This is a genomic window from Enterococcus rivorum, assembly GCF_001742285.1.
In the GTDB taxonomy this organism is placed as follows: Bacteria; Bacillota; Bacilli; order Lactobacillales; family Enterococcaceae; genus Enterococcus_L; species Enterococcus_L rivorum.
In genome coordinates this window covers 1-57,671 of sequence record NZ_MIEK01000081.1, presented here as the reverse complement: position 1 = coordinate 57,671, position 57,671 = coordinate 1, and the positions used below count along the sequence as shown (strand labels likewise).

53 protein-coding genes (1 of these 53 running past the window's edge) are annotated in these 57,671 nt (G+C 35.2%); 45 read left to right on the top strand and 8 right to left on the bottom strand.

All coding sequences use genetic code 11. The annotated features are described in order from the left end of the window. The 5 genes from arcC to BCR26_RS17625 all read left to right on the top strand — a co-directional run. Positions 1-112: the 3' end of a carbamate kinase gene (gene arcC / locus BCR26_RS17645; RefSeq protein WP_069700272.1), read on the top strand. The gene continues 827 nt to the left of window position 1, outside the view; only the last 112 of its 939 coding nucleotides appear in the window; its start codon lies off the left edge, out of view; the stop codon is at positions 110-112. A 151-nt stretch (positions 113-263) separates the two neighbouring features. Continuing rightward, the gene (aguA, locus tag BCR26_RS17640; protein ID WP_069700271.1) at positions 264-1,361 is read left to right on the top strand and encodes an agmatine deiminase; all 1,098 of its coding nucleotides are present in this window, start codon (positions 264-266) and stop codon (positions 1,359-1,361) included. A 10-nt stretch (positions 1,362-1,371) separates the two neighbouring features. Continuing rightward, positions 1,372-2,169, top strand: coding sequence for a MurR/RpiR family transcriptional regulator (locus BCR26_RS17635; RefSeq protein WP_069700270.1), 798 nt, complete (start codon positions 1,372-1,374; stop codon positions 2,167-2,169). 125 nt (positions 2,170-2,294) lie between these two features. Beyond that, the gene (locus BCR26_RS17630) at positions 2,295-2,762 is read left to right on the top strand and encodes a low molecular weight protein-tyrosine-phosphatase (protein ID WP_069700269.1); all 468 of its coding nucleotides are present in this window, start codon (positions 2,295-2,297) and stop codon (positions 2,760-2,762) included. 108 nt (positions 2,763-2,870) lie between these two features. After that, a complete protein-coding gene (locus tag BCR26_RS17625) occupies positions 2,871-3,098 on the top strand; it encodes a hypothetical protein (protein ID WP_069700268.1) in 228 nt (75 codons plus the stop codon). Between the two features lie 48 nt (positions 3,099-3,146). Here BCR26_RS17625 and BCR26_RS17620 read toward each other — a convergent pair whose 3' ends face one another. Next, entirely contained in the window at positions 3,147-4,616 is a 1,470-nt protein-coding gene (locus BCR26_RS17620) for a DUF1958 domain-containing protein (protein ID WP_069700267.1), read from the bottom strand. 300 nt (positions 4,617-4,916) lie between these two features. Here BCR26_RS17620 and BCR26_RS17615 point away from each other — a divergent pair, with 300 nt between their 5' ends. From BCR26_RS17615 to BCR26_RS17600, 4 genes are all read left to right on the top strand, one after another. Next, a complete protein-coding gene (locus BCR26_RS17615; protein ID WP_069700266.1) occupies positions 4,917-6,629 on the top strand; it encodes a patatin-like phospholipase family protein in 1,713 nt (570 codons plus the stop codon). After that, positions 6,629-6,847 carry a YdbC family protein gene (locus BCR26_RS17610; protein ID WP_069700265.1) on the top strand — a complete coding sequence of 73 codons (219 nt, stop codon included), beginning with the start codon at positions 6,629-6,631 and terminating at the stop codon, positions 6,845-6,847. Before BCR26_RS17615 ends, BCR26_RS17610 begins: the two co-directional genes overlap by 1 nt. 17 nt (positions 6,848-6,864) lie before the next feature. Next, entirely contained in the window at positions 6,865-7,749 is an 885-nt protein-coding gene (locus BCR26_RS17605; RefSeq protein WP_069700264.1) for a YicC/YloC family endoribonuclease, read from the top strand. Between the two features lie 77 nt (positions 7,750-7,826). Continuing rightward, the gene (locus tag BCR26_RS17600; protein ID WP_069700263.1) at positions 7,827-8,114 is read left to right on the top strand and encodes a hypothetical protein; all 288 of its coding nucleotides are present in this window, start codon (positions 7,827-7,829) and stop codon (positions 8,112-8,114) included. Positions 8,115-8,206: 92 nt separating this feature from the next. On the opposite strand, the gene BCR26_RS17595 is transcribed toward BCR26_RS17600, so the two are convergent. Continuing rightward, on the bottom strand, positions 8,207-9,253 hold the full coding sequence (locus tag BCR26_RS17595; protein ID WP_069700262.1) for an Atu2307/SP_0267 family LLM class monooxygenase: 1,047 nt from the start codon (positions 9,251-9,253) through the stop codon (positions 8,207-8,209). Positions 9,254-9,512: 259 nt separating this feature from the next. On the opposite strand from BCR26_RS17595, the gene BCR26_RS17590 reads away from it, so the two are divergent. The 24 genes from BCR26_RS17590 (at position 9,513) to BCR26_RS17475 (ending at position 36,809) form a co-directional block, all read left to right on the top strand. Next, positions 9,513-9,788: an ArsR/SmtB family transcription factor gene (locus tag BCR26_RS17590; RefSeq protein ID WP_069700261.1), complete on the top strand. Its 276-nt coding sequence runs from the start codon at positions 9,513-9,515 to the stop codon at positions 9,786-9,788. A gap of 187 nt (positions 9,789-9,975) precedes the next feature. Next, complete coding sequence (locus BCR26_RS17585) at positions 9,976-10,944, top strand: ABC transporter ATP-binding protein (protein ID WP_069700260.1); 969 nt, start codon at positions 9,976-9,978, stop codon at positions 10,942-10,944. Then, a complete protein-coding gene (locus BCR26_RS17580) occupies positions 10,937-11,707 on the top strand; it encodes an ABC transporter permease (RefSeq protein WP_069700259.1) in 771 nt (256 codons plus the stop codon). The genes BCR26_RS17585 and BCR26_RS17580 overlap by 8 nt, the downstream gene beginning before the upstream one ends. A gap of 1,231 nt (positions 11,708-12,938) precedes the next feature. Continuing rightward, entirely contained in the window at positions 12,939-13,526 is a 588-nt protein-coding gene (locus BCR26_RS17575) for a histidine phosphatase family protein (RefSeq protein ID WP_069700258.1), read from the top strand. Between the two features lie 503 nt (positions 13,527-14,029). Beyond that, a complete protein-coding gene (gene gmk / locus BCR26_RS17570; RefSeq protein ID WP_069700257.1) occupies positions 14,030-14,644 on the top strand; it encodes a guanylate kinase in 615 nt (204 codons plus the stop codon). A 4-nt stretch (positions 14,645-14,648) separates the two neighbouring features. Further along, on the top strand, positions 14,649-14,954 hold the full coding sequence (gene rpoZ, locus BCR26_RS17565; RefSeq protein ID WP_069700256.1) for a DNA-directed RNA polymerase subunit omega: 306 nt from the start codon (positions 14,649-14,651) through the stop codon (positions 14,952-14,954). 191 nt (positions 14,955-15,145) lie between these two features. Continuing rightward, on the top strand, positions 15,146-17,578 hold the full coding sequence (gene priA, locus BCR26_RS17560; protein ID WP_069700255.1) for a primosomal protein N': 2,433 nt from the start codon (positions 15,146-15,148) through the stop codon (positions 17,576-17,578). 30 nt (positions 17,579-17,608) lie between these two features. Then, a complete protein-coding gene (def, locus tag BCR26_RS17555; protein WP_069700254.1) occupies positions 17,609-18,103 on the top strand; it encodes a peptide deformylase in 495 nt (164 codons plus the stop codon). Further along, positions 18,096-19,037, top strand: coding sequence for a methionyl-tRNA formyltransferase (gene fmt / locus BCR26_RS17550; protein WP_069700253.1), 942 nt, complete (start codon positions 18,096-18,098; stop codon positions 19,035-19,037). The genes def and fmt overlap by 8 nt, the downstream gene beginning before the upstream one ends. A gap of 1 nt (position 19,038) precedes the next feature. Further along, a complete protein-coding gene (gene rsmB / locus BCR26_RS17545) occupies positions 19,039-20,403 on the top strand; it encodes a 16S rRNA (cytosine(967)-C(5))-methyltransferase RsmB (protein WP_069700252.1) in 1,365 nt (454 codons plus the stop codon). A 15-nt stretch (positions 20,404-20,418) separates the two neighbouring features. Next, a complete protein-coding gene (locus BCR26_RS17540) occupies positions 20,419-21,168 on the top strand; it encodes a Stp1/IreP family PP2C-type Ser/Thr phosphatase (RefSeq protein ID WP_069700251.1) in 750 nt (249 codons plus the stop codon). After that, the gene (gene pknB, locus BCR26_RS17535) at positions 21,165-23,312 is read left to right on the top strand and encodes a Stk1 family PASTA domain-containing Ser/Thr kinase (RefSeq protein WP_084387198.1); all 2,148 of its coding nucleotides are present in this window, start codon (positions 21,165-21,167) and stop codon (positions 23,310-23,312) included. Before BCR26_RS17540 ends, pknB begins: the two co-directional genes overlap by 4 nt. Before the next feature lie 563 nt (positions 23,313-23,875). Beyond that, complete coding sequence (locus BCR26_RS17530) at positions 23,876-24,970, top strand: tyrosine-type recombinase/integrase (RefSeq protein ID WP_069700250.1); 1,095 nt, start codon at positions 23,876-23,878, stop codon at positions 24,968-24,970. A 469-nt stretch (positions 24,971-25,439) separates the two neighbouring features. Continuing rightward, positions 25,440-26,153 (top strand): winged helix-turn-helix domain-containing protein, encoded by a 714-nt coding sequence (locus BCR26_RS17525; RefSeq protein WP_084387197.1) that lies wholly within the window; start codon positions 25,440-25,442, stop codon positions 26,151-26,153. 88 nt (positions 26,154-26,241) lie between these two features. Next, positions 26,242-29,658 (top strand): pectate lyase-like adhesive domain-containing protein, encoded by a 3,417-nt coding sequence (locus BCR26_RS17520; protein ID WP_084387196.1) that lies wholly within the window; start codon positions 26,242-26,244, stop codon positions 29,656-29,658. 24 nt (positions 29,659-29,682) lie between these two features. Continuing rightward, positions 29,683-30,009 carry an LPXTG cell wall anchor domain-containing protein gene (locus BCR26_RS17515; protein ID WP_069700247.1) on the top strand — a complete coding sequence of 109 codons (327 nt, stop codon included), beginning with the start codon at positions 29,683-29,685 and terminating at the stop codon, positions 30,007-30,009. 4 nt (positions 30,010-30,013) lie between these two features. Continuing rightward, on the top strand, positions 30,014-30,811 hold the full coding sequence (locus BCR26_RS17510; RefSeq protein WP_069700246.1) for a WxL domain-containing protein: 798 nt from the start codon (positions 30,014-30,016) through the stop codon (positions 30,809-30,811). 28 nt (positions 30,812-30,839) lie between these two features. After that, entirely contained in the window at positions 30,840-31,637 is a 798-nt protein-coding gene (locus BCR26_RS17505) for a WxL domain-containing protein (protein WP_069700245.1), read from the top strand. Positions 31,638-31,725: 88 nt separating this feature from the next. Next, positions 31,726-32,850, top strand: coding sequence for a WxLIP family cell surface protein (locus BCR26_RS17500; RefSeq protein WP_069700244.1), 1,125 nt, complete (start codon positions 31,726-31,728; stop codon positions 32,848-32,850). A gap of 33 nt (positions 32,851-32,883) precedes the next feature. Continuing rightward, positions 32,884-33,549, top strand: a complete 666-nt coding sequence (locus tag BCR26_RS17495) for a hypothetical protein (protein ID WP_069700243.1) — start codon at positions 32,884-32,886, stop codon at positions 33,547-33,549. 24 nt (positions 33,550-33,573) lie between these two features. After that, entirely contained in the window at positions 33,574-34,305 is a 732-nt protein-coding gene (gene lepB, locus BCR26_RS17490) for a signal peptidase I (protein WP_245341778.1), read from the top strand. A gap of 299 nt (positions 34,306-34,604) precedes the next feature. After that, positions 34,605-35,510 carry a ribosome small subunit-dependent GTPase A gene (gene rsgA / locus BCR26_RS17485; RefSeq protein WP_069700242.1) on the top strand — a complete coding sequence of 302 codons (906 nt, stop codon included), beginning with the start codon at positions 34,605-34,607 and terminating at the stop codon, positions 35,508-35,510. A 7-nt stretch (positions 35,511-35,517) separates the two neighbouring features. Beyond that, on the top strand, positions 35,518-36,171 hold the full coding sequence (rpe, locus tag BCR26_RS17480) for a ribulose-phosphate 3-epimerase (protein ID WP_069700241.1): 654 nt from the start codon (positions 35,518-35,520) through the stop codon (positions 36,169-36,171). Continuing rightward, positions 36,168-36,809, top strand: coding sequence for a thiamine diphosphokinase (locus BCR26_RS17475; RefSeq protein ID WP_069700240.1), 642 nt, complete (start codon positions 36,168-36,170; stop codon positions 36,807-36,809). Before rpe ends, BCR26_RS17475 begins: the two co-directional genes overlap by 4 nt. 121 nt (positions 36,810-36,930) lie before the next feature. Here the strand turns inward: BCR26_RS17475 and BCR26_RS17470 are convergent, their stop codons facing one another. The 4 genes from BCR26_RS17470 to BCR26_RS17455 form a co-directional block, all read right to left on the bottom strand. Next, positions 36,931-38,079: an AraC family transcriptional regulator gene (locus BCR26_RS17470; protein WP_069700239.1), complete on the bottom strand. Its 1,149-nt coding sequence runs from the start codon at positions 38,077-38,079 to the stop codon at positions 36,931-36,933. Between the two features lie 582 nt (positions 38,080-38,661). After that, positions 38,662-39,111, bottom strand: a complete 450-nt coding sequence (locus BCR26_RS17465; protein WP_069700238.1) for a threonine/serine exporter family protein — start codon at positions 39,109-39,111, stop codon at positions 38,662-38,664. An 11-nt stretch (positions 39,112-39,122) separates the two neighbouring features. Further along, positions 39,123-39,875, bottom strand: coding sequence for a threonine/serine exporter family protein (locus BCR26_RS17460; protein ID WP_069700237.1), 753 nt, complete (start codon positions 39,873-39,875; stop codon positions 39,123-39,125). 555 nt (positions 39,876-40,430) lie between these two features. Continuing rightward, the gene (locus BCR26_RS17455) at positions 40,431-41,582 is read right to left on the bottom strand and encodes an ArgE/DapE family deacylase (RefSeq protein ID WP_069700236.1); all 1,152 of its coding nucleotides are present in this window, start codon (positions 41,580-41,582) and stop codon (positions 40,431-40,433) included. Between the two features lie 844 nt (positions 41,583-42,426). On the opposite strand from BCR26_RS17455, the gene BCR26_RS17450 reads away from it, so the two are divergent. From BCR26_RS17450 to BCR26_RS17435, 4 genes are all read left to right on the top strand, one after another. Continuing rightward, on the top strand, positions 42,427-42,945 hold the full coding sequence (locus BCR26_RS17450) for an HdeD family acid-resistance protein (RefSeq protein WP_069700235.1): 519 nt from the start codon (positions 42,427-42,429) through the stop codon (positions 42,943-42,945). A gap of 82 nt (positions 42,946-43,027) precedes the next feature. Next, entirely contained in the window at positions 43,028-44,035 is a 1,008-nt protein-coding gene (locus BCR26_RS17445; RefSeq protein WP_069700234.1) for a linear amide C-N hydrolase, read from the top strand. 313 nt (positions 44,036-44,348) lie between these two features. Then, positions 44,349-44,798, top strand: coding sequence for a hypothetical protein (locus BCR26_RS17440; RefSeq protein WP_139124994.1), 450 nt, complete (start codon positions 44,349-44,351; stop codon positions 44,796-44,798). A gap of 199 nt (positions 44,799-44,997) precedes the next feature. Beyond that, the gene (locus BCR26_RS17435; protein WP_069700232.1) at positions 44,998-45,333 is read left to right on the top strand and encodes a helix-turn-helix transcriptional regulator; all 336 of its coding nucleotides are present in this window, start codon (positions 44,998-45,000) and stop codon (positions 45,331-45,333) included. Between the two features lie 375 nt (positions 45,334-45,708). Here BCR26_RS17435 and rpmB read toward each other — a convergent pair whose 3' ends face one another. Then, on the bottom strand, positions 45,709-45,897 hold the full coding sequence (gene rpmB, locus BCR26_RS17430; protein ID WP_010761898.1) for a 50S ribosomal protein L28: 189 nt from the start codon (positions 45,895-45,897) through the stop codon (positions 45,709-45,711). A 246-nt stretch (positions 45,898-46,143) separates the two neighbouring features. On the opposite strand from rpmB, the gene metF reads away from it, so the two are divergent. From metF to BCR26_RS17395, 8 genes are all read left to right on the top strand, one after another. After that, positions 46,144-47,004, top strand: coding sequence for a methylenetetrahydrofolate reductase [NAD(P)H] (metF, locus tag BCR26_RS17425; protein WP_069700231.1), 861 nt, complete (start codon positions 46,144-46,146; stop codon positions 47,002-47,004). Positions 47,005-47,006: 2 nt separating this feature from the next. After that, a complete protein-coding gene (locus BCR26_RS17420) occupies positions 47,007-47,678 on the top strand; it encodes a methionine synthase (protein WP_069700230.1) in 672 nt (223 codons plus the stop codon). A gap of 30 nt (positions 47,679-47,708) precedes the next feature. Next, positions 47,709-50,090 carry a homocysteine S-methyltransferase family protein gene (locus BCR26_RS17415; protein WP_069700229.1) on the top strand — a complete coding sequence of 794 codons (2,382 nt, stop codon included), beginning with the start codon at positions 47,709-47,711 and terminating at the stop codon, positions 50,088-50,090. 227 nt (positions 50,091-50,317) lie between these two features. Then, positions 50,318-50,680 carry an Asp23/Gls24 family envelope stress response protein gene (locus tag BCR26_RS17410; protein WP_069700228.1) on the top strand — a complete coding sequence of 121 codons (363 nt, stop codon included), beginning with the start codon at positions 50,318-50,320 and terminating at the stop codon, positions 50,678-50,680. Between the two features lie 195 nt (positions 50,681-50,875). Beyond that, positions 50,876-52,561 (top strand): DAK2 domain-containing protein, encoded by a 1,686-nt coding sequence (locus tag BCR26_RS17405; RefSeq protein ID WP_069700227.1) that lies wholly within the window; start codon positions 50,876-50,878, stop codon positions 52,559-52,561. Positions 52,562-52,674: 113 nt separating this feature from the next. After that, a complete protein-coding gene (recG, locus tag BCR26_RS17400; RefSeq protein WP_069700226.1) occupies positions 52,675-54,711 on the top strand; it encodes an ATP-dependent DNA helicase RecG in 2,037 nt (678 codons plus the stop codon). Continuing rightward, a complete protein-coding gene (locus BCR26_RS18860) occupies positions 54,711-54,866 on the top strand; it encodes a hypothetical protein (RefSeq protein WP_211272319.1) in 156 nt (51 codons plus the stop codon). The genes recG and BCR26_RS18860 overlap by 1 nt, the downstream gene beginning before the upstream one ends. Positions 54,867-55,035: 169 nt before the next feature. Next, positions 55,036-55,158, top strand: coding sequence for a putative holin-like toxin (locus tag BCR26_RS17395; protein WP_069700225.1), 123 nt, complete (start codon positions 55,036-55,038; stop codon positions 55,156-55,158). A 772-nt stretch (positions 55,159-55,930) separates the two neighbouring features. Here the strand turns inward: BCR26_RS17395 and BCR26_RS17390 are convergent. Further along, a complete protein-coding gene (locus BCR26_RS17390) occupies positions 55,931-57,448 on the bottom strand; it encodes a helix-turn-helix domain-containing protein (RefSeq protein ID WP_069700224.1) in 1,518 nt (505 codons plus the stop codon). Positions 57,449-57,671 lie beyond the last annotated feature (223 nt).

Genomic DNA, 57,671 nt, shown 5'->3' with positions numbered 1-57,671 from the left:
AGCGGCAATTGCTTTTATTAAAGAAAATCCTAGAGGAAAAGCCGTGATTACCTCCTTAGAAAATATCAAAAATTTATTATTAGAAGAAACAGGTACCATTATTACAGCATAGAGTTGCTATAGAAATTAAATAGGCTGGGACAAAACACAGATTGTTTCTTGTTTCGTCCTAGCCTTTTCTATCCAACAGAAAGAACTGGTGTCAGAAAGTCCTTTCTGATATATTTAAAATGTGAGGCTTACATAGAAGGGGTGTATCCGCTATGAAATTACAAGAAGGAAGTCCGAGAAAAGATGGGTTTTGGATGCCTGGTGAGTTTGAAGACCATCGTGAAACCTATATGATTTGGCCTGAAAGAGCAGACAATTGGCGCAATGGTGGAAAACCGGCGCAATTAGCTTTTACTGCAGTAGCGACTGCCATTGCGCTCTTTGAACCGGTCACAATGTTGGTTTCTGCTAAGCAGTATCGTAATGCGCGCAACCTGTTGCCAAATCAGATTCGTGTGTTGGAAATGAGTAACAACGATGCTTGGATGAAAGATTACGGACCTATTTATGTAATCAACCAAGAAAAAGAAGTTCGTGGAGTGGATTGGCGATTCAATGCTTGGGGAGGACTACTAGATGGTCTTTATTTTCCATGGGATCAAGATGATTTGATTGCAGAAAAAGTCTGTGAATTTAATCATATCGACTATTATTCTTTAGCTAGTTTTATCTTGGAAGGCTGTTCTATTCATGTGGACGGTGAAGGCACTCTTTTTACAACAGAGGAAGTTCTGCTTTCAGAAGGAAGAAATGGTCATTTATCTAAAGCTGAAATTGAAGCTACGTTGAAGGAATATTGTAATGTAGAAAAAATTATTTGGATTAAGCAAGGCTATTTTTTAGACGAAACAAATGGGAATATTGACAATATTTTAAATGTTGTTCGCCCTGGAGAAGTAGTACTGACTTGGACAGAGGATATCACAGATCCACAATATGCAATTTCTCATGCTGCGTATGAAGTATTAAAATCGGAGACAGATGCAAAAGGAAGAAAACTAATTATTCATAAAATGCTGATGCCAGAACCAATGTATATTACCACCGAAGAAAGTCAAGAAGTTGACCCGGTGAATGGCATGTTGCCTCGGTTTCCAGGTGACCGACTAACTGCTAGTTACGTCAGTTACTATACGGCCAATAAAGGAATTGTGTATCCAACTTTTGATGATAAAAATGACCAGTTAGCAGAAAATCTGTTAAAAAATCTCTATCCAGATCGAAAAATTGTTGGTGTACCTGCTCGAGAAATCTTACTTGGCGGGGGCAACATTCATTGTATCGCTCAAAGTATTCCTAAAGGAAGGTAGGAGAGAGAAAATGGATTTTTTTGAAGTAGTGAATCCCCATGTTCCAGAGCTAACAAAAAATGAGCATCTCCTTTTTGATTATGTTGTAAAAAATCTTAACGCGATTAAAAATAAAAGTATTCGAGAAATTTCAGATGATTGCTTTGTTTCAACGACCACCTTTCTAAGATTTGTAAGAAAAATTGGCTTTTCTGGCTACAGTGAATTTACGACGGTCATAAAATATACACTCCTTAATCAAACCATTCAAGAAAAAGCCAGTCCATTTGTCGTTTCCCAAAAAGATTATCGGGAAGAGTACTTAAAAAATATTAACGAATCGGTTCGTGTGATTGATACACAAAAACTAATAACTGTTGCAGAATATTTAAAAAGCAAACCAATTATCTACTTATTTGCAAAAGGGATGAACAAGCAACTGATGAATTACGCTAAGTACCTATTTGTCGCAGCAGGCTTCTTAGTTGTTTTTCCCGATGACCATCCGACAAGAAAAGTCGTTCAAAAACAAATTACTTCAAAAGATATTGTCTTTGTTTTAACCTACCAAGGAAAAGATGAAGAATGGATTCACTTGATGCAGTATTTAAAAAATAAGATTCAGCCTTTAGTTGTTTCATTAACAGGTGCAGACAATAATGTCGTTCAAAATATGAGTGATATCAATTTCTATGTTTTTACAGATGAATTATTTTTAAACAAGATGGAAATTACGTCTCACATTTCAATAATTGCAATTTTAGAGCTGATTTTATACCAATACTTAGAAAGTGCAGATGATGGGGAATATCATTTAGTCTTTCGATAAACAGTAGAAGTTATCTTCTGTTTTTTTATTTTTGACAAGAAAACAAAATGGTAGCATCAACTGGAATAAATTGCTTTGTTTATTGTTACATGATTTAATCATACATAGATAGAAAGGGTGTTTACATGGAAAAAATTTTATTTGTTTGCTTAGGCAACATTTGTCGCTCCCCAATGGCAGAAGGTCTGTTTAAACAGAAAGTAAAGCAAGCTGAATTAGAGCAATCTATTTTTACTTATTCAGCAGCTACCAGTAGTTGGGAGGCTGGGAATCCGCCGCATCATGGGACACAAAAAATCTTGAGAGAAAAAAACATATCTACTGACGGAATGCGCTCCACTCAAATTACGAAAGAAGATTTTGAAACCTATGATTTGATTATTGGCATGGATGATAATAATGTAAAAGAATTAAAACGAATAGCACCTGTGACAACTCATGACAAGATTCATTTGTTTCTATCAATTGTTGCAGGGAAAGAAACAATGGAAGTACCTGATCCTTACTATACTGGGGATTTTCAACAAACCTTTGACTTAGTAGATGAAGGAACAAATGCTTGGCTGGAAAAAGTAAAAGAAAGATTAACCTAAAATATCAGACTTAAGAATGATGTAAAAGAGGGGGTAAAATTTTATACTGTAGTAGCAAGTTAACTTATAATAAAAACACTTAGTTAAAAATAGAAGGGAGGCTAAAAAATGAAACAGTTTTATAAATCAATGGTTTTTGAAATGACTTTATATTATTTGTTGCTGATTTTTTGTCTCCCATTAGTCTATGCAGTGACTTACCATTTATCTTTTATGGAAGTTTATAATGTAGAGTGGTTTGCAGTTTCTCTCTTCTGTTCTCCTTTAATTTTCATTTTTGCAGCCATTCGTTATGGCTATCAACGAGTAAAAGAAGTGCAAAGTAAAACAATCTAACTAAAAAAACTCCAGCCACCGTCATAACGGAAGTTGGAGTTTTCTTAGTTAGAATTGAAACGGAAACCATGTACCCATTTGCCAAGATAAAACACCTAGTGTAATACCACTTGCTAACAAGATAAGCCCTAAAAGGAATAGCGGACGCATGCCAGTTGAATGACGAGCTCTTCGTCCATGAGCAGGTCTTCTAGTCATCGGAGTAAGAACCATAAAGATACCACCTAGGATAGCTACCATGGCACTAACTACATATTCAATAATAGGTAGTTCTGAATCAGTCATTGTGGTATTTTCTTTTTTTGTTGTTTCTTTCTTGTTATTGTTTGACCCTTGTGATGGTTGTTTTTCAGTATACTCTACAGATTGTGCAGGAATCTTTTCAGAAACTTGAGCTAATCCGTTGTTTAAAAGCAATTGATTGTTTTCTAAAGTGAATTTCGGTGTGCTGTTTTTTGGAACCACACCGTAGAAATCTTGAGCAAGTGAAATTTCTTTGCCGTCGATTTGGTTGCTTCCTTTAGAAAGTAATTTTTTATATTCGTAAGTAGAAAAGGCTCTTTCCAGAATCGCATTTCCAAAAGGATGTCGTTCGTGTTCGCCAGCTTGATCAGCCCAGTTACCTGCTCCTAGAATAACTTCGATAAGGCTTGTATCTCCACGTTTTGCTGTTCCAATATAGTTGAAATTAGCAGTTGGGCTAGAACCTGTTTTTAGTCCATCCATTCCTTGGAATGAATACATTGCACCTTCTAAAGAATGATTATAAGTTTCGAATGTTTCTGCATAAGGAGTTCCAGACATAACTGTAACAACCGGGCTTTTAGTATATTCCAAGATTTCTGGATATTTTTTAAGCATATTGTAAGTCATTATAGATAGATCTCTTGCAGAAGATTGATTGTCTGCATTCGGATCTATGCCAATTGGTGCATAATAGCCTTGGAAAGAAGAAATTTGGGCACCACTACAGTTGTAGAACATAGAGTTTGACATACCTAATTCAGCACACTTATCATTCATCATTTGAACAAAAGCAGCTTCATCATTATTGGAAATCAGATTTGCTAACATTACTGTCGCGACATTTGAAGAAGGAACGATAATCATTGAAAGTAGTTCTCTAATAGGGTAGTCTACTCCAGCTACAATTTTGTTATTACTTAATGCATGAATTCGAGAAATTTTTGCATGTGTCTCTGTGGCAGTAATAGTTGTATCTAAGTTAAACTTTCCTTGTTCCATAGCTTCAAAAGCCAAGTATACAGTCATCATTTTAGATGTACTAGCTGGACTCCATGGAAGGTCAGGATTATCTTCCCAAAGTACATTTCCGTTAGTAGCATCAATAATAATCGATGCCTTAGGACGATAAATTCCGTTTACTGTATAGCCAGCAGCTCGTGTGATATCAACGATATCTTCCGCATGTGCCGTTTTAGGCACAAATAGACCAAATAAAGCGCTACTAAGTAATAAAATAGTACTTATTTTAACGAAAAACATTTTTTGTTTCATGTAAGACTCCTTCAGTTTTTATTTTTTAGATAGATATATTTTTTATTACTAAGTAATCAGTCATTTTCAGAAGTTGCTTAGTAAAGAGTAAGTCACCTCTATCAGTATAAACTAAATTTGGCTGCATATAAACGCCAATTTTTTACTTTCGCAAGATAAATATAAATTTACATGTTTGACTGGAAAAGTAATAATAATTCTATTTTACTCGAAAAATGATTGAAATAGGGTTGTTTTCTAAAAATTCTTAAATTTTTTATTTTTTATATTTGGTATACTATTGACAGAGAGGTGATAAGAATGAGAATAGAAAAAATAATGGCTTCAGAATACGACCAGTATTTGAGTGCGGTAAGTGAGAGTAAACTGATTCCACCGTTCTATTCCACTCACTCTCATGCTAGAAAAACTCTTCTTGCGGAAGTAACAGAAAATAACCAAACTGCATATTCAGTCTATAAAGGGAAAGCAATTCGGGCTTTTCTTGTGTTGAAAAATAAAGAAATTCATAATTTTTTAGTTTGTGATATGAACCGATTTAGCTGGACTGAGTTTTTTAATATTCTTGATTATTTTTTTAAAAAAACATTTATGTCTAAAATAGCCATTCGATTATCTGGGAGTATCGACTTGAATGTGCAATCTTTATTCGCACAAAATGGATTTGAATGGAGTGAATCCCAAGTAATCACTAAAAAGCTTTCATACCATACAGCGTTGGTTTTAGGAGGTGGGGGTGCTCGAGGGGCATATCAGGTTGGTGTTTGGCAAGCCTTGAAAGAAGTAGGGATTTCATTTTCGTTGATTACAGGTACCTCAGTGGGCGCGCTTAACGGAGCTTTAATTGTCCAAGATGATTTTGAAGTGGCTAAAGATATGTGGGAAAAAATCGAAACGCAAAAAATATTAGCTTTTCCTAGTAGCAAAATGTCAGTGGATACTTTGGGGGGTCTTATGAGTCAGATTGGCGCCTTTACTGTTGCAGCAATTCAGTCGAATGGTGTTTCAACCGAACCTTTAAAACGTTTGATTAATAATACTTTTTCGGTAAAAAAATTAAATCAATCGACGATAGATTTCTTTTTAGTCACGACAGAGATCCCATCATTACAAGAAAAAACGATTCATGTGAATTCATGTGAGACGAATCAATGGAAAAAATGGTTGTTAGCTTCCGCTTCTTTTTTTCCAGCAATGGCAGCGACAAAAATTGCAGATCGCTATTATGTTGATGGTGGGTACGGTAATAATGTTCCAGTAGATATCGCATTAAATCAAGGTGCAACGGAGTGTATTATTGTTGATGTAAAAGGGCCTGGGGTAACTAAATCAGTCAAAGTTCCGGAAAATGTCAACTGTTTAACCTTAAAAACACCATGGTCCATGGGGGCTGTTTTGTTGTTTGATAGTGTGCGTTCTAGCGAAAATATTCAACTAGGCTATTTAGAAACATTGAAGGCCTTTGGAAAATATAGCGGCTATTGGTATACTTTTCAAGAAGATTTTTCAAAAATTAATCAACTAGGGAAACAATTTATGCAGTATATAGAAAAGGCGTATCGACTAAACGTTCTTCATTCGCCAGAAAAAGTAAAAAAAATCTGTCAAAAATTGCGTAATATTTATAAAGACAGGGTGTATTTAGAAAATATAGGTTTGGTCTTGCTAGAATTATTAGCAAAAAATGATGCTATTTTAGCAACAAAGATTTATACTATCAATGAACTAGTAACTCTTTTGAAAGTGAAATGGGAAGAAAAAATCGAAGAAATCGAAGAAACCGAAGAAGTGGGGTTAATTTCAGTACAAGAGTGGCTGAAAAAATACTATGAAGATTACTTCCTGCTTTCTGAAAAACAACAATTGAAATTGTTAACAGAATTACTTCATCAAGAGTCAGAAATAGAGACTACCCAGAAACAAAGCAAAGTGAGCTCAATCATGGATAAACTGCCTGTTCAGCTGTTACAAGTCCTATTTAAAGAATTTATCAAACAAGGAGTGTGGGAATAATGACTCAAGAATTTTCGTATGAGATTGTAGAAGAAATCGCCGTTCTTTCAGAAAATCCAAAAGGTTGGCGCAAAGAATTTAATTTAGTAAGCTGGAATGAACGTCCACCGAAATTTGATTTGAGAGATTGGGCACCCAATCACGAAAAAATGGGCAAAGGGATTACCTTATCAAATGAAGAATTTGAAACATTGCGTGACGCTATAAAATCTATGTAAGAAGGAGCACCCTGTCAATGAAAAGTATGACTGGCTTTGGAAAAGAAACATTTCAAAATGATCAGTATCAAATCGATGTGGAATTAAAAAGCGTAAACCAACGTTTTTTAGATATTCAATTACGAGCACCAAAAGAAGTTAATTCATATGATTTAGCGATTCGCCAAGTGATTAAAAATACACTGGAAAGAGGGCGAATAGAAGCGTATATCAATATTACCCAAACGAGTACAGGCAACAAAGAAGTTCGTGTTCATTGGGAATTGGTCGATCAATTGTTTGGTTCCCTTCAGAAAAAGTTACATGATACTTATGGTACTATATCCTTTGATCCAGTTGAGAGCATGAATCAGTTACTGAATAATACAGACTATGTAGAAGTAATTGAGGGACAAGAAACAGATGAAGCTTTTGGTGACTTAGTTCTTGCGACAGTTGCAAAAGCAGTTGAAAAAATTGATAAAAGTCGTTTACAAGAAGGCGAAAAGATTCAACAAGTTCTTTCGAATTACGGACAAGATTTCATTCAGTTAGTGACGGAGCTTGCTACTTTTGTAGAGGTCTATGAAAAAGAATACCAAGAACGTTTTGAGATGAAACTGAATGATTGGCTTGGTGGACAAGTAGATGAATCTAGATTGTTAACGGAGATGGCTATTTTACTGGAAAAAGGCGATATTCATGAGGAATTAGATCGTCTAGTTATTCATATTGAAAAGCTACAGGAGCTTCTAAAACAAAAAACACCTGTTGGCAGAGAACTAGATTTTCTAATTCAAGAAATGAATCGTGAAGTCAATACCATTGGTTCAAAATCTAGCTCTATCGAAATTAAAAATAGTGTGATTCAAATGAAAACGATTCTTGAAAAAATTCGAGAACAAATTCAAAACATTGAGTAGTCAAAATTTCTTTTGGTATTTCTTTTTCTCAAACTGTATTATAATGAACTGTATGAAAGTGATGAGGTGGAAGACAAATGGTAAAATATTATGATGTAACATTCCATGAATTAGGTGGTAAAGCAGTTATTAAAAGACAAATTATGTCTGAGCGTGAACCTTTTGAAGTTTGGATGGATGCTTGTGAATCTTTGACAGAAAAAGCTTTAAATATTCGTGTGAATGAAGATACCTATGTGACACTTACTCGTAAATTTGTTGTTCGGATTGATGTGAGAATAGTCGACGGACCCGTAGATAAGAAAATTAAGCATCGCGATGAAATAATAAACGTTGTTAATACTCTTTCAAATATGGGAATATAACTAATAAGATAAAAACAGCACTACGCGAGTTGCAACAAAAACTCGTGTAGTGCTGTTTTTTTGAAAGATATTTTTGTGTTGGTAGTAGTTGTTTATTTCCTTAATAATTCTTTTACCATTGGAATCACTTTTTCACCATATAGTTGAATCGTACGAAAACGATCGCGCTGTAATTGACCGCCTGCACCATAGACAAGGTCAAAGCGTTTAATGTCCATAGAGCTTAGTGTTTTTGCAATTTTTTTGGCTACTGTTTCTGGACTACCCACATAATAAGAGCCTGCTGTTATTTCAAAGTCAAAGCGTTCGCGGGTCATTTCAGGCCAACCGCGTTCTGAACCAATACGAGACATAGCTTTCCTTATATAGTTCCAAGCAATTTCTTCCGCTTCTTGATCGGTGTCAGCGATGACGCCATGCGAGTGCATACCAATTGGGTGAGCGATTTGTCCAAACTGTTCTGCGGATCTTTTATACAAGTCAATATAGGGATTAAAGCGGGTCGGTTCTCCACCGATGATAGCTAACATCAAGGGAAATCCATACTTAGCCGCTCGAATGATAGACTCTGGTGATCCGCCTACACCGACATGTGTATCTAAGGAATGTCCTTCCAACTTAGGAAAAAGCTCTGTATTTGTTAATGTTTGAGTCAGGTTTCCTCTCCAATTAAGGGGTTCTTCTTTTAGAAGCTCATTAAACAGAGCAATTTTTTCTTCAAATAAAGCGTCATAATCATTTAAATCGTAACCAAATAAAGGAAACGATTCGGTAAAAGAGCCTCTTCCTAACATGATTTGAGCACGTCCATTTGACAAAGCGTCTAAGGTAGCAAAGCGTTCGTAAACACGGACTGGATCGTCAGAACTTAAGACAGTTACTCCAGTTCCTAAAATAATATTTTTTGTGACAGTAGAAAGGGCTGCTAAAACCGTTTCGGGACTAGAGATGGAAAATTCATCCCGATGGTGTTCTCCTAAAGCAATAACATCAATCCCTAGCTGGTCAGCTAATTTTCCTTCCTCTACAATATTACGCAAAGATTGCGCATAAGACATCAATTGTTGTGTATGGTCGTCATATGCCACGTCACCAAAAGTATCTAATCCAAATTTTAATTCTTTCACGTCTACAGTCATGGTATTGTTCGTTCCTTTCGATATAGCATAGATATCTATTGATTTAGAAGACATCTGACTATTTTTTATATTCTTTTGTATAAACTTTGTGTTTTTACTTACTTTTAGTAAGTTTAACATTTCGTTTAGATGTTGTCTATGGATCTGCATCAGATAGATTAGTAGTCGATTGGAATGGTATGAAGAACTTTACTTGACATTATATTGATGTTCATCTATATTTTATATAGATATCCGTCTATGTTTAGGAGGAGATAAAATGGATTATGAGAGAACGTCATTTATACTTAAGGCGATGGCCGATTCCAATCGGATGAAGATTATTGATCTTCTTTCCCACGGTAGTTTGTGCGCGTGTGATGTATTAAAACATTTTGAGTTTACCCAGCCAACTCTTTCTCATCATATGAAAGTTTTAGAAAAAGCTGGAATTGTTTCGGTAAGCAAAAGGGGTCAGTGGCACCATTATAGCTTAAAAGAAGATTTTGCCCATGAATTTATAGACTCTATGAAGCAATTATTTTTCAGTGGATGAAGGGGTTATTTTTTTAAAAATAATGGGTATATGTGTTGATAGTAAACAGGAAAGACTAGTATATTCAATAAAAAAGCCTTGAAAAAATCAGGAGAAATAGTAAAGAAGTATCATTTTTAAAAGAAGTGAAAACGAGATTTTATTTACAGATGGTCAAAAATCAAGCCTATAAGGAGATAAAAATTAGATGACATATGCACTTGAAATAAACGATTTAAAAAAGGTCTATGCAACAGGTGTTAAGGCGTTGCGTGGCATTAATCTAACGGTAGAAGAAGGAGATTTTTATGCACTGTTAGGTCCTAATGGTGCTGGTAAATCAACGACGATTGGTATCATTACGTCCCTAGTTAATAAGACATCAGGATCAGTAAAGGTTTTTGGCTATGATCTTGATACTGATTTAGTTCGTGCAAAGCAACAAATTGGTTTGGTTCCTCAAGAGTTTAACTTTAATCCATTTGAAACTGTCCAACAAATTGTTGTCAATCAGGCAGGCTATTATGGCGTTCCTCGCGCAGAGGCGTTAAAACGTAGTGAAAAATATTTGAAGCAATCTGACTTGTGGGAAAAGCGTAATGTTCGTGCGCGGATGCTCTCTGGTGGGATGAAGCGCAGATTAATGATTGCACGAGCACTGATGCATGAGCCGCGTTTGCTTATTTTAGATGAACCAACAGCAGGAGTGGATATTGAGTTAAGACGTGAGATGTGGGAGTTTTTAAGGAAATTAAACGAAAATGGGACAACGATTATCCTGACGACCCATTATCTAGAGGAAGCAGAAATGCTTTGCCGCAATATCGGTATTATTCAGTCTGGTGAGATGATTGAAAATACTAGTATGAAAACGTTGTTGTCAAAATTAAAATTTGAAACCTTCCTTTTTGACTTAGCGCCTTTTGAGAAAAAACCTGAAATTGTAGGATATACAAGCGCTTTTGAAGATGAGCTGACATTGGCTGTAGAAGTCGAACGTAATCAGGGAATGAACGGTATCTTTCAGCAGCTTAGCAAACAAGGGATAAAAGTTCTTTCGATGCGTAATAAATCTAATCGATTAGAAGAGCTATTTTTGAAGATCACAGAAGAAAAACGTCATGGGGATGTCAGTTCCGATTTCCAAGGCACGAAGAAGGAGAGTAAAAATGTTTAACCTTTATTTTACAGCTTTAAAAAGTTTAGCAGTTAAAGAAACGAATCGATACTTACGCATTTGGGTACAAACACTAGTGCCACCAGTAATTACAACGTCATTATACTTTGTTATTTTTGGTAATCTAATAGGTGGACGGATTGGAGATATGGCAGGATTTTCCTATATGGAATTTATTGTACCGGGTCTTATTATGATGTCAGTTATCACAAGCTCTTATTCCAATGTGGCATCGTCATTTTTTTCGCAAAAGTTTCAAAAAAATATTGAAGAATTATTGATTGCGCCAGTACCGACGCATGTCATCATCTGGGGCTTTGTTCTTGGTGGATTGGGTAGAAGTATTTTAGTGGGAACACTTGTAACGATTGTTTCGCTACTCTTTGTACCCCTCCATGTTTATTCATGGGTTATTATCATCGTCACATTACTGATGACAGCAATTCTATTTTCCTTAGCAGGTTTGCTTAATGGTATTTTTGCCCAATCATTTGATGATGTATCAATCGTACCAACCTTTGTTTTACAACCTTTAACCTATCTTGGTGGCGTATTTTATGCTATTTCAATGTTGCCACCTATCTGGCAAGCAGTCTCAAAAATTAATCCAATTGTTTACATGATTTCAGGCTTCCGCTACGGTTTTTTAGGAACCATCGATGTACCAATTGCGTTATCTATGATTATCTTAATTCTTTTTATCGTAGTTCTCTATACTGTTTGTTGGCATCTAATTGATAGAGGTCGTGGGTTGAGGAGTTAACGAGGAAGAGAAAAAAGTCTGTTAGTATTTTATGAAGTATGTTGAATGATACCCTGTTGAACGATTTTGAAAGGTCGTCAATAGGGTATTTTGTGTGTTTAATAGAGTTGTTCGTTAAGTGATTTGTTGGTAAAAGTGATCCACTTGTTAGTGAAGTGGGGAAAGCTATAATAGTGATACAGAAAAATGCCAAGAAGATTCAGGACATCTCCTTTAGTCACAGAGCTTTGAGATAATGGACACTTTGTGATGTAATGAAATTAAAGAATTTGTCTAAATTTTGAATTGTTTGAGTAAAAAGGTTTACTACTATAAAAAAAGTTATCTGTACATAGATTTTTTTAGATGACTGTTTTTGGTGCGGTTAGCAAACAAAAAATAGTATTGAAGTTGAAATGACTAAGTTAATTTGTATTGAAAACCTATAAAAAACATTGGAATACAATGACGCGCAATGATTGAATGAACTTGGATAATGCTATTAAATTGACTATATTAAGGTATTAGTGGGAGATAAAAGAAGAGATGGGAAAAGAAAGTAAACGAATAGAAAATGAAATATTAGTGGGAGATAAAAGAAGAGATGGGAAAAGAAAGTAAACGAATAGAAAATGAAATAGGGGTTTTATAATTCTCGAAAAACTGATTAATTAATATGAAGATTTCGAAGGCGAAATTAATAAGGAAGAAGAAAACACTGTCGATATTAGTGAAGCAGAATCAGCGCAGATGTTATTGTAAAAATAGTATTTGAAAAAAAGATGATTGTAGCAGCTGATAGTAGCAGGTTGTTTGGGGTCTTAGCAAGAGTTACAATTATTGACAAATTAGGAATGCTAGTAATCCTATTACGAAATAAAAGAAAATACTAAAAATATCTATTTGATAATTTTTTGGTTCATCTTTTGGATTCGGTAAGTCAGAAAAGTACGTCCAATATGAACCCTATGTGGGGAGCCTAAATATCATGCTCTTTCTATCCGAATAAACGGTGGGATCAGTAGCAATTCCTTCTTATTTCTCAGAGCTGAACACTTCTGTCCCAACCTCGTTTTTGCCGTATTTAAAAATTTTTGAATGTGTCACGGACTTTTTCTTCACGAATCTTCTATGTAACACTTCGCAATCTGTTGAGACGTGTGATTAAAGATTTCCATAACAAAACAGCTTGATTTAGAGTGAACTCTAAGTGCTATAATGGTTTTGAATTTAATATAGAGAGGTGATAGGAATGAAAAAATTATATTTAATGAGGCACGGACAAACTCTTTTTAACAAATTAGAAAAAATACAAGGTGCATGTGATTCCCCTCTAACCAGTGATGGAATTGAGCAAGCTAAGGTTGCTAAAAAATATTTTGAATTGAATCAAATTAAACTAGAAAACTTTTATTCTTCAACTCAAGAACGTGCTTCAGATACTTTAGAAATTATTATTGGAAACAATGATTATAGGCGTAAAAAAGGGTTGAAAGAATGGAATTTTGGTACGTTTGAAGGGGAGAGTGAACGGATTAATCCTCAACGTCCTGCCGGAGAGACTTCTTTTGGAGATTCTTTTGTACCTTATGGTGGTGAATCCTCTAAAGATGTTCAAAAAAGAATGAATGATACGCTTACTTCTATAATGGAAGAACAAGACAATGTTTTAGCGGTTAGTCATGGAGGTGCAATGTACCTATTTATTCAGAAATGGTTGCCTTACGAGGAGGTTAGCAAAATTAAATTTGCTAACTGTTGCATATTAGAATTTGAATATGAAGAAGAGAAGTTTACGTTTAAAAAAGCTGTAAATCACAACTTTGATAGTAAAATATAGATGAATAAGCAGGAATAAATAGTTACACAGAGAAGAAAAGTTAGTTTTTTTGAATACTAATAAAAAAGTTTTCTATTTATAGGAGACTCTTTTCGTTCTTCGATGTGACTAATAAAATAGAGCAATCAAAACGCATAGAAGGGTAATATGTGTATATTTAAAAGAGCAAATTATAAGATTTTGTAGTGCTAACATGTTTTTCAATAGAAGTATTTCTTCCCGAATAAATTATAAGTAGCTTAGCAACTAAAACCTATTTCTTTTTTGGTCATTTTTCGATTCACTCTCTTAAACAGCACGTTCTTACCATTATCGATTCATTCTCTACCTATTATAATAACGCTCAATTAAAGAGCTATTTTTCGTTATTTCCTCTTTTTACGACTTGATTAAAAAAATAAACCAACAAAAATGATTTTTTAAGGAGAAACTCTTGAAAATTTCAGAAAAAAAGTGCATTATAGTACTAATACGTAAAAACAAAAGGGTGAAAGGAAGTCGTCATGTCAGAGCGTGGGTTATTAATTGTATTATCAGGTCCTTCTGGGGTCGGAAAAGGAACAGTGCGGAAAGCGATTTTTGATAGTGAAGATCATGATTTTCAGTACTCGATTTCTATGACGACTCGGCAGATGCGAGAAGGTGAAGTAGAAGGAGTAGATTACTACTTTCGAACACGAGAAGAATTTGAAGCAATGATTGAAGCAGGCGAGATGTTAGAGTATGCTGAATATGTGGGGAACTATTATGGAACGCCATTAACTTATGTAAACCAAACGCTTGATGAAGGAAAAGATGTCTTTTTAGAAATTGAAGTGCAAGGAGCTCAGCAAGTAAAAGACAAAGTACCAGATGGTGTCTTTATCTTTTTAACGCCACCAGATTTGGTGGAGTTAAAATGTAGAATAGTTGGTCGAGGAACGGATGAAGAATCCGTGATTGAAGAACGCATGCGTGTCGCTCGTGAAGAAATCGAAATGATGGCTCTTTATGATTATGCTGTGGTGAATGATGAAGTGCCGTTAGCGGTTAAGCGAATTAAACGAATTATTGCCAGCGAACATTTTCGAGTAGATCGAGTGATTGGCAAATATATCAAAATGTTGAAGGAGATGTAAGCTTATGATGTTGAAACCATCTATTGACTCATTATTGGAAGAAGTACCATCAAAATATTCTCTTGTTATTTTAGCAAGTAAACGTGCTCATGAATTAGATGAAGGAATGCAAGCGACAGTTGATAGTTTTGAATCTGTTAAAAGTGTCGGGAGAGCGTTAGAAGAGATTGATGCTGGAACAGTCATTATCGATCCTAACCCAGAAGAAAAACGTGAACGTATGCGTTTAGCAAAAGAAGAACAAAAAGTAAAACGTGAACAGGAACAAAAAGATTTAGAAGAACGTATCCGTGACGAAAAAAGAATCTAAATGATAAGGGTTAGGAAAGTCTAGGTGACTGTTTCCTAACTTTTTTTCTTTTATCCGTTTGAATTGTTACTTTTTTACTGAAAAACCGTTAATTTTCTATAATAAATACAATGGCGACAAGACAAACCAAGGTTTCTTTAGTACAATAAGCAAAGAGATTTTGCAAAAAAGATGAGAATGGAGGAATGAATATGAGAAAAGTAGCCCAAGTAATTGTTGATGTTCTAGCGATGCAGACGGATCAGCCTTTTACTTATTTGATTCCTTCTAAAATAGAACAACAACTGAGTGTTGGAATGCGGGTGGAAGTTCCTTTTGGTAATGGGAATCGTCACTTACAAGGGTTTGTCCTAGCGATTGGGGAAACTTCTGAGGCAGAGCTTTCAACTCAAGAATTTCAGTGGAAAGAAATTTTATCGGTATTAGATTTAAAACCAGTTTTGAATAGTGAGTTGCTAGAATTGGCAGATTATATGAAAGAAAAAACCTTCGCCTTTAAAATCACTTGTTTACAAACGATGCTGCCAAGCGTCATGCGGGCAGACTATCGAAAATACATATATATCACTGACGAATTGCAAGAGAATCTGCAAGATGAACTATTTTATGGGTTAGAAGAAATTGCTTGGGAAGATGCTGTAGAGCGGGATTTATTGCCACGTATGATGCAGTTAAGAAAGCAACAGAAAGTGGATATTCGTTATGAGGTCAATACCAAAAATAAAGTCAAAACCGTTCGCTTCATTCAACCAGCCAAAAGTTTTCAACAATTAGAAGAGGCTAGACAGGAACTTAGAAAAGGCTCTCGGAAAAAAGAACAATTACTGAATTATTTGCAGTCTTTGGGGACTGAACAACAAGTTGCCGTGAAAGAAATGAAAGAATTAGGATTCAGAACCGCCGTCCTTAATGAGGCAGCGAAAAACAATTGGCTGACCTTTGTTGAAAAAGAAACGTATCGAGATCCGTTTGCTGATAAAGAATTTGAAAAAACAACGGCTCTAGCACTGAATGATGAACAAGAAATCGCAGTAAATACAATTCTTCATTCCATGAACCACAAGCAAAGTGATACGTATCTCTTGGAAGGAATTACGGGAAGTGGGAAAACTGAAGTTTACTTACAAGTGATAGCAGAAGTGCTAAACCAAGAAAAAACAGCAATCATGTTAGTTCCTGAAATTTCTTTAACCCCACAAATGGTTCATCGGTTCAAAAGTCGTTTTGGTGAACAAGTAGCAGTGATGCATAGTGGGTTATCACAAGGAGAAAAATATGACGAGTGGCGCAAAATTGAACGCGGGGAAGCACAAGTTGTTGTTGGTGCGCGTTCAGCGATTTTTGCCCCCTTGGAAAATCTTGGGGTCATCATTGTTGATGAAGAACATGAAGCTAGTTATAAGCAAGAAGAAACACCTCGTTATCATGCAAGAGACTTGGCGATTTGGCGTGGTCAGCATCATCACTGTCCTATTGTTTTAGGAAGTGCCACTCCTTCATTGGAATCAAGAGCCAGAGCGCAAAAGAAAGTTTATCAGCGTTTGTTATTAACGCAAAGAGCCAATCAATCAGCGTCTTTACCAACGATTGATGTCATCGATATGCGAAAAGAAATACAGCAAAAAAATAATTCATCTTTTTCCTTAGCGTTGCAAGAGAAAATTAAAGAGCGCTTGGAGAAAAAAGAGCAAAGTGTTCTGTTGCTAAATCGAAGAGGTTATTCTTCTTTTGTGATGTGTCGTGACTGTGGTTACGTCTTACCTTGTCCAAACTGTGATATTTCTTTAACGCTCCATATGGATACGAAAACGATGAAATGTCATTACTGTGGACATGAGGAGCGAATTCCCCATCGGTGTGGGAATTGTGGCAGTGATAAAATTCGTTACTATGGTACTGGAACGCAGAAAGTAGAAGAAGAACTACAAGCGTTAATACCTGAGTGCCGGATTCTCCGAATGGATGTAGATACTACTCGACGTAAAGGGGCACACGAGAAGATTTTAACTGCATTTGGTAACCACGAAGCCGATATCTTATTAGGCACGCAAATGATTGCCAAAGGATTAGATTTTGCCAATGTGACTTTAGTGGGTGTGTTGAATGCTGATACAGCGTTGAATTTACCCGATTTCCGTTCAAGTGAGCGAACATTCCAGCTGTTGACTCAAGTCAGTGGGCGAGCTGGGCGAGCTGAAAAACCTGGAGAGGTAATCATACAATCTTTTAATCCTGAACATTATGCGATTCAATTGGCGAAAGCGCAGGACTACGAGGATTTTTATCAAAAGGAAATGCAAGTTCGCCATGTAGGAGACTATCCACCTTTTTACTTTACCGTTCAAATTACCGCCAGTCATTCTGAAGAACAACAAGCAGCGAAACAAATGTATGAAATTGTGAAGGAATTGAAAACTGGTTTGTCTAATCAAAGTATTTTACTGGGCCCAACACCCAATGCGATTATGCGGGTGAATAATCGCTATTTTTACCAAGTAATTATTAAATACAAAAATGAACCCAACTTACAGAGAATCTTGAAAAAGATCTTAACAGATACGCAACGTGCCACCACTCAAGGGTTAAAGCTATCGATTGATGCAGAACCAATGAATTTTATTTAAAAAATGCTTCCAGAGAAGAAAGAGGAATTTATGCGTTATCCTATTGTTATTTATCCAAATGACCGTTTAAAACAAAAAGCGAAACCAGTGACTGTTATTACTGATGAAATTGTTGATTTACTAGACAATATGCGAGAAACAATGATTGCACATGATGGTATTGGTTTGGCTGCGCCACAAATTGGTAAAAGTTTGCGAATTGCAGTTGTAGAAGTAGACGAAGAAACGGGGTTGTTTGAACTAATCAATCCTGAAATTATTGACCAGCAAGGAACAGATATTGATGTAGAAGGTTGTTTAAGTATTCCAGAAACATATGGGACAGTAGAGCGGGCAGATGAAGTGACTGTTCGCTACTTTGATCGTGAAGGAGACGAGATTGAAGTAACGGCCTATGGTTATTTAGCTCGTGCGTTCCAACATGAGATTGATCACTTAAATGGCGAACTTTTTATTGATAAAATAATTGATCCCGTGAAACCAGAAGATTTAGAAGCATATATGGAGGAACATTTTGATGACTAAAATTGTATTTATGGGTACCCCTGCTTTTTCAGTTCCAGTATTGGAAGGCTTACTAGAAGCCGGATATGATGTATTAGCTGTTGTGACTCAGCCTGATCGCCCAGTGGGGAGAAAAAAAACGATAACGCCGCCACCAGTAAAAGAAGCCGCTCTTAAGCATAATTTACTTGTTTTACAACCCGAAAAAATTTCGGGTTCTCCTGAGATGGAAAAAGTAATTGAGTTGGCGCCAGACATCATTGTGACAGCTGCATTTGGGCAATTTTTACCAGAAAAAATCTTACAAGCCCCTAAATTTGGTGCGATTAATGTTCATGCCTCATTGTTGCCAAAATACCGTGGTGGCGCACCTGTCCACTATTCAATTATTAACGGTGAAAAGGAAACAGGCGTTACGATTATGGAAATGGTGAAAAAAATGGATGCTGGAGACATTCTTTCTCAAAAAGCAATTCCGATTACAAAAAATGATGATGTAGGAACTATGTTTGAGCGTTTAAGTCTTGTTGGAAAAGAACTATTACTAGAAACGCTACCTAAAATTTTAGCGAATGAGATTACACCTATTCCACAAGATGAGACTAAGGTAACTTTTTCACCCAACATTACAAGAGAACAGGAACAGATAGATTGGCATAAAACGGCAGAGGAAGTCGATAATCAGGTTCGTGGGATGCGACCTTGGCCAACGGCTTTTACAACCTATCAAGAAAGTAACTGGAAACTGTGGGAGGTTACACCTTTAACTGAAACAACTGCAGCAGAAGCAGGAACGATTGTTAAACGTAGTAAAAAAGAATTATGGATTGCTTGTGGACAAGGAACACTTTTAGCAGTTAATGTCTTACAACCATCAGGAAAAGGAAAACTAGCCGTTCAGGATTTTTTAAATGGTGTAGGAAAAATGGTAACAGAATCGGATAAGGTGGGCTAATATGGGAAAAAAAATACCAGCAAGAGTGAAACGTTCTGTTCGTTATGTCGCGCTACAAACCATTGAGCGTGTAGACAAGGGTGGCGCGTATTCCAACTTACTATTAAATGAAATGATTAATAAGTCAGACTTAGGAGAAAAGGATAGCCGTCTTTTTACGGAACTAGTTTACGGAACAATTAGTCGGAAATTACTTTTAGAATATTATTTAACTCCTTTTATTAAAAATCCGAAAAAAGTAGATAATTGGGTAAAAAATTTGTTGAGCTTATCCATGTATCAATTAATTTATTTAGATAAGATTCCAGATCATGCGGTTATCAATGAAGCGGTAGAAATTGGAAAACATCGCGGGAACAGCGGTATTGGTAAATTTGTAAATGGTGTCCTTCGTTCATTTCAACGTGAAGGTTTACCTAGCTTAGAAAAAATTTCTGATCCAGTTGAACGATTATCGGTAGAAATTAGTATGCCTCAATGGCTGACAGAAAAATTAATAAAGCAATTAGGTATGGATGAAACGAGAAAATTAGGGCTTTCCCTATTTGAGAAAAGTCATGTCAGTGGTCGGGTAGATACAAGAGAAATTAGTGTTTTAGAAGCTCTTGAAGAATTACAAGTAGCTGGGATTGAAGCCTCTGCTAGTAATGTTTCTCCGTATGGTGTGGTTGCTGAAAAAGGCTTTTTAGCTGGACATTACTTGTTTGCGTCAGGAAAACTAACGATTCAAGATGAAAGTTCTATGCTAGTCGCTCCTGCGATGCAAATTGAAAAAAATCATGTTGTGTTAGATGCGTGTGCCGCTCCAGGTGGAAAAACAGCTCATATTGCAACCTTTCTAGACGCGTCCAAAGGTGGACGAGTGAAAGCTCTAGACATTCATGACCATAAAATAAAATTAATTAAGCAAAATGCTGAACGCCTTCATGTGAAAGCAGTTGTGGACACTGAAAAGCTTGATGCTCGTAAAGTAGGAGAAGAGTTTCCAGCAGAATATTTTGATCGGATTTTGGTAGATGCTCCTTGTTCAGGCTTAGGATTAATGCGTCGTAAACCTGATATTAAGTACAATAAAGTACCAGAAGATTTTGAACAATTGCCAAAAATTCAATTGGAAATTCTTGAAAGTGTTTCACATACGCTAAAACAATGGGGTATAATGGTTTATAGCACGTGTACAATTGCCAAAGAAGAGAATCAAGAAGTGATTGCAGCGTTTTTAGAAAAACATTCTGAATTTAAGAAAATCGATATCGAAGTTGAGGAAGCAGTTCAGACAGCGATTCATGAACAAATGTTGACGTTGTATCCTCATCAACTAATGACAGATGGATTCTTTATTTGTTGCATGCAAAAAGTTTGTTAAACGAGGTGAAACATAGTGGAAATCAATTTTCAGACAGATGTAGGCCGAAAACGTAATACGAATCAAGATTACGCAGGTTTGTTTAAAAATAAGGCTGGAGTTGAATTAGCGATTTTAGCGGATGGAATGGGTGGTCATCAAGCTGGGGATGTTGCTAGTAAAATGGCTGTGAATAACATTGGAATGAGTTGGGGAAAGACGGATATTACTGTTTCTGAGAAGGCAGTACAGTGGTTGATAAAAAGAATTCAAGACGAAAATGAAGTAATCTACCAAAAAGGGCAGACGCGAGACGAATTTTTAGGAATGGGGACAACCATTGTCAGTGCGGTTCTTTTAGAAAACTCTTTTGTACTAGCGAATGTCGGTGACAGTCGAGCTTATTTAGTGCGTAATAACGAGTTACTTCAATTGACGGAGGACCATTCGTTAGTGAATGAGTTGGTAAAATCAGGAGAAATCACTCGGGAAATGGCCATGAACCATCCTCGGAAAAATGTTTTGACTCGTTCGCTAGGGATGCCAAGTACTGTTGAAGTTGATGTAACGAACCATTTATGGGTGCCGAATGACTACATTTTACTATGTTCAGATGGGTTAACAAATATGGTTACAGAAGAAGAAATTTTAACGACAATTAATTCCAATCAACCAGTAAAAGAAAAAGTAAGTACATTGATTTCTTCAGCTAACAACGCTGGGGGCTTAGATAATATTACCGTTTTAGTCATTCATTTTGACGAACAGAAGGAGGGGAACCAATGATTGAGCTGGGGAAAAAATTAAATGGTCGTTATCATATTATCGGTAATATCGGCAGTGGCGGAATGGCAAATGTCTTTTTAGCACACGATTTAATTTTGGACCGTGATGTTGCGGTAAAAGTATTAAGGTTTGACTTTCAAAATGATCAATCTGCTATCCGTCGCTTTCAACGGGAAGCTTTAGCTGCTAGTGAATTGGTTCATCCGAATATCGTCAGTGTTTATGATGTAGGAGAAGAAGCTGGTCTACAATATCTCGTAATGGAATATGTACGGGGAATGGATTTAAAACGATATATCCAATCTAATTATCCAATTGCTTATCCGACCGTTGTTGATATTATGGAACAAATTTTATCTGCGGTATCACTCGCTCATGAACATCGGATTATTCATCGTGATTTAAAACCACAGAACATTTTAATTGACGAAAATGGTGTTGTAAAAATTACCGATTTTGGAATAGCCATCGCGTTATCAGAAACATCAATTACACAAACCAATACAATGTTAGGGTCAGTTCATTACCTATCGCCAGAACAAGCTAGAGGAAGCATGGCCACTAATCAATCAGATATTTATGCCGTTGGAATCATTTTGTATGAAATTTTAACGGGAAATGTTCCTTTTGATGGGGAATCTGCGGTAACAATAGCCTTAAAACATTTTCAAGAAGAGATTCCTTCTGTAAAAATAAAAGACCCAAACATTCCACAATCATTAGAAAATGTTGTTTTACATGCTACGACAAAAGATCCAGCTGATCGTTATAAAACAGCAGAAGAAATGTCCCAAGACTTGTATACCGTTTTGGCAGCGAATCGTTTAAATGAGCCTGTTTGGCAACCAACAGGGCTACTAGGTGAGACAAAGATTCTAACCCCAATTACAGATGAAACCCCAATGCCTTCTTCTTTCCAAAATATGGAAGTACCGGAAGAAGCTATGGAACCTGAAGAAGTACCGGGAGAAAAAGAAGCAAAGAAAAAGAAGCGAAGTAAAAAACCATTGTTTATTATTTTAGCTTTACTATTTGTTGGTTTGCTTGTTTTAGGTGCTCTATATTTATTAGGTGGTAATGGAGAAATTAAAATCCCAGATGTTTCGGACAAAACAGAAGCTGAAGCAATCAAAATATTAGAAGATGCGGATTTAAAGGTAGCACCTGAGAAGAAAGAAATTCCCGATGATACAATTGCAGAAGGGAAAGTTGTAAAAACAGATCCAGAAGCCAATTCTGTCGTGAAAAAGAAAGAAGTCACACTCTATATAAGTACAGGAACTAAAAAAATAAAAATGGATGATTACACTGGAGAAAATTATAAAGATGCAGTCGATGCATTGAAAAAAAATGGCTTCTTAGAAAGTAATATAAAGTTTGAAAAAGAAACAAGTCTAGAAGTAGACGAGAATAAAGTGATTAGACAAACGCCCGAAAAAGGGGAAGAAGTAGATCCTAAAACGGATACTATTACATTGGTTTATAGTACAGGTCCAGAAAAAGTAGTCATAGAGAATTATGCAGGGTATTCTTATGAAAATGCGGTCTTTGCATTAACATCCCTTGGTATTAAAGAAAGCCAAATAAATCGGGTAGAACAAGTAAGCGATCAAGTAGAAAAAGGTGCGGTTATCTCACAAAATCCAGCTGCTGGAACAGCAGTGAATCCTAAGACAGGGAAAATTACGTTAACTGTCAGTAAAGGATCGGATAAATCGACAATCGGTTACTATGTAGAAGGAAGCTATAGTTCAGCGGTTAATGCGCTAATTGGTTTAGGTTTCAAAGAAAGTCAAATTACAAAGATTGAAGAGTTTAGTGACTATGACAGTGGGATTGTTATTTCTCAAAGCCCAGAAGGCGGGGCTGCGGTTGATCCGAAAACTGGAAAAATCACCTTGACAGTTAGTAAGGGATCGGAGAAAGTTACCATGCCGGATGTTAATAACAGTATGTATGAAGAAGCCGTACGTAAGTTGGTGAATGCTGGGATTTCAGATAGTTTGATTAAGCAAGAGACAACTCAAAGTAACACTCCAGTAGGTACCGTTATTAGTCAAGAGCCAAGTGCTGGGACTAAAATAGATCCTAAAGCAACTCAGATAAAACTAATTGTTAGTGGTGGACCAGACTTTAAAAATTAAAATAGTTGACTAAAAAAGTTGTCAAAACGAATATTCGTTTTGGCAACTTTTTTTACTAAAACCATTATTTAATAGGGTAGTTGACTTTTTTCTTGCGACATAAATGTAGTGAAGTTCATTTTTACTTTAATTTTTACATAATTTCTATTTTGAATAAATTTATGTAAAAAATAACATTTGTTTTCTTATAGAATGTTATCAGGTTCGATTGTTGATAAAGTCTGTTTTACCAAAAATAAAAAATTTCATGTTCTTAGTTAGAACATGAAAATCTTTTTTATATCGAAATACTTGTTTTTATGGTAAAAAAAAGAACTATTATCGTTATAAGACAATGATATATCTTAAGCCTTTGTTTGTCAATAACACATTTTATTTTATTAACAAGTAAAGAAAACACTGTGAAGTAGGGCTCGCTTACTGTTATATCAAACTTGTCCTTCGGAGAGGCAGAATAGTATTTATCATTTATATTTGGCTGTATAGAAAGATGTAAAATTGCTTGTATTTTATTCGCCGTCAGTTTCGCCGTCAGAAACAGAAATGATTAGAGGAGGAGAATTATGCCACGGAAAGGTGAAAACATATACAAAAGAAAAGATGGTCGCTGGGAAGGCCGCTACATAAAAGGGAGAAAAAAAGATGGAAAAATATATTATGGATATATTTATGGAAAAAAATATCGAGAAGTAAAAGATCAAATGATTATGATTTTTAGAACGCAAGAAGATTATAAAAAAACACATCAAAATCACTTTAGTGGGAATTTTGAAGCATGGTCAGACTACTGGTTAACCTCGGTGGTTGCTCCCAGAGTGAAGAGAAGCACGTTTATAAGTTACGAAAGTAAAGTGAAAACGCACTTACTACCTAGCTTGGGCAATAAACCATTGATAAAAATAAATGCAGAAGATATCCAAGAGCTGATTTATCGATTAGAAAACATTTTAGCTGCAGGATCTGTGCATGCTATTTTTAGAGTGCTGAGAACATGTATGAAACAAGCCCTAAGTGAGTCGAAAATATTTATAGATCCTACTGAAGGAATTATTTTACCTAAATTGGTAAGGAATAAAGGAAAAGCGTTAAGTCTTGAAGAACAAAAACGTATAAAAAAAATTGCTTCGCAAGATTCCAAAGGATTGCCTATTATTTTAGCACTAGGTACTGGAATGAGAATTGGAGAAATCTGTGGGCTGAAATGGGTAGATATTGACTTTGTAAACAAAAAAATAAAAGTTAAGAGAACTATCCAACGTCTAGCTACTGGTGATGGGCATACTAGCTTGTTGGAACAAAAGCCTAAAACACCTTCTTCTGAAAGAACCATTCCGTTATCGAAAAGCTTAATGGACAGCTTAAATAAATTACAAAGGAACAGTGAAAGTGAATATGTGTTTGGACAGAAGGATCACCCCTTAGAGCCTAGGTTATTGACGTATCATTTTAATCGTATTGCTAAAGAAGCGAACATAGAAGAGGCCACATTTCATGTATTGCGACACAGCTTTGCAACGAGATGTTTGGAATTGGGGGTAAAAATTACAAGTATTAGCTCTTTATTAGGTCACAGCTCAACAAAAATGACACTAGATATATATACTCATTCTTTTGAATCCGACGAAAGAAAAGCAATAGATCAAATAGCCTCACTTTAAAAAGTGAGGCTATTTGATCTATTCTAGTAATTTTTATGGATTATTTATTATATAGTTCGCAGCAGAATGTGTCTAAAAGTACTTTTTTTATTAAACAAAGTGAGTTTCATTATTTTTAAGAAATACCAGTTAGATTAAAAAGTAACTATAAACATTTTAGCTTAGAAATTATTTTTAAGCCGTCAATTGCGTCGTCAGCTTCTATTAAAGTCTAGTATAATCACTCATTTAATACATTTTCATGTTCTAACTAAAAACATGATACAGAATTTTTGCTGTTTCTATGTTCAATTATTAGTGAGTTCAGAGTAAATAAACATGTGGCTGGATTCATTCTTTTGTTTTTGAAAGCATAATGTAGCATTTTTCGCACTTTTCTATTTTACTATTTTTTTGAGTATAGAGATAGTAAAAAGGTTTTAAAAGAATAAAAAAAACTATCTTTTTAGCTATAAGCAGTGGGATTAAAATGAAAAAGCAAGGAGAAAGAGAAATGCACAAAGTTGGATACATTTCATTAAACAACGTATGGAAGGATGAATATTTAACATTATTCAAAACGAATGCTAAATATAAAGTGAAGCAGTTGGATGTTAAAGATATTGAAAGGTTTACGAAACACAAAGCCCTTTTAATTGAAGTTCAAAAGACTACCGAGTTACCGTACATATTGCAATTATTATTAGAAGTTAAAAAAATCCCCGGTATGTTAACTTTTATAGTGTCCTCTTCTGAAATCATTGATAAAACCACACGAACAGTTTGTTTACATCTTGGGGTAAATGGAATTAAAGATGCAACGACAGATACGGGTGAGTTTTCTATCATTCTTAAGAATGCACTAGATAAGCTATCTGTTGCAAGAAATCAATTTCAGGAACAGCAAAAAAAAGATGGAGATATTTTTGAGCTAAATCCAGTAAATTTGAGTCTTTATATCGATAATAACGAAATTTCGTTGACAAAGTTAGAATATCAAATGCTTGAATTGCTCTATCGAAATCTGAAAAAAACTGTTTCCTATGAGAAAATTTACGAAAAAATTTGGAATGATAATGCAACAGGTAAAAAATATAGAGTAGCAAATACAATTTTTCATATACGTAAAAAATTAGAACATAATGCAAAAAATAGTAAGTGCATCGAAACAGTCCGGTCAAAAGGTTACAGGTTAAATATCTAAATTAGTATAGAAAAAGAATGCTTAACTATAGCTCTTTTGGAAAAAATGAATAAGTTGAAAGAAGTCTAGCAAATTAATATGAAAAAGAATGACTAACAAAGGGGTTGGGAAAATGAAATTTAGAAAAAGGTCGTATTTATTTTTTTTCATTGTATTTAGTCTAATTGTTGTTTTTACAACTATATTTTTAGGAGAAAATACTATTAAAGCTTCTGAAGGAGACTCTGCGATACAGTCCAGTGAGAAGGAAACATTCTCTAGTTTTGATCCTGAATTGCGTTCTTTACCAAAAACAGAGGAAGAATTGCATCAACAAGAAAATATTACGGTTCCTCAGATGGAAGCGTATATGGATGGCGCTTATTTATCTTCAAAAGCAGCAAATGGAAAAATTACAGGTAGTATGACTGATGCTGAGTATCAAGCAAAATATGCTGCATTAAATAGGCAACAAAATATTGCTTGGAATACAAAGTATAATTTTCGACCAGAAACAAATGTTGTCCGCGTCTTTGATTTTACTGGATTCAAAGCGGCTTATGAAAATAATGCAGTGTCAAAAATTATTCTAGAGGGGAACATAATCAAACCGACTAGTGGCACAAATGGTGGGAATACTAGTTTAAAAAGAACAGAATCCATTGAAATTGACGGGCAAGGTTTTCTACTTGAAATGAAAAACAGTTCAATTAATGTGGATGACTTAACTTCTCAGACCGCTTTTGGGAAAAGATTTTCTGACGTACCAGTGTTTCATATGCATGATATTCAGATTGCTAACAATTCTGGCTATGGTGCGCGCGAAGGTGATTTAGGAAACGCTTGGTCTTTTGTAAATGGTAGAGGAGAATGGGGACCTGGACCGAATTATGGACAGCAACGTGGTTTGTGGCGTTATCGCGTGGGGAATATTTATACGCCATATGATGCAAGTAAGAAGAGTAAAAATCAGCGAATTGGCGGTCGCCTAATTGGCGGGAACCGTGCGGAAATAAGTATGTATGGTTATAACACGATTATCACAGGTGCAGAAAATTTTTACACTGGTGGAATGTCAATCGAACCTTTTACTTTTTATAAAGGGACAAATGCAGATTATGATTATTCCGTCGTTTGGTTCATTGACAATACCGGTGTAAATGATAACGGTCAATGTACTGGTACAAGAAGATTTGATGTTGGGGAAAGTGGGTTTGTATATTTAAATTATACTGCTTCAGGAACCAGCTATCCAGCAGTCTATAATCTTTTCGATGAAATAAATATTGGTAAAAATGCTACTTATAATGCGAACATGCCGGGTTCAGCAGCTTATTTCAATGTAGATAACGCAAGTTTTACAGCGGAAGAAGGATCAACTGTAAATTTACTTTCTCGTGCGGGGAGTAGACCAACCGTTCAATTTGGTGCAGTCCATTCAATTAACTCAGGATCACAGGGGAATCCTACGAACACGAAATATGAGTTTAAGCCAAAATCTAATGTATTTATTGTAGGAAATAGCAATAGTGGGGTTATTTCTTATAATGTGAGCAGTCGATCAAAAGGGAATCAGTTCATTTTAGATAGTCCTGAAACGTTTGATATTAGGAATATGTACAATAGTACCGCAGCCACCAATGCTTTTCTAGCAGATGAATCTGATAATAGAGGAACGAATCAATTTATTGTGAAAAATTCAGATATTTCTTTGTGGAATAACCAAGCTGGGATGGATGGAGCGCCTACTTACGATTATTCGAATGTTGGGAATTTTACTGTGACAAATGCATCGTCAAATGGCGGGGTTAGTAGTACTGATCCAAGCCTTTCTATCCAGTATACTCGTCCGACAATCAAACGTATTTCAGGCATGAATAGCATACCTGAATTAATATGGACACCAGTAACTGATGCAGATTATCGTCAACGAGGTCAAGTTTTACTTGGGTATACCGCTGTTGGCGGAAGTGATCCCTTCGATGAAGACGGAAATGCAAAAGTAAAACCACTTTACGCAGATAATATAAGAAAAGCATACATTGATTTTAAAGATACTCTTGGTAATCAATACACTAGTGTAAGTGAAAGTGACGGCTATGTTCATTGGAACAAAGCAAATCATGAGATAGCTGGCTTCCAAATTGCTAATCAAAATATGTTAGGAACACCTTATCGTGCAACGATAGTAAACAATGAATTGAAGCCTTACCGTGTAGGGGAAGAGACAGCAACGATAGTGTTAGATGTCACTCCCCCAGAACCAGCAAAAGTGACTGCTGGAGAAGTAACGAATGCGACCAAGCAATTAACAGGTACTGGAGCAGAGGCAAAAGCAAAAATTTATGTAAATATTAACGGTATAAAACAAGTAGAAGTTGGAGTGGTTAATGACGATGGATCATGGCAATATAATCTTCCAAAATACTTAAATGCAGGAGATACTGTCCAAATTTTTCTAGAAGATAATGCGCCAAAGATAGATCTCAAACTTAATCCAGCAGCTCCAATCACAAATACGGCAACTGGAAATATTAATCCAACCTCAGATCTCACCTATCGAGATGCTGTGTTTAAGGCGGCAACAAAATATACAGTTAAAGATGTTTTACCAGATAAACCTAAAGTGGAAAAAACAGTTAAATCTTATCGAGAAAATGTTGAGGTAAATAACACACAAGTTGGCGATATCTTATTTTATCGAATAACTGCAACGAATAATAAACCAGCTCCTTATAAAACTGTTTGGAAAAATGTGAAGATAAAAGATGCTATACCTATAGGCACTAGTTTTGATAGTACAGATACTGGTATTAAAATCAATGATCTTGATCCAGTCGACGGCAGCTATGTGTATAATCCGACTGGGAATGGGGATTTACTCTTTACTATTGGTGATTTAGCAACTGGAGAGTCAGCTACCGTTACGTTTAAAGTGACTGTAACACAAAAAGCAGTCGGAACAACCGTTACGAACAAAGCGAAAGCGATTGGGGAATCACCAAGAGAATCAGGTATATTTGTGCCAGGGCCGGAAAATCCTGACAAAGACCATGAAATATATGAAGCGGAAACCCTTGCTGTGAATAACCCTGGGGGAACTGTGTTTGGTGTTTTAGAATTTGTTTCAGCGCCTACTGTAATTGATTTTGGTACACAAAAAGTAACACCGAAAATGCAACGAGTGAATCAGCCGACAGCTGTGCAAGGAGACTTAACAATTCAAGATAGTCGAGCAAGTAGAAAACCTTGGCGTTTAACGGCTCGTATATCGAATCCGCTATCCAATGGGGAAAATACAATTTCAGGGGCTTTACGCTATGTTTACAAAGGAAAAGAGATCATCTTAAGCTCCGGTGCTGAAGAAATTGCTCGCAACACGAACTTAGATAATACACCATACAAAGTAAATAGTACTTGGTCTGAATCAGGTGATGGGTTGAAACTTCAAACAGATAGTGGGGAAGTGAAATCCTCTGGGAAGTATAAGGCAGTCATTGAGTGGGAACTAACAGATGCACCATAAAACAGAGAAGGAGGCGATCAGCCTATGAAGTTAAAACATTTTTTAGTCTGTTTTTTATCTATCTCTGTTGGTGTGTTTTTATTCCTACAGCCAATAGTTAGCGTTGCAACAGAAGGTGGACAAGTTGGGCAAGGCGCTGGAATTGAATTTTATGTTGATGAATCGGAACCATCAGCGTCTAGTTCAGAAGAGGTAACCTTTTCGTCAATAGGTACCAAACCAAGTTCAAAAGGGAAATATCCTAATACAGGGGAAGTAGTGAAAAGATCTCTAGCAATCAGTGGCGCTGTATTAGTGATGATTATATTCCTTTTCTCTGTTATTAAAAGTCGCAAAGAAAAGGAGGAGTGAGTAGATGAGACACGCTAAACATTTATTATTTTCTTTCAGTATCCTTTTTTTGATAGGAATCGGTCAAAGTCATCCAGCTTTTGCTGAAACAAATAGCCTCCCTACGCAAGGAAACGTTCAGTTTGATGCGTCCCTGCAGCCAACTGAAATAGTTGATCCTGAGAAGCCTATTCATCCGGTTGATCCAGGTCCAACACCTTCAACAGTAGGATATTTACGAATAGATTTTGTCCCAAAATTAAATTTTGGTCGAAATAAAGTGCCAAAAAAAGAGCAAAGCTACCCAGCTCATGCTCAGCTATTTCACGGAACGACAAAGGCGCGTGGAAATTTTATTCAAGTGACAGATAGCCGGGCAACTGGAGACGGTTGGAAATTGCAAGTTCGTCAAGAATCAATGTTTACTTCAAATAAAGGAGATTCCATAAAAGGTGCCTATATTTCATTAGATAAACTATGGGCGAATTCAATTTTAGATAAGGAGTACGCCCCTAGCCTGCAAACGGATGTCATTAAATTAGATAAGATTGGGATGACTTATGATCTTGCAACTGCAGAAAAAAATAAAGGGTATGGTACTTGGTCAATTGAATTTGGCGCATCAGAGGAAAACGATGCCGGACTCAGTTCAACGTTAAAACCTGTTACTGATAAATCAGGTATGGCCGTTGTGGATCCTAATTTTGAAAACAAGCAAGTTTATGAAAATAATGCAGTAAACTTTTTTATGCCTCGTTCCACGGATGTGAAACCAGGAAACTACCAAACGGTGATAACTTGGCTATTAGCTGAGTTGCCATAGATAAAAAACAAATTGGAGGAATAAACAAATGAAAAAGAAAGTATTAGGTACAACAGCTCTATTAGCAATTTTAGCAGCAAACTTTGCTTTGCCGATAACAGCGAGTGCAGTCCCGACGAGTCTGAAAAGTGAAGGACATATTGAATACATTGAGGATAATGGAACAAATCCACCAACAGACCCAGAAGATCCTGGTAAACCAGTAGATCCAGAAGAACCCATTGTAGTCAATCCTGATGGGGGAACTTTATCAGTTGATGCTGTGACAAACCTTGAATTTATGCAACAAAAAGCGGTAACGACTGACCAAACCTATTTTGCTAAACAGGTGACAGTGAAAGAAAATGGCACAGTAAAAGGAACTCGTGGAAACTTCGTTCAAGTGACTGACAAACGGATTGATAATCGTACTGCTTGGAAATTGAGCGCTAAAATGACGAAACAATTCACAGCAGGTACGAATGTATTAGCAGGATCCACTTTGACGTATACAAATCCATTAATTAATGGTGCAGGTACAGATAAAGATCTATTTCCAAAATTAGGTACTGGTGCTTCATCTTTCACTTTAACTGAAAGTGGAAATGAAGTAGATGTAATGGCAACGGATGCAGCCACTAAAGGATTTGGTACATTTACTGTTGAATTTGGTAACAGTGCTGGCTATGCTGGTGGAACTGCAACAGATTCAACTGGAACACCTAATGCAACAGATACTAACTTAATTGAAAATGGTTCTGTTCAATTGTACGTTCCAGGAAAAGCAATTAAAACAAAAGCAGCGTACACAGCAGAAGTTCTATGGTCAATTTCAGAAACGCCATAAAATAGTTCATCAAAATAGAAAAAAATGATTGAGCACTAATTAAGGCACTAACTGATTAGTGCTCGATTTTTTTGAAAGGAAAGAGAAGATGAAGAAAAAAGACGGTGTAAAATTCACATTTTTAGCATTGATAATTAGCATAGTTTTTGGAGGAGTTTATACATATGCCGAGGAGAGCCAAACGAGTAACGGTGCAAATGAATCGGATGCTTCTGGTTTTACATATCAAGTGATTCATCCAGATAATCAAAATAAAGAATCAGGTTTTTTTGATTTGAAGATGACTCCAGGGCAAAAACAAACAGTAGAAATCAAACTAAAGAATCATAGTAAGGAAGACTTAACCGTAAATGTTAAGATAAACGGCGCGAAAACAAATCCTAATGGTGTGATTGAGTATGGGCCTAACAAATTATCGGATGATAAATCGATGAAATTCAAATTTACAGATCTAGTCAAAGGTCCTGAGTCAGTTACATTAAAACCAGAAACAGAAGAAAGTTTGAAATTAGAGATTGCAATGCCAGAAACAGAATTTGATGGGATTATACTAGGTGGCATTCAATTACAAAGAAAAGAAGAAGCAAAGAAAAATGATGAGAACAAAGGTACGATGGTTATTAACAAATATGCCTATGTTATAGGAATGCGCTTAAAAGAAACGGATAAAGAATTACCATTAGACATACATTTTGTAAAAGCTTACGGAGCAACACCAGATTTTCGAAACACAATTGTGATTGATTTAGGGAATAAACAAGCGACTATTATGGAGGAGTTAAATGTAGAGGCTCAAATCTTGGGAGAAAAAAGTGATGAAGTTCTTTATGAGTCAAAAAAAATAAAAATGAGAATGGCACCAAATTCATTGTTGAACTTCCCTGTCAGCATGGACGGACAAGCAATGAAAGCTGGAAATTATCGTGCACATGTTTTAGCGACATCAGGAGATAAGCGCTGGGAATGGAACGGAACGTTTAGCATTACAAAAGAAGAAGCTGAAAAATTTAATAATGAGGCGGTAGGTTTGGATCAAGAACGAGGGATAGACTGGAAATTAATTGGACTTATTATCGGCGGAATCGTTACCTTAGTGATTGTAGTATTCCTTTTTATTCGACTGTTTTTAAAGAAAAATAATCAAAAGAAGAAATTAAAGAACAAAGCTAAAAACAAACAGCAAAAAAGAAAGAAACATTCTACTCCGAAATAAGGAGATTGAACTTAGTTAAACAGGAGGCGTATGATGACAACCTTAGATTGGATAGCGATAATTTGTTTAGCAACAGGTATTCTCTTTTTCCTTTTTAGTCTACTTTTCCTATTTTTTATAGTCGAATTACGTACAGAGAAAAAGAAACTATCAAAATATCGGACTAAAAATAAAAAGAAACGAAAAAAATTGATTCAAGCAAAAAGGAAAAATCAGTCAAAATTACAAAAAAGTATCCTATTCATGTTGGTATTTTTGGTTGTTGGATTAGCGGCAAGTTCAGGAGCTGCTTACACCATTTATTATCAGGCCACAAATCTAAGTGAACTGGATCAAAAAGCAATTGTCGATGGCTATTATTACTTAACTAAAGTAGAAAACCAGTTGAATGAAACTGAATTATTAGACAATACAAATGAGGTTGATGCTAATTTGGATACTCTTTCTTCAAGACTATCAGCCTTTGCTTTAAATAAAGCCGATTATCGCATTAGTGAGGATGGACAACAAATCATTAATCGCTATTATACGTCAATGAAGGAATTAGGGATTAACCTTTCTTCTCAAAGTAAGAATTTTTATAAAGACGAAGAAGTCTTAGCAGTAGTCAAAAAAGATATTGAGAAAGTTAAAAATAATGAAAAAGCAGTATTCAAGCAGTTTAAAATTGATGAAAAAGCTCTGGCCCAACAAAAATAGTTTGAAATTTTAGGAGTCTTAGGTATGGAAAAAGATGCAGCAACGAAAATTCAAAAAAAGAAAATACCTACGAAAAAAAGAAAAAGGAAAAAGACCTCTAATCCCAATCGGAAGAAACAGTCAGAAAGGATAGTAAAGAAAAGAATCAATCAAAAGAACCTACCAAAAAAGAAACAGTTGAAAAGAAAAAGACGAAAGTCAAAAGAATCTAAGAATGTTTTTAACCGTGTAATGTTAGAATTAAGTGGTGCAATCTTTTTGGTAGGATTCGTGCTCTGGTTCCTTTCTTTCTTTACCTTTACTTTTGTAAAAATAGATGGATACGCGATGATGCCAACGTTGTCAGAAAAAGACCTTGTTTTTGTGAATCGGCTAGGTCCGAAAAAGAGATTTAAATTGGTGTATATTAGACTTCCAAACGGTGCAGGAACCTGTGTCCGCCGAATTGTTGGGCTCCCAGGGGAACAAATTGAGTATCTGCAAGACCAGCTTTATGTAAACCATCAAAAAAAAGAAGAAACCTTTATTTTAGATGAGAAGCGTCAAGCCGATAGTAATGGAATCTTCTATACAGAAAATTTTACAATGAATCAACAGTTTAATGAAGTAACCATACCAACAGGTAAATATTTAGTAATGGGAGATAACCGTCCGTACGCTACTGATAGCCGATATTATGGCTTTGTGGGGGAAAAAGAGATTATTGGAACTGTTGAAATGAGAGTCTTGCCTCTACATAAGATGGAGCAGTATTAATAAAAAATGATTTTTGGTTTTTAAAATAATTGAACAGGTTTGGGAATAGATTGATTTAAAATGTAAGAACTCCTCATAAATAAGATGGTCATAGTAATGACTACAAAAAGGCTCTATAGCAGACAGGTTTCTTAGTGTCTGTTATAGTGTCTAGTTTTGTTTTTTGTACGCTAAAAAAGTGCATATTTGCTATTTTTTGATATATGTTTAAAAAATGAAGTGAATCATTCAAGTTCTCCCGCTCTTTTTTCTTATTTTACCAAACATTATGGTAAAATAGAGTCAATAGAAAATAGGAGGTGGCGTTTCTGAGAGGGCAGATCAGAAAAGCTTTAAGTGGATTTTATTATGTATATTTGGATGGAGAAACCTATCAAACAAGAGGGCGAGGAAATTTTCGTAATCGGAATATTACGCCGTTGGTTGGAGATGAGGTTATTTTTGAAAGCACTAATTTGACAGATGGTTATTTGTTGGAAGTTTTGCCAAGACACAATGAATTAGTCAGACCGCCAGTAGCCAATGTTGATTTAGGTGTGATCGTTATGAGCATGGTAGAACCTAATTTTTCCTATAATCTCTTGGATCGTTTCTTAGTTACTTTGGAAGATAAAGGGATTCAGCCTGTTATTTACTTGACAAAAGCAGACTTATTGGATGGAACTGAACCGGTAAAAGTAGCAGAGGCTAAAGCGATGTATCAGGAAATTGGTTATCCTGTGATTGTATCTACAAACGAAGAAAGTAATCAAGCAATTCATGAGTTAAGCCAATATTTCCCTGAACAATTAACGGTATTTATGGGGCAGTCTGGGGCTGGGAAATCTACACTACTAAACAAAATTTCTCCTGATTTACAATTGGCAACGGGCGTTATATCTGAATCTTTGGGAAGAGGAAAACATACAACGCGACATGTAGAGCTGATTCCGCTTTTTGATGGGCTGGTGGCTGATACGCCAGGATTTAGTTCAATTGATTTTTTAGAGATGGATGCAGTAGATTTGCCAAAGCAATTCCCCGAGTTTGTGGAAGCATCGAGAAAGTGTAAGTTTCGGGAGTGCATGCATTATAAAGAACCTAAATGTGAAGTGAAAAAACAAGTAGAAGAGGGTACTATTGCCCAAAGTCGTTATGAGAATTACCTACAATTTTTGATGGAGATTGAAAATCGTAGACCAATATACAAAAAAAAGAAGGAGTGACATTTTTATGAAAATAGCACCGTCAATATTAAGCGCTGATTTTGCAAATTTGGAAAGAGACATTCAATTAGTAGAAAAACTAGGGGCAGATTACATTCATGTAGACGTTATGGATGGACAATTTGTGCCTAATATTACGTTTGGACCGAATGTTGTTTCGGCGATTCGCCCGATCACTAAGTTACCGCTAGATGTTCATTTAATGATTGTTCAACCAGAAAATTATATCGAAGCTTTTGCCAAAGCAGGAGCAGATATCATTACGGTTCATCAAGAATCAACGCCTCATATTCATCGAGCAATTCAAATGATTAAAGCGGCAGGTGTTAAGGCAGGTGTGGTTATCAATCCCGGAACCCCTTTAGTTGCGATTGAGAATGTTTTAGATTTAGTGGATCAAGTCTTAATTATGACTGTTAATCCCGGCTTTGGGGGTCAATCCTTTATAGAAAGTGCATTAGATAAAATTGCACAATTAAAAGAATGGAAAGAAACAAAAGGTTACACCTATGATATTGAGGTAGATGGTGGAATTATTCCAGAAACAGCAGAACGCTGTAAGGAGGCAGGAGCCAACGTGTTTGTAGCAGGTTCTTACATCTATGACTCTGAAAGTCCTAAAGAGCGTGTAGAGGCATTGCGGACTGTGCTAAACAGATGAATGTATTGTTAGTAGCTGGTGGATCAATGAACCAATGGCCTGATTTATGTAATCGGAAATTTGACTATTATGTTGGGATCGATTATGGGGGATTGTCTATTATAAAAAAAGGTTGGCGTTTAGATTTAGCTGTAGGTGATTTTGACTCACTCTCTCAACAAGAGCGGGAAGAAGTTTACCATCAGGCGAAAGAAATCAAGCAAGCGAAAGCCGAAAAAGATGATACGGATACACAGTTAGCACTATCATTCGTTTTAGAAAAATTTCCAGCAGCAAAAGTTACGATTGTCGGAGGAACTGGTGGGCGATTGGATCACTTTCTATCTAATCTGTGGCTGCCGATGGAACCAAGATTTCAGCCGTTTATTCGTCAAATACAACTACTAGATCAGCAAAATAGTATTCAATATTACTTACCAGGAGAATATACAGTTGAAAAAGAACTTGAAATGACCTATTTAGCTTATTGTTGTTTAACGCCGGTAAAAAGCCTTACCTTAGCTGAAAGTAAATATACATTGGATCATATCGATGTTTTGGTTCCGACATCCTATGCTAGTAATGAATTTGTTGGAGATTCAGCTGCTTTTTCTTTTGAAACAGGCATTATAGCAGTGATTCAAAGTCGAGATAAGTAGTTAGTTAATAAAATAGAGAATCTAGGGTAGGAGATAGAGTCGATAGTTACCGGCGCATTCTGTTACCCTAGATTTTTTAGTAATTAAAGAACGTTAGCTTGTTATAAACGGGATCAAATTTTTACTCTTTTGCTAATTGGTTAATATCCTTATATTGTTTAGGTGTCATGCCTATTTGTTTTTTGAAAACATTAATAAAATGACTTTGATTTGAGAAGTGCAACATAGTAGATATTTCTTGGAAACTATGAGAACTATTTAAAAGTAAAAATTGAGCTTCGGCAATTTTTTGTTGAAGGATATATTCCTTAATGGTACAACCTACTTTCTTTTTGAAAAGAGACGATAAGTAATTTTTAGATAAAGCTAATTTGGTTGCGAGATCTTCAACAGTCAATTTTCCATAAATATTCAGGTAAATAATTTGTTGACACTGGAAAATGTAGCCAGAAGTCGATTGTCGTTTAATACGAGCTACTTTTTCAGCATAGTCAGTCAAGATACCTTCAACATAACTGTATAGGGTGGCACTGTCTGGAATGAAAGGAAACTGTTCAATTTCTCGGATGTAATGGTCACTCATTGTATAGGCAATATCTTTTGCTAAACCACCTTCAATTGCCGCTCTAGTAGCGATTGGAACGACAGAAATGAGCATGTTTTTTTTGTGTCTTACTTCATCTTGATAGGGTTTTGTCTCAGGAAAGTCAATACTCCTAAAAGATTCGAAAGTTTTTTTTGTGAGTTGAACATCGCCGTTTTGTATCGCATTAATGATTTCTTTTTCTTTTTGATAGCTTTGTCGGATAACCCCATCATTTATATTCAATTTTGCTTCTTTGAGTATTTGATCTTCTTGTTCTTTTTCAATGATAAATGATCGTATCTTAGGACTTCTTATCAAGTTTACTGACGTATTTTTGTCATAGATTGACAAGTACAATAATTTGATAATATCTTTTATTGTCTTTTTTGTTATGAAGTTATTTTCTTCCGAAACCCACTTGTTGATTTTTACGACACCTATAATAGCTTCATTTTTTTCAAAAAGAGGAATACCAAAAATAGCTTGGTCATTAAGAAATCCTAAGTTAACTATCGAGGTGTCAAAAAAGGATATTTGCCTTTTTAACTGTTTTAAATCTAAATCAAAATGATGCTTTTTTTGGAAAATTTGCTGGCAATCAAAAGTTGTTAAATCTATATAAAAAAAAGAAATCCCAAAAACACGGGTGAATTTTTTTAATAAGTTGTCTATATTTTTTTTCATACTTCGCCTTCTTTCTGTTATGAAGTCCAGATTATTTTACCATATTTTTCGAAAGAAATGATATAAAAATGAAGAAAAATTGATATTTATAAAAAATAAAAGTATTTAAGTGCTATGAAAGATAGATGAAAAGTGGAGTTAAATTGAGATTTTTATCGGAAATACAGGGTTTGAAAGTAAATTTTTTTGTTAGATTCAATTTAATAAAAATTAAGAATTGAGTAGTATTTAAAATGGACAAAATATTAAATGAAGATTTTAGTGAAAGAAGATAGGGGCACATGTAATCAATACAACTAGACATGAACCAGTATGAAACTTTCTAAATTGAGGTATATTTGTAAGAATTATGTAAACGAACATTTCTTATTAAACTAGCGCTTTTTCACATTTAAATCATCGACGTTAATCCATTTTTTAGCAGGTGATTTAAATATTTTTTTCCAATGGACAGATTAAAATAAATTGGTTTCTTCTTTTTTTAACTGCTCAGCAAATTACTTGAATCTGTCCTTAACAATTATGATTTTTTATCTAACTTTTGGATCACAGCGTAATAATCTTTTAGAAGTTAGTTATTGTTTAATGGTTGGGATTAAAAAAACTATCCTTGAAAATGAGATGTAGGATCCCATTAATCATAATACCAATTGAAATAGAAAGACCAATTAATAAGGCTTTTGATCCAGAATTAAAGGCGCCATTAAAATTTTTTTCTGCTAGAAAATTAATACACTTGTAAAAGAAACCGCCAGGAACAATTGTGATAATTCCTGAAATATTTAGAATAGATTCAGGGATGATTATATATTTTGCAATCAAATTTGTAATAAATGAGAGTATAGCTGAAGCTATCAATGCACTGGTAGGTAAATCAATCGTTAAGATAGAGGGTAAAATTGTGTAAGTAAGCCAAGTGGTCATTCCTAGTGTACCGCATAATAAACAATATTTTTTTTCAATATTGTTAAGGATAGAGAAAAAAGTGCTTGCAATAAAACAAAAAAAGGCTTGTAAAATTAGTTTTTCCATATTTTCACCTACTAAGTTAAGATATTTAGAAAGAAAGTGATAGGCATTAAAATCATTATAGTGATCATTAATGCTTCGAGAATTTGAGAGGTTGCGATTAAATAATTATTTTCTAAAACAGACCTAATTGAATTAACAATTTCTATCCCTGGAACTAGTGGCATAATACAAGAAAAAATAATCATATATGGATTTGTAGCAAGGTCTAAATTAATTGAGAGAGAAACCAAGATGGCTAAAACTGAGGCAGAAAGAAACGTTGAAAAAGATTTTAGCATTAATTTTTTCTGGAAGTATAATAAAATAAAATAACTTACGCCACCAATGATTAAATCAATGGGAAAATCCGATAATTGGGACGTGAAAACAACGCCAAGTGCTGCACTGACCATTCCGGCACTCAAAACTTGAACGGTTATTGGAAATGAATAGTGGGTATTGTTGATTTCTATCAAGGTCTTATAAAAATTTTCTTGCGTCAATATGCTATTCTTAAAGTTTTCTAAAGCTTGTTTTGCGCGGATAATTTTTTCGAAATTATTTTCAGTAGCGTCAATGACACGCATTTTAATTTTTGAACCTTGGTTAAGAGTAATAAAGATTCCTGTTAAGGTTTGATAAATAGTAACCTGATCCATGTTCATGATTGTGCCAATTTTATGTATATCTCTTTGTATATCACGTGGGTCAACATTGTTTTTAGCCATGATTTCACCATATAATAGACAAATATTTAATGCTAATTCGGAATTTTCATCATTCATATTTTTCTCCTGTGAGCCACGTAAAACATTTGTTTGAATTATTTTGTGGCTGATTTTAACTGAAAGGAATGCTTACTTCTAAACAAGTAGGTTATCATCGTCTGTTTGTCTTTAAGAAGATTAATTTTAGTGGGCAGACGCCACATATTAACTGAAACGTGTTATTTTCTGTACATAATCTAAATTTCTGCAAAGTAAATAGACGATGAATTTTTCTTTTGTAACCATTGAATCAAGTATGTCCTATCGCTGAAGCAGCTATTCTAGATAGGCTTAAAAAGGGAAGATAGGAGTAAAGTTATATCTAGATAGCTTACTTAACAGGTGTACTTTTTTAGTTTTTCTGCTTAACATCAGCTCGTACCATTCGTAGAAGTTGATGAGATTTGAACGTTAATAGAGTGTAACTTTTATCAATCTGTTTCTCAGAGTGATTTTAGCTCGTCACAGTGCTGCCTATCTGTGGCGAGCTACTTGTTGTAAGAAAGCAAGGTTGCTTCTGCTCCCATCGGATATTCGGTTTATAGGATGTCTATAGAAGTCTATCTTTAGTATTTAACTATTTAGATATTCTTGTGCTATTTTTTTATACATGTCAATAACATCCAAAAAATTTTGTATTTCTACGTATTCATTGAATTGATGAGCTAAGGTGCCTTCGCCAGGGCCTAAAATAATAAAGTCGAAAGGCTTATCTGCTTTTATATACTCCGCAACATCTGTCGTTGCAGCAATTCCTTCTAGAGGAAGATCTTCTGAGTACTTCTCGTGATGAACTTTTTGAATGATTTGAACTAAAAATGAATTCTTATTGCTTTTGACAGGCAATTTATCATAATCAAAGGTTAGTTTCAATTTAAAGTTTTTTTGTTGGTTTAATTGATCAACAATCGTTTGGATATCTTTTCGAACTCGTTCATTTCCGTAAGCTGGAATGGTTCGGATATTTCCTTGAATAACTGTTTTATCTGGGATGCTATTGACTTGGACACCACCATTTATGATGGTAATATTATGGGTTACTTGCCCAGTTTCAGGATCGCTATATAGTTTGCTAATTTCAGTCATTTTGGAGTTGATAGCGTTGATGCAGACCACCATGTTATTGATAGCGTTGATGCCTAACTCTGGCATTGAGCTATGTGCTGCTTTTCCATGGGAAGTAATTGTATAATCAATAGAACCTTTGTGTGTATAGACAAGAGCTAAGTTTGTAGGTTCACCAACGATTAAGGCATCTAAATTATCGATATACCCTTTTTTAGTCAGTTGTTCAGCACCTAACTCACCAATTTCTTCTCCAACAGAAGCCAAAAGTTTAAGAGTTCCATTTAATGTACTTTTCTCTTCAATAAGTTCAATCATGGCAATCACCATCGCTGCCAGACCACTTTTCATATCCGTAGAACCCCGTCCGTATAATTTGTCGTCTTCAATTGTAGGGTCAAATGGTGGGTAATTCCACTCTTCTAGATTTCCTGGATCTACAACATCCATATGTCCCGATAACCCAAGCACTTTCCCATTACCATTTCCAATTTCAGCAACTAAATTTGCTCGATTCTCAGAAAAGAGTACTTTTTCTGAAGAAATATTATATTTAGTAAATAGTTTTTGGATATAGTCTGCAATTTTTTCCTCTTGCCCATTCACAGTTGGAATTGCGATTAAATCTTTTAAAATCGTTATTTTTTCTGCTTTTTCCATGTAGCATCCCTCCTAAATAGATTATGTTCCAAAATCAATTCTTTCTAGTCTCCTTTCTTTGCAAGGATATATATATATTAAGCAGTGAAATAGAAGAGTTCTCGCTTTTAACTATCTGGGGAAGAAACACTTTAATCGAATCGAGATAAATTTTTTTCAAGTTGTGTTTTTAAAGCGATCCTCCTCAATGACAACTGCGTGATGCTATTTTATTTTGTACCATCAAAATAGTTTTGTTTTGCTTGTTCCATAGTTAAATTTTAATTCTTAAATTGATAAGGTATCTCCAGTATAGGCAGTTACGAAGAGAAAAATCACGCAATATAAAGGAACATTCATGTTTCTTTTGGTTAACATTTATACTGAAAACGCGATAAGTAGCTGTTTTGAAGAGTTTAAGAAGAGTAGTCACTAAAATAGAGAAAAACCAGATGATTTTAAAGACGTAGATGGAAGTCTATTTGGTTACGCTGGGAAATTTTAGAATTTATGCTGAAATCAAGTATTTTACTTCATGGAAATATGGAAATTAAAATGAATGAACTACTTCTATTCAAATACATCTAAGATATGGAATCAACGTCATTTACCATCTTGACGGGTCAAATATATAAGCTGTTAACAAATAGTTACATGATGTTAACTAGTATTGCGTGACTATCCTTTTGTGTGAGGTCAATATGGAAATGTAATATTAGATTACAAAAAATATGAAGGAAGGAGTAACTTTCTAAAAAATAAAGAGAGAGGAGAAGATATCTTTTTATATAAAACTTCAGATAATAGAAAAGTCATTCATTTTTGTAGATAAACATTCAAATATCTATGTAAGGAAGGGAAAAAGATGGAAAGAGAAAGAAAAAATCATTGGGGCTATTTACTAATTGGGATTTTATATCTATTAGTTTCTTTGCTTGTTTTTAGAAATCCAGCAGAGAGCTTACTAGCACTGACGATTGTATTTGCAGTTACAGCAATTATTGCTGGAGTTGTTGAAATTACAGTCAACTATAAAGAAAAAAAAGAGTATGGAGCAAAAGCCAATTTTTCTATTTTCATGGGAGTTGTTGACATTCTTATAGGAATCTTTTTCCTATGGAATTTTTCAGCCGGAATGGTGGCGTTACCGATTATCTTTGCGATTTGGTTTATTGTAGGTTCTGTGGCAAATTTATTCACCTTAGATTTTGCTAAAATGATTAGCAACGGCTACTACTGGTTTAGTCTGATTGTAAATATTTTGAGTATTATTGTTGGAGGGATTTTATTATTCCATCCGATTTTATTGATTGCAACAGTGACTTTTTTGGTAGGATGTTATTTTCTAATTAATGGCATTTTGGCGATTATTGTTGCATTTTAATAAACAAATTTTTAAGTAATTGGATTTAGATTTTTTCGGAAGTTTAGACGTATCATAGCTAAAATTTTAAGGAGGAGTACTTATGTGTACATCAGCAAAAATCAAGTCAATAGAAGGACATTATTACTGGGCTCGTACTATGGATTTTGCTCAAAATTTTTTTGAATGCGGTGGCGAAATTATATACTTCCCAAAGCATTTACAGATGGACATGCTATCAGGTCCATTAGTTAGTAAATATGAGGTTGTTGGGATGGGGATTCAAGATACGTATCTTTTGACAGACGGAATAAATTCAGAAGGTTTAGCTGGGGGGTGTTTCTATTTTGAAGAAGCAACTGCTACTTCGTCGCAAGAGTTGACAAAGAAAGAGCTCCAGGAAGTAGTCTTAGATGAGCTCGTTGTCTACATTTTAAGTCAATGTAAATCGGTAGACGAAATTGTTGGGCTGGTATCGCAATTTGCTTGTATTGATAAAGGGACATCCAATAAGATGGTTGCTACTGAAGGGAAACAATTACCTGTGCACCTTACCTTTACGGATAAAGAAGGCTACTCAATTGTGCTAGAACCAGACCATGATGGGCAATTCACGATTTATACTCACACCAATGGTATTATGACGAATAGTCCTAAATACGAATGGCATTTAACAAATCTCAGGAATTATGTAAATATGTCAGACTATACGATTCAACAACTAAATATAAATAATTTAGAAGTAAAAGGAATTGAGAGTGGTTCTGGTTTGCTGGGGTTACCAGGAGACTATACCTCTCCTTCAAGATTTATAAAAATTGCTTTATTAAGTAATATGATGCAACCAACAGCAGATAAAGATGCCTTGAGATCATTGTATACTGTTTTTAATTCGGTCATCATACCTAAGGGAATTGAAAAAAACACTTCTGATAGTAGTGATTATACCGCTTACTGGATTGGATATGATCTTGAAAATAGATGTTTAGAAGTTCTCTCTACAGCGAATCAAACATTTACGAAAGTTTCATTAGAAGAAGCTAGCAGATTTTTTAATAATCAAAAAGGACATACAAAAGTTAAAAATGAAAACTACTTTCATGAAATTTAACAAAAATATATGTTTAAGCTAGATAAAATCTGTTATCTTCTACTTAAAAAAATTCTTTGAATTTTGAGTTTAATAAGTTATTTTTAGGTAGATCATTTAATGGATATTGGAGGCAAAAGAACGGACGGATTTAAGTCTATTTTAAGTATGATTAGCTCGTTATTGTTGACTATAGTTCTGAATCATTGCTTGTTTTTTTAGAAAATTACTAAAAAAAGTAGCAGTGATTTAGGCCACTAATCCTTTCTTTTATTAAGCTGATATCAAGCAAAAAGAGTCTGAATAAAGTTTAGAAAGGGGGGAGAAGGTGGATATGACATTTGCAAAGATGGATTTGTATTTAACAGATATTTTATCTTTCAAAAAGGTAGATATTTCTACAAATAGTTATTTGTGGAATGATGCGCTCTTTTTGCTAAATTCCATTCTAGCCTCAAAAGATTCCCATTGTTTTCGGGAAGATTGGATGGTTAAAAGTCAAATGAACGATGATGGGAAAAAGACTTTAGGAAAAGAAATATGGGATATAGAAAATCAATATGCTTTAAAAATTCAAGCATATATGCTAGATAACCAAGTATATGGATATGGAGAGAATATATTGGTAGAGAAAAATACTCTGGAATTTGATGTTTTAAACGATTGTATGGGAATAACAAATCAATTAATTTTAATTAGAGGATTTTCAACAATTGATGCATTGAGTAAGAATCAGCGTTTCTTGAAATACTTATCATTATTACAAAAAGTTAACTATTTATAAAGCTATATAATTATTATCACACGATTGGTTACGTGAGTTATAGACTAAAAAAATGACAAAAATGCCGTAAAACTATCGATTATTTAACCGATGTTTTATGGTTTTTTTGATTTTCCTTCCTTCTATAGACTACTTACTTTTTAGTTCGTTTTAGTTTATCATACAGGAAGATGAATATAAAAGGAGAAATATAACGAGCATGGAAAATAATAGATTAAAAGAATATAGAAAAAAAAAAAGTCTAACACAGCAAGAGTTAGCAGACGAATTAAATGTATCTAGACAAACTATTTCCAAATGGGAGAATGGTCAAAGTGAACCTGACATTAATAGTATTACGAAATTGAGCATGATATTTAATACGTCTTATGAAGAAATTATTTCATGGTTTAGCGATAAACAAACTAAAAAACACTCTTCAATAGATAAAGTGAAATTTCTTTTTTTGTATCTAGCTACTATTGAGACAATCAATTTAGTTATTTTTATTATATTTATCTTTTTTTTGCTATATTTTTTAAAAATTTCTAGCTAGATCATTCATGTGTTTAGTAGATGATAGTTTGATATTTAAAAAAAACAAATAATATCTATTAAATAAAGAATGGAATGTGGTGGTCAGAAAAAACTAATGATTGGCTTTGTTTCACTCTCTAAATCTGGATATATGGTGAGAAAAAGTAACTTATTCTTATTTTTAAAGCTCAACACTGTTGTTTTAGACGAGTTTTCAGTTTTGGTCAAAAAAACATACCGTTCTCTTGTATGATTCGTTCATTAATAACTATCAAACGGAGAAGACGATATGACTCTATAGTCAATTAATAAATGCAATAAAAAAAGAACGAAAAGGAATCATTCTCGTTCTTTTTTATTGAATTTGGTTTATCAACTTTATTATTTATTTCTATTAAACACGCTCAATTTTACCAGATTTCAAAGCACGAGTTGACACCCAAACTTTTTTAGGTTTACCGTCTATTAATACACGAACTTTTTGTAAGTTAGGTTTAACAGTACGTTTAGTAGCGTTCATTGCATGTGAGCGGTTATTGCCGCTGCTAGTCTTACGACCAGTAAAGTAACATACTTTTGCCATTTTAAGTTTCCTCCTTTGCTTTGATCTTGGAGCGATAGTTTTCAGCTCATACTAAATTAATTTATCACAGAACAGGTTTTTTTGCAAGAGAATTTTTGGTATAGAAAATAAAAAATAGATTATCGGAAATTTCTGAAAAGACAGCTTTTTTAGTAATATATTCCTCTTATAAATGAGGAAAGGATTTGAAAACGTTCACTTTTATGCTATTCTCATAAATAAGAATCTATCTGGAAGGGTGTTTTTATGAAAATTGAAAACTATTATTCACAAAAGAAGCCTGTTGTTTCTCTTGAGTTTTTTCCTCCAAAAAAAGAAGCAGCGATTGAAACGATTTATCAAGCTTTAGAAGAAATGAAAGAAGTTCAACCTGATTTTATTAGTATTACCTACGGTGCTGCTGGTTCTAAAACAGACAATAAGACGTTAGAGCTTGCTTCAATGATTAAAAATAAATACGGAATTGAGCCTTTACACCATTTATCCTGTGTTGCGAATACGAAAGAAGAAATTAGTCAACTCTTGGCACAAATCAAAGGAGAAGGGGTTGAAAATATTTTAGCTCTTAGAGGAGATATTCCTCTAGACCCTAAGAATTGTCCTAACGATTTTGTTTATGCCAAAGATTTGATTACTTCAATTAAAGAAACGAATGATTTTTCAGTTGGAGCGGCTTGTTATCCAGAGGGACATATTGATGAGCTTACTAGTAGAGAAAATATTGATCATTTAAAAGCTAAAGTGGATGCTGGGGCTGATTTTTTCGTTTCTCAGTTATTTTTTGATAATGATACGTTTTATCGTTTAGTGGAGGATGCTCGAAACGGCCAAGTATTTGCCCCGATTTCAGCGGGAATCATGCCGATATTAAGTAGAGGACAAGTGGAAAAAATGATTTTCATGTGTGGGACTTCCTTACCATCAGAGTTAATAAAAATCATTCATAAATATGAACATTCGATTGAAGATTTGCGAAAAGCTGGGTTAGAATATGCGTTGAAACAAATAGATGATTTAATGAACCATGGCGTTGATGGTATTCATGTCTATGCGATGAATCGCCCAGTTGTTGCGAAAGAAGCAATGTCACTATTAAGAGGGTCGTAAGGATGATAGAGTTAGATAAAAAAGAAATCTTACGTTATTTGGGCTATCGACGGAATCAAGAGCTAACGGAGACTGTCGATCAGGAAATTCAAGAGTTAATGATAGAGGTCCAAAAAATTTCGAATCCCCGTTATACTTTTCGTATTTTTGAGTGTCAATCTAATGAAGAGAATCGTACAATTGAGGTTTTGGGAACAGGTCTATTATTTGAAGGGAAATCTATTTACAATCATTTAAAACATGCAAAAAAGGTCGCTCTTTTAGCTAGTACTTTAGGGATTGAGATTGAGCGGAAAATTCGTCAGTATTCACTTACTGCTATGAGCAAGAGCTTAATTTTAGACGCCTGTTGTACAGAATATATTGAAAAAATATGTGATTTAGCAGAGTGTGAAATCGAAGAGTCTATTGCTGAGGAAAGATTGGTTTTGAATCGGCGTTTCAGTCCTGGTTATGGAGATTTAGCATTAGATATTCAACCGAAATTTTTAGCGACCTTAGAAGCGAATCGAAGAATTGGACTTAACTTATCAGAAAGCCTGTTGATGATTCCTAGAAAATCGGTTACGGCAATTATTGGATTATTTGATGACCCCAAGTTAGCTCGTCCCAGAAGGAAAAAACTGAATTGTACAGATTGTTGGATGAATCAAACCTGTAACTATCGTAGATAAAAGAGTGAATAAACTGATATGGAGGTTAGTATGGGGATTTTAGAAACATTAAAAGAGCAACGTCTACTTTTGGATGGTGCAATGGGCACGATGCTGCAAAAAAAGGGTTTGCCTATTGGCTTGGAACCGGAATATTTTAATTTAAGTCATCCTGAAATTGTAACGGAGATTCATCAAGCATATGTAAACGCTGGGGCTGATGTGATTACGGCAAATACGTTTCAAGCAAATCGAGTGAAGTTAAAAGAGGAAGAATTATCAGCAATTATTACTGCCGCGATTCATCTAGCGAAAGCGGCAAACCCTAAGTATGTTGCCTATGACATGGGGCCGATTGGACAGTTGATGGCGCCGATGGGAACGTTAAGCTTTGATGACGCCTATAGCATTTTTGCAGAGCAAGCAATTGTAGCAGAGCAAGCGGGAGCTGATGTGGTCATTTTGGAGACGATGTCAGATTTGCTAGAAACAAAAGCGGCCATTTTAGCAATCAAAGAAACGACGAGCTTGCCAATCTTTTGTACGATGACTTTTCAAGAGGATGGGCGGACGTTTGTAGGGACAGATCCGCTAACGGCTGTTTTGACCTTGCAATCTTTAGGGATAGATGCTGTAGGTGTTAACTGCTCTTTGGGGCCTGTTGAGCTGATGCCAGTGATAGAGACAATCCTAAAATACGCCAAGATTCCAGTTATGGTGCAAGCAAATGCTGGATTACCTGAAATAGAAGATGGGCAGACTGTTTATCGAATATCAGTAGCGGAATACGGTCAAGCTGCAAAGAAAATGGTAGAAAAGGGCGTTAGAATTGTTGGAGGTTGTTGTGGAACAACACCCGATTTTATTCGTGAATTAAGAGGAATTATTGATAGTCTACCAGTAATTGATCCTGTTCCTGAAATCGTGACGGCAGTTACTTCGGGAAGCCAGTCGGTTATTTTGAATAATGGCTTGCATCTAATTGGTGAACGAATCAATCCAACGGGGAAAAAACGATTAAAAGAAGCTTTGCGTAACAATGAGTTGAGTTATCTTTTGAAAGAAGCGTTGAAACAGGTAGAAGCTGGCGCTGATATTTTAGATGTTAATGTTGGTCTGCCAGAAATAGATGAGAGCAAAATGATGCAACAAGCGGTTCAAGAAATCCAAGGAATCGTCACAGTGCCACTACAAATTGATAGCTCCAGTGTTACTGCAATTGAAACAGGTGCTCGCTACTATAATGGTAAACCATTGATTAATTCAGTCAATGGGAAAGAAGAAAGTATGAAAGCTATTTTTCCGATTGTGAAAAAATATGGTGGTGTGGTACTTGGATTGACTTTAGATGAGACGGGAATCCCTGAAACGGCTGAAGCAAGACTAGCGATTGCAGAAAAGATTGTAAGAACAGCAGCAGAATATGGGATTCCTAAAGAAGATATTATGATTGATCCTTTAGTACTAACTGCTTCAGCGCAACAAGCTCAAGTTAAGGTTACTTTGGAGACCCTTAGATTGTTACGAGAACGATTAGGTGTCTTGACTGTTGCAGGATTAAGCAATGTTTCTTTTGGCCTTCCCAATCGAGAGCTGATGAATAGTACCTTTTTGGCTTCTGCGGTTGCGGCAGGTTTAACCACGCCAATCGTGAATCCTTTATCAGAATTATTGATGAATACTGTTCGCGCACTTAAGGTAATTAATAACCAAGATCGAGAGGCAACCGATTATATAGAAAAAAGTCAGGAAATGACGATTACTGCTACAGAGAAAAAACAGGAAAGTATAAAAAAAGACGCAGGAACCTTAGATTTAAAAGAATTAATTTTAAAAGGACAAAAAGAAGAGGCGCCTATTTTGACAAAACAGTTACTTGAAACGAAAAGTCCATTAGAAATCGTCAATGAATTTTTTATGCCAGCATTGGATGAAGTGGGTGGCAGATTTGAGCGAGGGGAACTCTTTTTACCACAACTTATTCAATCTGCGGAAGCAGTGCAGCGTTCGCAAGAGGTATTAAAAGCCTATTTTGAAGCGCATGGACAAGAAAGTCAGTCTTATGGAAAAATTTTATTAGCCACTGTTGAAGGCGATATTCATGATATCGGTAAAAATATTGTCAAGATGGTGTTGGAAAATTATGGTTTTGACGTTATCGATTTAGGCAAAGACGTTCCGATTGAAACAGTTGTTGAAAGAATTCGTGAAGGCGATATTAAATTAGTGGGCTTAAGTGCTTTAATGACCACAACTGTTCAGAATATGAAAGCGACGATTCAAGCAGTAAGAGATGCAGGGTTATCGACATCATTTATGGTAGGTGGAGCAGTATTAAATGAAGAATACCGTGAGTTTGTTGGTGCGGACTATTATGCGAAAGATGCACTAGAAAGCGTTGCGATTGCTAAGAGGTTCTTTGGAATAGAATGAGGTGAAAGGTGATGGAGACTAGAAGTAGTCTACATTGCTTTTTCTTTAAAATAGGCGACAAATTTATTTGACATATAAGAATAAACGATGTAAATTAAAACATTGTGAGTAAAACGATGAGACAATCCATAATTATGAACTTACTTCCTTTTCATTAAGGGTTCGCTGTGTTAAAATGTTATGGAAGAAAATAGGGCAAATATGCTCTTACAAGGAGGCTTTCATCAATGGCTGTGAAAATTAAAACATCTGCGGGTACCATTGAGATTACCAATGAAGTGATCGCTACAGTAGTTGGCGGAGCTGCTACTGATATCTATGGGATTGTTGGCATGGCAAGTAAGAATCAAATTAAAGATAATTTGAACGAAATCTTACGTGGGGAAAATTACTCTCGAGGCGTTGTCGTGCGACAAGAAGAAAATGGAGTGGCTGTAGACGTATATACAATAGTAAGTTACGGAACAAAAATTTCTGAAGTTTCTCGAAATGTTCAAGAAAAAGTGAAATATAACCTTGAAACGTTATTAGGCGTTACTGCTAATTCTGTTAATGTATTTGTTCAAGGCGTTCGTGTGTTGCCCGACTAGGCAGCCAACTGTTTTTGAAATAGAGGCTCTGTTTTAAAAATAGTGAATCTAACACTGTTTTTCGTTTAAAACCTAACGAAAAAGGAGGGGGAATTCACCTCCATCTTACAATGAACTAGTGTAAGGTCAGTCTCATACAGTTCGACTAATAAGTGATATTCTAAAGACGAACTAGCATAAAGGAGGATTTTTTAGGTGAATGTAACAGAAATCAGTGCAAGTCAGTTCCAAGAAATGGTTCAGGCGGGTGCGAGTCGTCTGCATGTTAATGCAGAGTATGTCAACTCATTGAATGTTTTTCCTGTGCCAGATGGCGATACAGGTACGAATATGAATTTATCTATGACTAGTGGAGCAAAGGCTGTGGCCGATTCTCGTTCTGAAAAAGTCGGAGAATTAGCAACCGTTCTTTCAAAAGGATTATTGATGGGTGCCCGTGGAAATTCCGGTGTTATTCTTTCTCAATTATTCCGTGGATTTTCAAAACAAATTCCAGATGTAACAACATTGAATGCGAAAGATTTAGCGGCAGCTTTTACGCATGGAGTACAAACGGCATATAAAGCAGTAATGAAACCAGTCGAAGGAACAATTTTGACAGTTTCTCGTGAAGCCGCTCGTTCTGGTGAACGTAAAGCGAAAGAAAGCGATGATTGTATCGAAGTGATGGCAGCTGTTGTTAAAGGCGCAAAACGTGCATTGGCTAAAACGCCGGATCTTTTACCTGTCTTAAAAGAAGTTGGCGTAGTAGATAGTGGTGGCCAAGGACTTTTATTTATTTATGAAGGCTTTATGGAAGCATTGTCAGGAGAATTTTTAGCAACAGAAATTTATGAACCGTCTCCAGCTGAAATGGATGAGATGGTCAATGCGGAACATCATCGTGGTGTTAGTGGACATGTAGCTACTGAAGATATCAAATTCGGCTATTGTACAGAAATTATGGTTAAAATAGGTGAAGGACCAACAGTAGATAGCAAATTTGACTATGAAACATTTAGAAATTATTTGAACGAACTAGGTGACTCTTTATTAGTTGTGAACGATGATGAGATTATTAAAGTTCATGTACATACGGAGCATCCCGGTGAAGTCATGAATTATGGACAAAAATTTGGTTCTCTAATCAAGATTAAAGTAGATAATATGCGTTTACAACACGAAACATTGCTTGAGCATGATACTCAAGCAGCTCAAACAGAAAACACTAAAAAAGCAGCCCGTGTACCATTTGCAGTAATTGCGATTGCGGCTGGTAAAGGTGTTCAAGAACTTTTCCGTAGTTTAGGAGCTAGCTATATTATTAGTGGTGGACAGACCATGAATCCTAGTACAGAAGATATCTTGAAAGCTGTCAAAGAAGTGAATGCAGATCAAGTGATTATTTTACCGAATAATAAAAATATATTTATGGCGGCGGATCAAGCAGCCGAAGTAGCGGATGTTCCTGTAGCAGTTGTTCCGACGAAAACTATTTCTCAAGGGATGACCGCGATGTTAGCTTTTAATGACCAACAAACATTAGAAGAGAACAAAGCCAGTATGATTGAAATGATTGAAAGTGTCATTAGCGGACAAGTAACAACAGCCGTTAGAGACACTACGATTGATCATGTTGAAATCAAAAAAGATGACTTCATTGGTATGATTGATGGAAAGATTGTCGTATCTGAACCAAAAATGTATCAAGCTTCATTGGATACGTTGAATAAAATGATCGATGACGAGACAGAAATCGTAACAATTATTGTGGGTGAAGGTGGAACGGTAGCGGAGGCTGAAAAACTAATTGCTGCGGTTACTGAAACACATGCAGATTTAGAGACTGAGCTTCATGAAGGCGGACAACCTGTTTATCCATATCTATTTTCAGCAGAATAAAACAGAATTTTGGAGGAGTGTGGGAGTATAATCATCTGATTGATTATCCCACGCTTTTTTCTATAGAGATAGTGCGGTAGTTTTTTTAGTAAACGATGAGAGGGGGAAGACAGATGAATCTATCTGATGGTATCGGAGTGCTTTCAGGAGTAGGGCCAAAACGAGCAGAAAATTTGAAAGAACTTGGGATTGAAACGGTGGAAGACTTGTTGACGTATTATCCATTTCGTTATGATGATATTCAAGAAAAAGAAATTAGTGAGATTCAAGATCAAGAGAAAGTAACCTTAAAAGGAATTGCTGTTTCTGAGGCAGTCGTCAGTCGCTATGGATACAAAAAAAGTCGGTTAACCTTTCGGATGATGCAAGACCACGCAGTAATCAATGTCTCTTTTTTTAATCAGCCGTATTTAAAAGACAAAATCATTCAGTCAGAAGAAATTGCTGTTTATGGAAAATGGGACGCGAAGCGTAAAGCATTAAATGGTATGAAGATTTTGGCATCTAAAAATGATGGCGAAGAGTTTGCGCCGATTTATCACGTCAATAAAAAAGTTCGACAAAGTAGTTTAATTCAGCTTATTCGTACAGGATTTGAGAAATATGAGTCGTTGATTGAAGAAATATTGCCACTAGAATTGCTTGAGAAATATCGCTTGATGTCAAGAAAAGAAGCTATGTTTGCGATGCACTTTCCTACTACACCAGAAGAAAGCCACCAAGCGAAACGCCGGGTTGTTTTTGAAGAATTTTTACTTTTTCAGTTGAAAATACAGGGCTTAAAGAAGCAGGAGAAGGCAGAAAAAAATGGGTTAGCGATTTACTATGATGTCGATCGACTAAAAGAGTTTACCCAGAGCTTGCCTTTTGAACTGACGAAAGCGCAAAAAAAGGTAACCAATGAAATTTGTCGTGATTTAATGAGTCCTCGGCATATGCAACGTCTGCTGCAAGGAGATGTAGGAAGCGGGAAAACCGTTGTTGCAGCAATTGCCTTGTATGCCACCATGACAGCAGGATTTCAAGGGGCGTTAATGGTGCCTACAGAGATTTTAGCGCAACAGCACATGGAAAGCTTGCAGCAACTTTATAATCCGTTAGAAGTGCGGACAGCCTTGTTAACAGGCTCTACTAAAACGAAAGAACGAAGAGAAATATTAGCACAGTTAGCTTCTGGTGAGATTGATATTATTATTGGAACTCATGCATTAATTCAAGAAGATGTTCTTTTTCATCAACTAGGACTGGTCATAACAGACGAGCAACATCGATTTGGCGTGAATCAACGACGAATTTTGCGAGAAAAAGGATTGAAGCCAGATGTATTGTTTATGACAGCTACGCCTATCCCTAGAACCTTAGCTATCACTGCTTATGGGGAAATGGATGTGTCGATTATTGATGAAATGCCAGCTGGACGAATTCCTATTGAAACGCGCTGGATTAGACCGCCCCAATTAGATACAGTCCTCGATTGGATGAGAAAAGAACTTAAGCAGGGGCATCAAGTATACGTTATTTGCCCGTTGATTGAAGAATCTGAAGCGTTAGATGTTAAAAATGCAACGGAAATTTATGAACATATGACAGAAGTTTTTCATCCCGATTATCAAGTAGGGTTGTTACATGGGAAAATGAAAAATGCTGAAAAAGATAGTATTATGCAGGAGTTCAAAGAAAATCATTTACAGTTGCTTGTCTCTACAACGGTAATTGAAGTCGGAGTTAACGTGCCTAATGCGACGGTGATGTTGATTATGGATGCGGATCGATTTGGATTAGCACAGCTTCATCAGCTAAGAGGCCGAGTAGGGCGTGGATCAGAAGCATCTTACTGCATTTTGGTGGCCAATCCCAAGAATGAAATGGGTGTTGAGCGAATGAAAATTATGACAGAAACCAATAATGGATTTGTTTTAAGTGAGAAGGATTTAGAGTTACGGGGACCAGGAGAAGTCTTTGGCGCAAGACAGTCGGGTATTCCGCAATTTATTGTCGGAGACATTGTTTCAGATTTTAATATTCTAGAAGTCGCCCGACAAGAAGCCAGCGATATTTGGAAAAAAATAAATTGGTGGGTCTTGCCTGATTACCAAGGCTTGGCGAAGAAAGTTAAACCAGCAGAAGACGAAGCACAATTTTTTGATTGATGAATTGTCACTTTTTACCATTTAATAAGGCTAAGAAAGTGCTGTTTAAAAAGGAAAATGACAGGCTGACCAAAGTAAATCAACTTGTATTTAAAAGCGATATTGAAGAACTTAAGGAAGGAAACAAACTTTTACAGCCGGAATTAGAAATTTAGAGTATACCCTATTAAACGATTTGAAAGTCGCTCTAATAGGGTATTTTTACGTGTTCAATAGAGTTGTCTAAATGTAATTCACTTTATGTTATAATATAAAGGTAGAAAAGTTATGACGGTGGCGACTTCCGAAAGGTGGTGGTGCTTATGAATGTAAGTACTGAAATCTATGAAAGGAGTAAGCCTTTTGTCTGCATTGGAAACAATACAGCTCATTCTAAGCTTTAGTATGTTTACTATAGCTCTGATTAAGCTAGTTGTTGACTTGCTTAAAAACGACAAAAAAAAATAACCGTCAACTTTAGCCAGTGCGGTTATCTTTTTAGATAATTAAATTAGCGCTACCGTCTTAAACGGTTCTACAAAGGGGATATGTTAGCGCATATCCTCTTTTTCTATTTAATTATAGCATCTTTTTTCTTAAAATTCTACTTATCTGTACATAAATTCTCTTAAACATCGGATAACTGATTCGTCGTTTTTTAATCCTAGAAATAATGCTTCTGTGGAGTAAAATGTAACTTTGATATTATTTTCTCTTCTGTCCCAAATGGAAGCAAAAGACAATAGAATCTGTAAATGAGCGTATTTTTATAATTGATGAGCCAGTAACTTTGGTAGTTATTCTCAACTGGTATTGGCTCTTTCATTTATAGCTATCATTGTATATCAAGAAAATGAAGGGCTTACCACGCTTATTCAAGATTCATTTAAATACCAAAGAGTACATCTGAATACTATTTTAATTTGCACTTTTCTTTATGAAAGAGTGCCTTTTATATTTTAGAGGGGATAGACTATTTAATCTACAGACTTTGAGAGTGCTATTAGGTGGAGAAACACATAATGTATAAAATAAAAAGCAAATTCCATATGTTAATTACTTATCGATACAAATTGCCCATAGGCGCTCGGAAACCCTATACTAGTAATCGAAAATAGATAAAAACTCACCACTCAGAATATCTATGGTGGTAGCTTTCATTTGTTTTAAAAGTGCAAAATAACGATTGAAACATGTGCGATTTATCTTTTAAAGTGACACTTGTAGAGTTAAAGAAACATCATTGTTCTTCTTCAATAAATAATTTTTGTAAGATCAACTGCTGAATCACTTGAGAGATTTCCATCCATTGACTATAGCTTTTTAAAGAACTCAAGACAAATAGACGTTTACCATTTCGTGACGTTTCAAGTGTATCTGAAATAATTAAATCGGCTTGATGAATATTTTTAGTAATGATTACTACTTCATCACTAAAAATATCTGCAAGTTGTTTCCGGATATAGGAGCTTCCAGTGAAATCTTTCGTTACCTGTACATAAACAAATAGTTGTGGTTTTCTGCTCATGAATAATAATCGATAGACTAGGCTATAATATATTTCCTTAAATGAATCTGATTTTTTTTGTTCATCTTGATTTTCTTGAAGATAGTTTACTAAAAAATTATTAAAAAATTGCTGTACTTCGATTGATTTTTGATTATTATCAGGTAATGAGTAATTTAATCTTGGAAAATATAAATTGATAAAAAGCTGTGCATTATCACCTAATAATTTGAAATTCAGATAAGTCAGTGTAAAAAAATAAATAAAAAGAGCCTGCACATCATTTTTAGGAGTTATGCCAAATGTTTGCTTGAAAGAGTGCATTAACTGTTTTGAAAAGGTGGTCGCAGGATTGCGTTGTTGCAAAAATTTTTCTCCTAAAGCTACTTTTTTTTCAAAAACCACAATATGTGGAAAGAGAACGTTAGTAAAATAACTAAAAAAAAGAATTTCATTTTTAATAACATCCTCAGGGAAGTCCCCAAAAGGCTGGAAATTGAAAATACTTGGAATATCATAACACCTCTCAACCAGATTTAAAATACTAGTGGTCTCATTGTCTTGTTTGTTGATAAAGAGTTGATTTTGAATACGAAGGGTAGATACCGCAAACCAGAAATAAAATGAATTTGTCGTTGATTTTGATTCTGTCAGTGATTTATCTAACAAGTAAGGTGAAATTGCTGGCGTTAAATCATCTCTAGTTAAGTGTACAAATGGCCACTCTAATGTTTGGAAATTCTTATTTAAAAAGAGAAAACTAAAAACACGAATAGAGAGCTCATTTCCGGATAACGTTAGTGTATTTTTGGACAACTGAATCTCTAACTCAAATTTTTTAAGTTCTTCATTTAAGCCTTTTACTATTCGGCTTAAATAAGAAAAAGTAACAAATAATTTATCGGTTACTTCCAAATAAGATTGGCTGAAATTGGTTGTTAATAACACAAGCAATTGAAAATTAGGAGATACTTTTAAATAATCCAGCTTGAGTTGATGGAAGATTAAAAGCTTGTTTTCAGTGAATTCAGAAGCAATGACATATTCTCCTTTTTTATTGGATTGAATAAAAGTAGATTTTGGAAACTTATCTTTGAGAGTAAGGTTTAATTTTTGAATATGTTTTTTTACGGTACTTTTTGGGATAGTCAAGTAAGTAGATAAAGAATCAAGCGTTTGCTTCGCTTGAATAATAGAATAAAATATTGACAACTCATTTTGTTTTGATAGAGATAAAAATTTTGTGTACATGAGGCATCACCTTTCGAATTTATGTCTAATGTAGGCTCAATAGTGGACAAAATTTTATGTGTTTCTAGTGATATAATAACAAAATCGAAGAGATAAGTGAAAGATTACGTATAAAAGAGCAAAAAATATCTCAGTTTTTACAAAACTGAGATAGGAACTTATTATTGTTGTTACATAGAGATTTACAGAGACAAGCTGACTAACCTTAGACGGCTATAAAATT

Excerpts from the sequence above, each read along its gene's own strand:
- BCR26_RS17395 (WP_069700225.1), top strand. The coding sequence starts at position 55,036 with ATGAAAGGAGTAAGCCTTTTGTCTGCATTGGAAACAATACAGCTCATT.
- BCR26_RS17495 (WP_069700243.1), top strand. The coding sequence starts at position 32,884 with ATGACAACCTTAGATTGGATAGCGATAATTTGTTTAGCAACAGGTATT.
- pknB (WP_084387198.1), top strand. The coding sequence starts at position 21,165 with ATGATTGAGCTGGGGAAAAAATTAAATGGTCGTTATCATATTATCGGT.
- rpoZ (WP_069700256.1), top strand. The coding sequence starts at position 14,649 with ATGATGTTGAAACCATCTATTGACTCATTATTGGAAGAAGTACCATCA.
- BCR26_RS17415 (WP_069700229.1), top strand. The coding sequence starts at position 47,709 with ATGGGGATTTTAGAAACATTAAAAGAGCAACGTCTACTTTTGGATGGT.
- BCR26_RS17630 (WP_069700269.1), top strand. The coding sequence starts at position 2,295 with ATGGAAAAAATTTTATTTGTTTGCTTAGGCAACATTTGTCGCTCCCCA.
- BCR26_RS17500 (WP_069700244.1), top strand. The coding sequence starts at position 31,726 with ATGAAGAAAAAAGACGGTGTAAAATTCACATTTTTAGCATTGATAATT.
- BCR26_RS17455 (WP_069700236.1), bottom strand. The coding sequence starts at position 41,582 with ATGGAAAAAGCAGAAAAAATAACGATTTTAAAAGATTTAATCGCAATT.
- BCR26_RS17390 (WP_069700224.1), bottom strand. The coding sequence starts at position 57,448 with ATGTACACAAAATTTTTATCTCTATCAAAACAAAATGAGTTGTCAATA.
- BCR26_RS17530 (WP_069700250.1), top strand. The coding sequence starts at position 23,876 with ATGCCACGGAAAGGTGAAAACATATACAAAAGAAAAGATGGTCGCTGG.
- BCR26_RS17465 (WP_069700238.1), bottom strand. The coding sequence starts at position 39,111 with ATGGAAAAACTAATTTTACAAGCCTTTTTTTGTTTTATTGCAAGCACT.
- BCR26_RS17525 (WP_084387197.1), top strand. The coding sequence starts at position 25,440 with ATGAAAAAGCAAGGAGAAAGAGAAATGCACAAAGTTGGATACATTTCA.
- BCR26_RS17470 (WP_069700239.1), bottom strand. The coding sequence starts at position 38,079 with ATGAAAAAAAATATAGACAACTTATTAAAAAAATTCACCCGTGTTTTT.
- gmk (WP_069700257.1), top strand. The coding sequence starts at position 14,030 with ATGTCAGAGCGTGGGTTATTAATTGTATTATCAGGTCCTTCTGGGGTC.
- metF (WP_069700231.1), top strand. The coding sequence starts at position 46,144 with ATGAAAATTGAAAACTATTATTCACAAAAGAAGCCTGTTGTTTCTCTT.
- BCR26_RS17605 (WP_069700264.1), top strand. The coding sequence starts at position 6,865 with ATGAAAAGTATGACTGGCTTTGGAAAAGAAACATTTCAAAATGATCAG.
- BCR26_RS17450 (WP_069700235.1), top strand. The coding sequence starts at position 42,427 with ATGGAAAGAGAAAGAAAAAATCATTGGGGCTATTTACTAATTGGGATT.
- BCR26_RS17620 (WP_069700267.1), bottom strand. The coding sequence starts at position 4,616 with ATGAAACAAAAAATGTTTTTCGTTAAAATAAGTACTATTTTATTACTT.
- BCR26_RS17590 (WP_069700261.1), top strand. The coding sequence starts at position 9,513 with ATGGATTATGAGAGAACGTCATTTATACTTAAGGCGATGGCCGATTCC.
- BCR26_RS17625 (WP_069700268.1), top strand. The coding sequence starts at position 2,871 with ATGAAACAGTTTTATAAATCAATGGTTTTTGAAATGACTTTATATTAT.
- fmt (WP_069700253.1), top strand. The coding sequence starts at position 18,096 with ATGACTAAAATTGTATTTATGGGTACCCCTGCTTTTTCAGTTCCAGTA.
- BCR26_RS17445 (WP_069700234.1), top strand. The coding sequence starts at position 43,028 with ATGTGTACATCAGCAAAAATCAAGTCAATAGAAGGACATTATTACTGG.
- BCR26_RS17600 (WP_069700263.1), top strand. The coding sequence starts at position 7,827 with ATGGTAAAATATTATGATGTAACATTCCATGAATTAGGTGGTAAAGCA.
- BCR26_RS17505 (WP_069700245.1), top strand. The coding sequence starts at position 30,840 with ATGAAAAAGAAAGTATTAGGTACAACAGCTCTATTAGCAATTTTAGCA.
- BCR26_RS17520 (WP_084387196.1), top strand. The coding sequence starts at position 26,242 with ATGACTAACAAAGGGGTTGGGAAAATGAAATTTAGAAAAAGGTCGTAT.
- def (WP_069700254.1), top strand. The coding sequence starts at position 17,609 with ATGCGTTATCCTATTGTTATTTATCCAAATGACCGTTTAAAACAAAAA.
- BCR26_RS17440 (WP_139124994.1), top strand. The coding sequence starts at position 44,349 with ATGACATTTGCAAAGATGGATTTGTATTTAACAGATATTTTATCTTTC.
- BCR26_RS18860 (WP_211272319.1), top strand. The coding sequence starts at position 54,711 with ATGAATTGTCACTTTTTACCATTTAATAAGGCTAAGAAAGTGCTGTTT.
- BCR26_RS17635 (WP_069700270.1), top strand. The coding sequence starts at position 1,372 with ATGGATTTTTTTGAAGTAGTGAATCCCCATGTTCCAGAGCTAACAAAA.
- BCR26_RS17460 (WP_069700237.1), bottom strand. The coding sequence starts at position 39,875 with ATGAATGATGAAAATTCCGAATTAGCATTAAATATTTGTCTATTATAT.
- BCR26_RS17585 (WP_069700260.1), top strand. The coding sequence starts at position 9,976 with ATGACATATGCACTTGAAATAAACGATTTAAAAAAGGTCTATGCAACA.
- BCR26_RS17515 (WP_069700247.1), top strand. The coding sequence starts at position 29,683 with ATGAAGTTAAAACATTTTTTAGTCTGTTTTTTATCTATCTCTGTTGGT.
- BCR26_RS17580 (WP_069700259.1), top strand. The coding sequence starts at position 10,937 with ATGTTTAACCTTTATTTTACAGCTTTAAAAAGTTTAGCAGTTAAAGAA.
- lepB (WP_245341778.1), top strand. The coding sequence starts at position 33,574 with ATGGAAAAAGATGCAGCAACGAAAATTCAAAAAAAGAAAATACCTACG.
- BCR26_RS17615 (WP_069700266.1), top strand. The coding sequence starts at position 4,917 with ATGAGAATAGAAAAAATAATGGCTTCAGAATACGACCAGTATTTGAGT.
- recG (WP_069700226.1), top strand. The coding sequence starts at position 52,675 with ATGAATCTATCTGATGGTATCGGAGTGCTTTCAGGAGTAGGGCCAAAA.
- BCR26_RS17575 (WP_069700258.1), top strand. The coding sequence starts at position 12,939 with ATGAAAAAATTATATTTAATGAGGCACGGACAAACTCTTTTTAACAAA.
- BCR26_RS17420 (WP_069700230.1), top strand. The coding sequence starts at position 47,007 with ATGATAGAGTTAGATAAAAAAGAAATCTTACGTTATTTGGGCTATCGA.
- rpmB (WP_010761898.1), bottom strand. The coding sequence starts at position 45,897 with ATGGCAAAAGTATGTTACTTTACTGGTCGTAAGACTAGCAGCGGCAAT.
- BCR26_RS17435 (WP_069700232.1), top strand. The coding sequence starts at position 44,998 with ATGGAAAATAATAGATTAAAAGAATATAGAAAAAAAAAAAGTCTAACA.
- BCR26_RS17610 (WP_069700265.1), top strand. The coding sequence starts at position 6,629 with ATGACTCAAGAATTTTCGTATGAGATTGTAGAAGAAATCGCCGTTCTT.
- rsmB (WP_069700252.1), top strand. The coding sequence starts at position 19,039 with ATGGGAAAAAAAATACCAGCAAGAGTGAAACGTTCTGTTCGTTATGTC.
- BCR26_RS17510 (WP_069700246.1), top strand. The coding sequence starts at position 30,014 with ATGAGACACGCTAAACATTTATTATTTTCTTTCAGTATCCTTTTTTTG.
- aguA (WP_069700271.1), top strand. The coding sequence starts at position 264 with ATGAAATTACAAGAAGGAAGTCCGAGAAAAGATGGGTTTTGGATGCCT.
- BCR26_RS17595 (WP_069700262.1), bottom strand. The coding sequence starts at position 9,253 with ATGACTGTAGACGTGAAAGAATTAAAATTTGGATTAGATACTTTTGGT.
- BCR26_RS17410 (WP_069700228.1), top strand. The coding sequence starts at position 50,318 with ATGGCTGTGAAAATTAAAACATCTGCGGGTACCATTGAGATTACCAAT.
- BCR26_RS17475 (WP_069700240.1), top strand. The coding sequence starts at position 36,168 with ATGAATGTATTGTTAGTAGCTGGTGGATCAATGAACCAATGGCCTGAT.
- rpe (WP_069700241.1), top strand. The coding sequence starts at position 35,518 with ATGAAAATAGCACCGTCAATATTAAGCGCTGATTTTGCAAATTTGGAA.
- priA (WP_069700255.1), top strand. The coding sequence starts at position 15,146 with ATGAGAAAAGTAGCCCAAGTAATTGTTGATGTTCTAGCGATGCAGACG.